The 57,671-nt window shown below is 61.5% G+C and carries 47 protein-coding genes and 4 tRNA genes (1 of these 51 cut by a window edge); 26 read left to right on the top strand and 25 right to left on the bottom strand.

All coding sequences use genetic code 11. The features are described from left to right. Window positions 1-127: 127 nt before the first annotated feature. Window positions 128-553 carry a hypothetical protein gene (locus O3298_RS28555; protein WP_251351680.1) on the top strand — a complete coding sequence of 142 codons (426 nt, stop codon included), beginning with the start codon at window positions 128-130 and terminating at the stop codon, window positions 551-553. Window positions 554-569: 16 nt separating this feature from the next. Here O3298_RS28555 and O3298_RS28550 read toward each other — a convergent pair whose 3' ends face one another. Beyond that, the gene (locus tag O3298_RS28550) at window positions 570-2,216 is read right to left on the bottom strand and encodes a methyl-accepting chemotaxis protein (RefSeq protein ID WP_289914013.1); all 1,647 of its coding nucleotides are present in this window, start codon (window positions 2,214-2,216) and stop codon (window positions 570-572) included. 288 nt (window positions 2,217-2,504) lie between these two features. On the opposite strand from O3298_RS28550, the gene O3298_RS28545 reads away from it, so the two are divergent. Continuing rightward, window positions 2,505-2,933 carry an EamA family transporter gene (locus O3298_RS28545; protein ID WP_218965295.1) on the top strand — a complete coding sequence of 143 codons (429 nt, stop codon included), beginning with the start codon at window positions 2,505-2,507 and terminating at the stop codon, window positions 2,931-2,933. 73 nt (window positions 2,934-3,006) lie between these two features. Continuing rightward, entirely contained in the window at window positions 3,007-3,372 is a 366-nt protein-coding gene (locus tag O3298_RS28540; protein ID WP_046683244.1) for a hypothetical protein, read from the top strand. Here O3298_RS28540 and O3298_RS28535 read toward each other — a convergent pair. Further along, window positions 3,366-3,803, bottom strand: coding sequence for a hypothetical protein (locus O3298_RS28535; protein WP_289914014.1), 438 nt, complete (start codon window positions 3,801-3,803; stop codon window positions 3,366-3,368). The genes O3298_RS28540 and O3298_RS28535 overlap by 7 nt on opposite strands. Window positions 3,804-3,997: 194 nt before the next feature. Between O3298_RS28535 and O3298_RS28530 the strand changes: the two genes are divergently transcribed. Beyond that, window positions 3,998-4,816, top strand: coding sequence for a helix-turn-helix domain-containing protein (locus O3298_RS28530; protein ID WP_369811647.1), 819 nt, complete (start codon window positions 3,998-4,000; stop codon window positions 4,814-4,816). A gap of 57 nt (window positions 4,817-4,873) precedes the next feature. Here O3298_RS28530 and folE read toward each other — a convergent pair whose 3' ends face one another. Beyond that, window positions 4,874-5,437 carry a GTP cyclohydrolase I FolE gene (folE, locus tag O3298_RS28525; protein WP_099666133.1) on the bottom strand — a complete coding sequence of 188 codons (564 nt, stop codon included), beginning with the start codon at window positions 5,435-5,437 and terminating at the stop codon, window positions 4,874-4,876. 74 nt (window positions 5,438-5,511) lie between these two features. After that, entirely contained in the window at window positions 5,512-6,351 is an 840-nt protein-coding gene (nudC, locus tag O3298_RS28520; protein WP_305061166.1) for an NAD(+) diphosphatase, read from the bottom strand. A gap of 292 nt (window positions 6,352-6,643) precedes the next feature. Here nudC and O3298_RS28515 point away from each other — a divergent pair, with 292 nt between their 5' ends. The 5 genes from O3298_RS28515 (at window position 6,644) to O3298_RS28495 (ending at window position 15,144) form a co-directional block, all read left to right on the top strand. Next, on the top strand, window positions 6,644-8,977 hold the full coding sequence (locus O3298_RS28515; RefSeq protein WP_305061133.1) for a catecholate siderophore receptor Fiu: 2,334 nt from the start codon (window positions 6,644-6,646) through the stop codon (window positions 8,975-8,977). A gap of 384 nt (window positions 8,978-9,361) precedes the next feature. Continuing rightward, the gene (locus O3298_RS28510; protein WP_077398166.1) at window positions 9,362-10,675 is read left to right on the top strand and encodes a dicarboxylate/amino acid:cation symporter; all 1,314 of its coding nucleotides are present in this window, start codon (window positions 9,362-9,364) and stop codon (window positions 10,673-10,675) included. A 108-nt stretch (window positions 10,676-10,783) separates the two neighbouring features. Further along, complete coding sequence (locus O3298_RS28505; protein WP_305061132.1) at window positions 10,784-11,776, top strand: porin; 993 nt, start codon at window positions 10,784-10,786, stop codon at window positions 11,774-11,776. Window positions 11,777-11,897: 121 nt separating this feature from the next. Next, complete coding sequence (locus tag O3298_RS28500; protein WP_305061131.1) at window positions 11,898-13,808, top strand: ATP-binding protein; 1,911 nt, start codon at window positions 11,898-11,900, stop codon at window positions 13,806-13,808. After that, window positions 13,801-15,144 carry a sigma-54 dependent transcriptional regulator gene (locus O3298_RS28495; RefSeq protein WP_077398169.1) on the top strand — a complete coding sequence of 448 codons (1,344 nt, stop codon included), beginning with the start codon at window positions 13,801-13,803 and terminating at the stop codon, window positions 15,142-15,144. The genes O3298_RS28500 and O3298_RS28495 overlap by 8 nt, the downstream gene beginning before the upstream one ends. Here the strand turns inward: O3298_RS28495 and O3298_RS28490 are convergent, their stop codons facing one another. Beyond that, window positions 15,145-15,882: a metallophosphoesterase gene (locus O3298_RS28490; protein ID WP_251351687.1), complete on the bottom strand. Its 738-nt coding sequence runs from the start codon at window positions 15,880-15,882 to the stop codon at window positions 15,145-15,147. Between the two features lie 227 nt (window positions 15,883-16,109). Here O3298_RS28490 and O3298_RS28485 point away from each other — a divergent pair, with 227 nt between their 5' ends. Further along, complete coding sequence (locus O3298_RS28485; protein ID WP_099666128.1) at window positions 16,110-16,958, top strand: hypothetical protein; 849 nt, start codon at window positions 16,110-16,112, stop codon at window positions 16,956-16,958. A 6-nt stretch (window positions 16,959-16,964) separates the two neighbouring features. Here the strand turns inward: O3298_RS28485 and O3298_RS28480 are convergent, their stop codons facing one another. Beyond that, on the bottom strand, window positions 16,965-17,474 hold the full coding sequence (locus tag O3298_RS28480) for a GNAT family N-acetyltransferase (protein WP_289914020.1): 510 nt from the start codon (window positions 17,472-17,474) through the stop codon (window positions 16,965-16,967). Between the two features lie 257 nt (window positions 17,475-17,731). On the opposite strand from O3298_RS28480, the gene O3298_RS28475 reads away from it, so the two are divergent. Together O3298_RS28475 and O3298_RS28470 are read left to right on the top strand one after the other, a co-directional pair. Next, window positions 17,732-18,649: an ABC transporter ATP-binding protein gene (locus tag O3298_RS28475; RefSeq protein WP_289919910.1), complete on the top strand. Its 918-nt coding sequence runs from the start codon at window positions 17,732-17,734 to the stop codon at window positions 18,647-18,649. A 10-nt stretch (window positions 18,650-18,659) separates the two neighbouring features. Next, window positions 18,660-22,241, top strand: coding sequence for a M1 family aminopeptidase (locus O3298_RS28470; protein ID WP_305061130.1), 3,582 nt, complete (start codon window positions 18,660-18,662; stop codon window positions 22,239-22,241). A gap of 88 nt (window positions 22,242-22,329) precedes the next feature. On the opposite strand, the gene O3298_RS28465 is transcribed toward O3298_RS28470, so the two are convergent. Both O3298_RS28465 and O3298_RS28460 read right to left on the bottom strand, forming a co-directional pair. Next, window positions 22,330-22,728 carry a hypothetical protein gene (locus O3298_RS28465; RefSeq protein WP_305061129.1) on the bottom strand — a complete coding sequence of 133 codons (399 nt, stop codon included), beginning with the start codon at window positions 22,726-22,728 and terminating at the stop codon, window positions 22,330-22,332. Window positions 22,729-22,871: 143 nt separating this feature from the next. Continuing rightward, entirely contained in the window at window positions 22,872-23,012 is a 141-nt protein-coding gene (locus O3298_RS28460) for a hypothetical protein (protein WP_305061128.1), read from the bottom strand. Here O3298_RS28460 and O3298_RS28455 point away from each other — a divergent pair. Further along, the gene (locus tag O3298_RS28455) at window positions 23,004-23,420 is read left to right on the top strand and encodes a hypothetical protein (protein ID WP_305061127.1); all 417 of its coding nucleotides are present in this window, start codon (window positions 23,004-23,006) and stop codon (window positions 23,418-23,420) included. The genes O3298_RS28460 and O3298_RS28455 overlap by 9 nt on opposite strands. Before the next feature lie 98 nt (window positions 23,421-23,518). Here O3298_RS28455 and O3298_RS28450 read toward each other — a convergent pair whose 3' ends face one another. The 4 genes from O3298_RS28450 to ssb all read right to left on the bottom strand — a co-directional run bounded on the left by O3298_RS28450 (window position 23,519) and on the right by ssb (window position 27,323). Beyond that, the gene (locus tag O3298_RS28450) at window positions 23,519-24,760 is read right to left on the bottom strand and encodes a glycosyltransferase family 39 protein (protein ID WP_305061126.1); all 1,242 of its coding nucleotides are present in this window, start codon (window positions 24,758-24,760) and stop codon (window positions 23,519-23,521) included. Further along, window positions 24,760-25,125 carry a hypothetical protein gene (locus O3298_RS28445; RefSeq protein ID WP_077398178.1) on the bottom strand — a complete coding sequence of 122 codons (366 nt, stop codon included), beginning with the start codon at window positions 25,123-25,125 and terminating at the stop codon, window positions 24,760-24,762. The genes O3298_RS28450 and O3298_RS28445 overlap by 1 nt, the downstream gene beginning before the upstream one ends. After that, a complete protein-coding gene (locus O3298_RS28440) occupies window positions 25,122-26,597 on the bottom strand; it encodes a UbiA family prenyltransferase (protein WP_305061125.1) in 1,476 nt (491 codons plus the stop codon). Before O3298_RS28440 ends, O3298_RS28445 begins: the two co-directional genes overlap by 4 nt. A gap of 216 nt (window positions 26,598-26,813) precedes the next feature. After that, window positions 26,814-27,323: a single-stranded DNA-binding protein gene (gene ssb, locus O3298_RS28435; RefSeq protein ID WP_034781209.1), complete on the bottom strand. Its 510-nt coding sequence runs from the start codon at window positions 27,321-27,323 to the stop codon at window positions 26,814-26,816. Window positions 27,324-27,704: 381 nt separating this feature from the next. On the opposite strand from ssb, the gene uvrA reads away from it, so the two are divergent. Continuing rightward, a complete protein-coding gene (uvrA, locus tag O3298_RS28430) occupies window positions 27,705-30,554 on the top strand; it encodes an excinuclease ABC subunit UvrA (protein ID WP_305061124.1) in 2,850 nt (949 codons plus the stop codon). A 101-nt stretch (window positions 30,555-30,655) separates the two neighbouring features. Then, on the top strand, window positions 30,656-31,837 hold the full coding sequence (locus O3298_RS28425; RefSeq protein ID WP_305061123.1) for a hypothetical protein: 1,182 nt from the start codon (window positions 30,656-30,658) through the stop codon (window positions 31,835-31,837). A 185-nt stretch (window positions 31,838-32,022) separates the two neighbouring features. On the opposite strand, the gene O3298_RS28420 is transcribed toward O3298_RS28425, so the two are convergent. Further along, window positions 32,023-33,894: a phosphoenolpyruvate carboxykinase (GTP) gene (locus O3298_RS28420; RefSeq protein ID WP_099666117.1), complete on the bottom strand. Its 1,872-nt coding sequence runs from the start codon at window positions 33,892-33,894 to the stop codon at window positions 32,023-32,025. A 328-nt stretch (window positions 33,895-34,222) separates the two neighbouring features. Here O3298_RS28420 and O3298_RS28415 point away from each other — a divergent pair, with 328 nt between their 5' ends. After that, window positions 34,223-35,236, top strand: a complete 1,014-nt coding sequence (locus tag O3298_RS28415) for a D-2-hydroxyacid dehydrogenase family protein (protein ID WP_305061122.1) — start codon at window positions 34,223-34,225, stop codon at window positions 35,234-35,236. Here the strand turns inward: O3298_RS28415 and O3298_RS28410 are convergent. Then, the gene (locus O3298_RS28410) at window positions 35,224-35,997 is read right to left on the bottom strand and encodes an L-asparaginase (protein ID WP_305061121.1); all 774 of its coding nucleotides are present in this window, start codon (window positions 35,995-35,997) and stop codon (window positions 35,224-35,226) included. The genes O3298_RS28415 and O3298_RS28410 overlap by 13 nt on opposite strands. 178 nt (window positions 35,998-36,175) lie before the next feature. Here O3298_RS28410 and O3298_RS28405 point away from each other — a divergent pair, with 178 nt between their 5' ends. Both O3298_RS28405 and O3298_RS28400 read left to right on the top strand, forming a co-directional pair. Further along, window positions 36,176-36,661, top strand: coding sequence for an asparaginase domain-containing protein (locus O3298_RS28405; RefSeq protein ID WP_034781194.1), 486 nt, complete (start codon window positions 36,176-36,178; stop codon window positions 36,659-36,661). A gap of 608 nt (window positions 36,662-37,269) precedes the next feature. Then, window positions 37,270-39,915: a TonB-dependent receptor gene (locus O3298_RS28400; protein WP_305061120.1), complete on the top strand. Its 2,646-nt coding sequence runs from the start codon at window positions 37,270-37,272 to the stop codon at window positions 39,913-39,915. A gap of 141 nt (window positions 39,916-40,056) precedes the next feature. On the opposite strand, the gene O3298_RS28395 is transcribed toward O3298_RS28400, so the two are convergent. Beyond that, a complete protein-coding gene (locus O3298_RS28395; RefSeq protein WP_034754435.1) occupies window positions 40,057-40,953 on the bottom strand; it encodes a recombination-associated protein RdgC in 897 nt (298 codons plus the stop codon). 118 nt (window positions 40,954-41,071) lie between these two features. After that, window positions 41,072-42,256: a DNA polymerase IV gene (dinB, locus tag O3298_RS28390; protein WP_305061119.1), complete on the bottom strand. Its 1,185-nt coding sequence runs from the start codon at window positions 42,254-42,256 to the stop codon at window positions 41,072-41,074. 181 nt (window positions 42,257-42,437) lie between these two features. Between dinB and O3298_RS28385 the strand changes: the two genes are divergently transcribed. The 8 genes from O3298_RS28385 (at window position 42,438) to O3298_RS28350 (ending at window position 47,642) form a co-directional block, all read left to right on the top strand. After that, window positions 42,438-44,609, top strand: a complete 2,172-nt coding sequence (locus tag O3298_RS28385; RefSeq protein WP_305061118.1) for a S9 family peptidase — start codon at window positions 42,438-42,440, stop codon at window positions 44,607-44,609. 99 nt (window positions 44,610-44,708) lie between these two features. Beyond that, window positions 44,709-44,784 (top strand) — tRNA-Val (locus O3298_RS28380). Window positions 44,785-44,838: 54 nt separating this feature from the next. After that, a tRNA-Asp gene (locus tag O3298_RS28375) sits at window positions 44,839-44,915 on the top strand. A 217-nt stretch (window positions 44,916-45,132) separates the two neighbouring features. Then, window positions 45,133-45,208 (top strand) — tRNA-Val (locus O3298_RS28370). Between the two features lie 56 nt (window positions 45,209-45,264). Then, a tRNA-Asp gene (locus O3298_RS28365) sits at window positions 45,265-45,341 on the top strand. A gap of 105 nt (window positions 45,342-45,446) precedes the next feature. Further along, complete coding sequence (locus O3298_RS28360; RefSeq protein ID WP_305061117.1) at window positions 45,447-46,550, top strand: hypothetical protein; 1,104 nt, start codon at window positions 45,447-45,449, stop codon at window positions 46,548-46,550. Beyond that, entirely contained in the window at window positions 46,541-47,167 is a 627-nt protein-coding gene (locus tag O3298_RS28355; protein WP_305061116.1) for an ATP-binding cassette domain-containing protein, read from the top strand. Before O3298_RS28360 ends, O3298_RS28355 begins: the two co-directional genes overlap by 10 nt. A 136-nt stretch (window positions 47,168-47,303) precedes the next feature. Then, a complete protein-coding gene (locus tag O3298_RS28350; protein WP_305061115.1) occupies window positions 47,304-47,642 on the top strand; it encodes a CzcE family metal-binding protein in 339 nt (112 codons plus the stop codon). A 72-nt stretch (window positions 47,643-47,714) separates the two neighbouring features. Here the strand turns inward: O3298_RS28350 and ahpF are convergent, their stop codons facing one another. From ahpF to O3298_RS28305, 9 genes are all read right to left on the bottom strand, one after another. Then, the gene (ahpF, locus tag O3298_RS28345; RefSeq protein ID WP_099666110.1) at window positions 47,715-49,310 is read right to left on the bottom strand and encodes an alkyl hydroperoxide reductase subunit F; all 1,596 of its coding nucleotides are present in this window, start codon (window positions 49,308-49,310) and stop codon (window positions 47,715-47,717) included. Window positions 49,311-49,416: 106 nt separating this feature from the next. Then, a complete protein-coding gene (gene ahpC, locus O3298_RS28340) occupies window positions 49,417-49,980 on the bottom strand; it encodes an alkyl hydroperoxide reductase subunit C (RefSeq protein WP_077398190.1) in 564 nt (187 codons plus the stop codon). A 195-nt stretch (window positions 49,981-50,175) separates the two neighbouring features. Continuing rightward, window positions 50,176-50,568, bottom strand: a complete 393-nt coding sequence (locus O3298_RS28335) for a DUF3597 domain-containing protein (protein WP_099666109.1) — start codon at window positions 50,566-50,568, stop codon at window positions 50,176-50,178. 170 nt (window positions 50,569-50,738) lie between these two features. After that, a complete protein-coding gene (locus tag O3298_RS28330; RefSeq protein WP_305061114.1) occupies window positions 50,739-53,582 on the bottom strand; it encodes an EAL domain-containing protein in 2,844 nt (947 codons plus the stop codon). A 134-nt stretch (window positions 53,583-53,716) separates the two neighbouring features. Beyond that, window positions 53,717-54,109, bottom strand: coding sequence for a D-ribose pyranase (rbsD, locus tag O3298_RS28325; RefSeq protein WP_305054689.1), 393 nt, complete (start codon window positions 54,107-54,109; stop codon window positions 53,717-53,719). Window positions 54,110-54,122: 13 nt separating this feature from the next. Beyond that, window positions 54,123-55,031 (bottom strand): ribokinase, encoded by a 909-nt coding sequence (rbsK, locus tag O3298_RS28320; protein ID WP_289906992.1) that lies wholly within the window; start codon window positions 55,029-55,031, stop codon window positions 54,123-54,125. After that, window positions 55,028-56,086, bottom strand: coding sequence for a LacI family DNA-binding transcriptional regulator (locus O3298_RS28315; protein ID WP_305061113.1), 1,059 nt, complete (start codon window positions 56,084-56,086; stop codon window positions 55,028-55,030). Before O3298_RS28315 ends, rbsK begins: the two co-directional genes overlap by 4 nt. 12 nt (window positions 56,087-56,098) lie before the next feature. After that, window positions 56,099-57,070 (bottom strand): ABC transporter permease, encoded by a 972-nt coding sequence (locus tag O3298_RS28310; protein WP_305061112.1) that lies wholly within the window; start codon window positions 57,068-57,070, stop codon window positions 56,099-56,101. Window positions 57,071-57,088: 18 nt separating this feature from the next. Next, window positions 57,089-57,671, bottom strand: the end of a protein-coding gene (locus O3298_RS28305) for a sugar ABC transporter ATP-binding protein (protein WP_305061111.1). The gene runs 968 nt beyond the window's last position; the window shows 583 of its 1,551 coding nt (coding positions 969-1,551); the start codon falls outside the window, past its right edge — the gene reads right to left on this strand; its stop codon occupies window positions 57,089-57,091.

Below are 57,671 nucleotides of genomic sequence, written 5' to 3'. Positions count from 1 at the left end.
AACTGATATGCATGGATATAATGCCACGTAAGCGAAAAACAAGACGGCGCCCAAGCGAGGCAAGCGCCCACTCGCGCCGTCACGCAGGCATCCCGACATTCCAGAGCACAAACAAAGAAAGCCGACCATGCGCAAACTCCTGATCGTCACGCTGTCCGTCCTGCTGTCAGGCTGTGTCCAGGACTTCGCCATCTATATGTTCGATGGGCAAGACCATTCCCTGACCGTGCGCCGCCAGCAACGTTATTTTTGGCAAGATACCGTGGAAGTGCAGCTGATGGCGACCAATTTGCCGCAATGCCAGCGCCTGCATACCCTGTCGACGGATGCGCCGGCCGACATCACCGTCGAGCTGTTTGCGGCCGGCGACGGCATCTGGAATATCCGCATGGGCAAGCAGCTGTGGCAGGCGGAAACGAATACCTGCAATGAGCTGACGGAAATGGAAAACGACCCGAAAGCCGACCTGGGCCAGCCGATCGGGCAATTCGTGGTCGTCGATGACAAGCTGGAATTCGAACCGGCGCCGCAAGCGGCGGCGCCAGCCCAGTAAGTCCTGAACGAAACCCCTAGCGCGCCGCCAGGCTGCGCAGCGGCTTTTTCGCCACGGCGCGTGGCGCGCCAGCCGAGCTTGCCGCCAGGCGCGGCGCCGTCCCCGATTCCTGCGCCGACAGCTTGAAGCGCGCCACCAGTTGCGCCAGCACGGCCGCCTGGTCTTGCATGCTCGACGCCGCTGCCGCCGCCTCTTCCACCAGTGCCGCATTTTGCTGCGTCACGCTATCCATCTCCGTGATCGCCTGGTTGACGTGGCCGATGCCCGTGCTTTGCTCGTGCGAGGCGGCCGTGATGTCGGCCATGATGTCGGTCACGCGCGAAACGGAAGCGACCACCTGATCCATGGTCGTGCCCGCCTGTGCGACGAGGGTGCTGCCGGCCGCGATGCTGTCGACGGAAGCGCCGATCAATTCCTTGATTTCCTTCGCCGCGCCGGCCGAGCGTTGCGCCAGGTTGCGCACTTCCGACGCCACGACGGCAAAGCCGCGTCCCTGTTCGCCCGCGCGCGCCGCTTCCACGGCCGCGTTCAAGGCCAAAATGTTGGTCTGGAAGGCGATGCCGTCGATGACACCGATGATGTCGACGATCTTGCGCGACGAAGCGTTGATGGTATCCATGGTGCCGATCACTTGCGCCACCACGGCGCCGCCCTGGCGGGCCACGGCGGAAGCGGACTGCGCCAATTCATTTGCCTGCACGGCGTTGCCCGCGTTCTGCGTCACGGTCGACGTCAATTCCTCCATCGAGGCGGCCGTTTCTTCCAGCGAACTGGCTTGCATTTCCGTGCGCGCCGACAAGTCCATATTGCCGCTGGCAATCTCGCTCGATGCCGTGGCAATCGTCTCGGCGCTGTGGCGGATTTCGCTGATCGCATCGACCAGGTTGGTCTGCATGGTTTTCATCGCGTACAGCACGCTGTGGCGGTCGTTGGCATGCGTGCGCACGACGCCGCTCAAATCGTTATTCGCGATCTTTTCCGCCACGTCGGCCGCATACTCGGGATCGCCGCCCAGCGCATGGCGCAGGCTGCGGTTGATCACCACGACGACGGCCGCCAGCAAGCCGCATACCAGTACCAGCACGCCCAGCGAGGTGAGCAGCGACTGGCGGAAGGCCGCATCGATATCATCCATGTACACGCCCACCACCAGGGTCCAGGCCCATGGCTTGTAGGCCACCACGCGGCTCATCTTCGGTTCGGGGGTTTTCTGGCCGGGACGGGGGAAATAGTAATGGACGAAGCCCTTGCCCGCATCGCTCTTGCCGACGGCAACGATGTCGCGGTACAGATAGGTGCCGTTGGCATCTTTAAAATCCGACATGTTCTTGCCGTTCGTTTGCGGCGCGGCGGGATTCATCACGACGACGGCATCGAGGTTGATAATGGACAAATAACCGGTCTCGCCGAAACGCATGCTCTTGATGACGGCCGTGGCCTGCTTCTGCGCTTCTTCCTTCGTCAGGGCGCCGCTGGCAGCCAGGTCGCCGAACATCTTGACGGCGCCCAGGCCCAGGTCGGCGGCATTGCTCAGGTCGGCACTGCGCTCTTCGATGCGGATCTTGCGCACTTCCAGGGCGTTATAGACAAAAATAACGGTGATGCACAACAGGCTGCAAATCAGGGGAATCCATAACTTTTGCTGGAACGTCAATTTCTTCATGCTGTGTCTCCAACTATCTATTTGCGGCAAAGGGGCGTGGCCCGCTTCCAGCTCGGCTGGCCAGGAATGCGGCGGCGACGGTGCTCTGGCGGCACCGTTCAGACTGCTTCAGCATACGCTCGAACGACCGATATTTACAATGCCAGGAAGCAATGAATTTTGCCCAGTGTTGTTAATGCGTTGCGACAATTGATGAGAATTGATGTTGCGTTGCAATAAAATTGGGGCCAGCGGCCGCCGTTCTTTTGCGCTACAGTCACTCCCATTCCCCACCGCGCAAGGAGTTCCATGTCCACCACCATGAGCTGGCAAGGCTTTGCCATCCTGTCGGCCGTGTTCGCGGCCCTGACGGCCATCCTGGGCAAGCTGGGCGTGGCCCACCTGAACAGCAACATGGCCACCTTGATACGCACGGGCGTCATCCTGCTGGTGACGGCGGCCATCATCTCGCTGCGCGCGGAGTGGCAGCGGCCCGCCGGCGGCAACTGGGTGGGCTGGACCTGCCTGATCGCCTCGGGCGTGGCCACAGGCTTGTCGTGGCTATGCTATTTCCGCGCGCTGCAGCTGGGGCCCGTGTCGCTGGTGGCGCCCGTCGACAAGCTCAGCGTGGCGCTGGTGATGCTGGCCGGCTGGCTGGTGCTGGGCGAACCGTTCACGCTGAAAGGGGCCCTCGGTGGCGGCTTGATCGTGCTCGGCTCGCTGATTTTGCTGCTGTGACGCATTCCACGGCACGCGGCGGCGCGCCTGTGTCAGAATGCACGCCGCATAGATCGAATCACGAAAGAACAGCATGACCAAGAATGAAGCCATGAAACGCATCAACGACCGCCTGGGCAAACCCACCCTGACGGACAAGAACACGCACTTTGCCAGCGTCGCCAGCTATGGCACGGACGAAGGTTGGTGGCTGAAGATCCCCTTCCTGACGTTCAAGCAGGAATTGCACTTCATCCTCAACAATGAAAAAACGAAAAGCTTCCAGCACCTGAAGATCGGCGCCAACCAGATCCTCAGCCCCGGCATGAAGTTCCGCAGCACAGGCGGCGCGGCCGACGCCTTCATGTCTGCCTCGGCGCCGAAACGCCTGGTCGACTTGCTCGACGGCGGCAGCAAGTACAACTTCACCAAGCATTTTATTAATGACTACCGCTACTGATGCGCAGCCGTGCTGCCGCCGCCCGGCGGCAGTTGCGGCGGCAGCCACACCCTGAGCAAATGCTGGGCGATGTCGAGCGCGTCGTCGCGGCTGGTGCCGAAATGCAGGGGATAGCCCCAGAACTTGCCAAATAAGACGGCAAAGGCCTTGCCGGCCAGGCGCTTGGCGGCGTTCGGTTCGATCAGCACCATGCCCTGGATATACGCGCGGATGGCGGCCTTGTTCTGCTTCATCCACAGCGATGCGCGCTTGCGCTCCGCCTGCGGGTGTTCATGCCCGTCCTCGTCAAAACCTTCCTCGCTGAGGATGACAAACGCCTGCCGGCGCGCCAGCAGCGCGTCGAACTGGGCAAACAGCACATCGGCCTGGGTATCTGCCGCGCCGTCGCGGCGCATCCAGACGAGGGGGAATGTGGAAAAATCGAGTTGCATGGGATGACTCCTTCAAGGGGGTTGCCGTTCCTCCTCACCTTCATCAGAACACTGGCGGCGGCGGTTGCCGTGGAAGCGGGGCTGCGGATGCCCATACGATAGCGTTGGCAGTGCTGCGCGTCATTGCATAAAATAGCCACAATATTATTCAATCCAGCCAAAGTCTTCCCATGCCCCATCCCCTCCTGCCCAACATGCTGACGGCCCGCCTGGGCCTGGACGACGACGCCTCCATCCTCGATTTCGATGTCGATGGTGTGCTGCGTCCCTTGCTGGCCGTGGGCCTGGCCAGCGTGCCCGAGGATGCGGAACAGGCGCCGCACCAGCACCGCAAGGGACAGTTGCTGTATGCCACGCGGGGTGTGATTCATTGCGAGGTGGAAAGCGGCGTGTGGATCGTGCCGCCCCAGTGCGCCGTGTGGATACCGGGCGGCCTGATGCACGCGGCGCAGGGCGTGGGCGAGGCGCAATGTTATTGCCTGTTTGTCGAGCCAAGCATGGCGCCGGCCTTGCCCGCCGTCTGCTGCACCGTGGCCGTCTCGCCATTGCTGCGCGAACTGATCGCCAAGGCGGCCGGTTTTCCCACCCTGGCCGCGCTGCAGGGCGCGCAGGAACGCCTGGTGCTCACCCTGCTCGATGAACTGGCGGCCGCTCCCGTGGAAGACTTGCATTTGCCGATGCCGCGCGATGCGCGGCTGCGCCGCCTGGCCGCCCTGCTGCTGGCCCAGCCTGCCGATAAACGCACGCTGGCCGAGTGGGCCAGCCGCATCGGCATGAGCGAGCGCAGCATGACCCGGCAATCCCTGGAGGAAATGGGCATGAGCGTGGGCCGCTGGCGCCGGCAATTGCACGTCATCCTGACCTTGCAACGGCTGGCGCAAGGGCACAGCGTGAAAGCGGTGGCGCTGGAACTCGGCTATGAAAATACCAGCGGTTTTGTCACCATGTTCCGCAAGGCGGTGGGCAAGCCGCCGGCCCGCTACCTGGCGGAACGGGAATCCAGGAAAATATAAAAACGCATAAAAAAAGGCGGCATATGCCGCCTTCGTCTTGCATCATCGTTTAAATCATCATACTTCGCGCGCCAGCGCCAGGAACTCCGTACGCAGCGCCAGGTTCGGCTGCATCTCGCCCAGCATGGCCGAGGTGATGGTTTCTTCGCCCGGCGTGCGGATGCCGCGGCTTTCCATGCACAGGTGGCGGCAGCGTACGACCACGCCCACCGATTTCGGTTCCAGCACTTCCATCAAGGCATTGGCGATCTGCATCGTCATGCGTTCCTGCACTTGCAGGCGCTTGGAGAAGCAATCGACGAGGCGCGTCAGTTTCGACAGGCCGACGATCTTGCCATTGGGCACGTAGCCGATGGTAGCCTTGCCGAAGAACGGCGCCAGATGGTGTTCGCAATGGCTGTAGACGGGGATGCCGCGCACGACGATCAGCTCGTTGTACTGTTCCGCGCCATCCTCAAAGGCTTTCAACAAATCGACCGGATCCTGGCCATAGCCGGAGGTCCAATGTTTCCAGGCTTTTGCCACGCGCGCCGGCGTTTCCAGCAAGCCAGGACGCTGCGGATCTTCACCAAAGCTGCTGATGAGCCGGCGCCAGTCGTTTTCGGAGAATTCTTGAGACATGCTAAACCACCCTAAAATTTGCAATTGCCGCCAGTATATAGAAAATGCGGCAAGCTGCCTGAGCAGCCCCCGCTTTACGGCACTGCCGGCGGGCGGTGCGCCTGCACCAGCAGCGCGGAAATCGACACGCTGGAACTCGCTTCCGGCCACGCATCGCCGGGGCCGAACCAGCGCGCCTCGACGATCTCGTTCTCGTCGAGGCGGATCTCGCCATCGAGGTAATCGGCCGTAAACGCGATCATCAGCGAATGGGGAAACGGCCAGGATTGGCTCATGAAGTACTGCAGGTTATGCACGCGCAAGCCTACCTCTTCCATCACTTCGCGGTGCACGGCTTCCTCGATCGATTCGCCCGCTTCCAGGAAACCGGCCAGGGGACTGAAACGCTGCGATGGCGAATGCTTGTGCATGGCCAGCAGCACTTGCTCGCCCTTGCGGATGAGTACCATCATGGCGGGCGAAATGCGCGGATACGCGAGCATGCCGCAGGCGGCGCAGGTGAAACAGCGTTCGCCGCGCGTGCGCTGCATGGGCGTGGCGCACACGCCGCAATGACGGTGCGTGCGCGCCCACTCGGCCAGCTGCGCGGCGCGGCTGGCCAGGCCCAGGAAAGCATCGTCGACGGCATGGAACAGCGAGCGCATGCCGTGCCAGGCCAGGGGGGCATCGGCGGGCAAGGCATCGTCATCCGTCCAGACGGTCTGGCAATAGCGGCCCTGCCACAAGCCCACGGGCTGGGCGCGGCTCAGGTCGATATCGAGCGCGGCCGCCTCGGCGGCAGTGGGCAGGGTCAGCTCGGGCGTGCGCAACAATAAACGCCCGCGGTGAAAGACGAAGGTGAGCGTGTCGGCTGCCGCCGGGGCCGGTTCGGGAGGATCGATCAGGGGGACGAAGGCATCGGGTGTCTGCAGCATGCTTGGCGGAAATTTGTAAAGGTTGCTCATCATACTCCCGCTGCCGGACGCCTGCGCGCGTAGCAGCGGCCATGCAGCAAAGCAAGCATTCATGGGCCATGACAGTGTTTTTTTTGCGGCACGCCCAATCCGTTGCGTAAACGAGACTGATAACGATTCTCATTTACGAATGAGTGCCCAATAATTACAATGTCTGCCTACCCGTCCATCGCCAGCCACTTGCCCGCTTGCCACAGCACAGCGTCGCGCAGCCAGCCAGGAACCACTACCCTGACCTTATCGAGAGAGCAAGATGGCAATCAAGAGCCGCAAACACGTCCAATCCCGTTTCAACCAGCACATCGGCGCCGCCCTGGCCGTGATGCTGCTGCCCGTTGCCGCCCAGGCCGCCGATCCGGCCGGTCAGAGCGCGCCTGCATCGCAGCAAACCCTGAACGAAGTCAAGGTCATTGGTTCCAAGGAAAATGATTTCAAGGCCGAAAAAGCCTCGTCGCCGAAATACACGGAGGAGCTGGTCAACACGCCGCAAACCATCGTCGTGATCAAGAAGGAATTGATCGAACAGCAAGGCGCGCTGACCCTGACGGATGCGCTGCGCAACACGCCGGGCGTGGGCACTTTCTTCCTCGGTGAAAACGGCAACACGAACACGGGCGACGCCGTCTACATGCGCGGTTTCGATTCGTCCGGCAGCATCTATGTCGATGGCGTGCGCGACGTGGGTTCCATTTCGCGCGACGTCTTCAACATCGAACAGATCGACGTCTTGAAGGGCCCGGCGGGCACCGACAGCGGCCGCGGCTCGCCGACCGGCTCGATCAATCTGGTCAGCAAGACGGCCACCATGGAAAACAAATTCAATTCGCTGCTGACGGCGGGCAGCGGCAAGCAGAAACGCGCCACGGCCGACTGGAACCGCATCCTCGACAGCGATACGGGCACGGCCTTGCGCCTGAACCTGATGACGCAGGACAGCGGCAATCCGGCACGCGATGAAGTCAAGAACAAGCGCTGGGCCTTCGCGCCCACCGTCACCTTCGGCATCGGTAAACCAACGCGCATCACGGCCAGCTACCTGCACGTGGATCAAAACAACGTGCCCGACGGCGGCGTGCCGACCATCGGCTTGCCGGGCTACTCGACACCGGACGTTCCAACGAAGGATCAACCGGTCATCCGCAGCTTCCTGAACAGCGCCGCCAGGGTCGATCCGAAGAATTTCTACGGTTCTACCTCGGACTACGACAAGATCAAGGCCGACATGGGCACCTTGCGCATCGACCATGATTTCTCGCCCAACGTGCAAATCCAGAACACCACGCGCTACGGCAAGACCCAGCAGGACTACCTGCTGACGGCCTTCATGGGCAGCATGGGCAACCTGAAGACACCGGTCACCACCGATCCGTCGACCTGGACCCTGGCGCGCTCGCTGCGCACCGTGAAGGACCAGGAAAACACGATCCTGACCAACCAGACCGTGGTCAGCGCGCAATTCGACACGGGCGTGCTGAAGCACTCCGTGGTGGCCGGCGCCGAGTTCACCAGCGAAAAACAGACCAACTACAGCTATGTGCCCGCCAGCCTGGGCACCTTGCCGGCAGCGAACCTGTACAAGCCGAATCCGCGCGACACCGTCACCGGCCACAACCCTGTGCGCAGCGGCGCCTTCACCGAAGGCGAAGTCAACACGCAAAGCCTGTATATGTTCGATACCATCAAGTTCGGCGACAAGTGGCTCTTCAACGGCGGCGTGCGCTTCGACCATTTCAACACCACGTATGACGCCGTCGCCCTGCAAGGGGCCGTGACTGCGCCTGCGGTACAGCCATTGCCAGTGGGCACGCCAATTCCCACCCACCTGACCCTGAGCGACACCCTGGCCAACGGCAAGATCTCGGCCATGTACAAGCCGACGCCGGACAGCAGCGTGTACGCCTTGCTGGCCACGTCGAAAGCACCGCCAGGCACCAATTTTGCCCTGAGCACCGCCGCCAGCAGCGCGCAAAACCTGAACTATGACCCACAGGAAACCATCACCAAGGAAATCGGCACCAAGTGGGACTTCCTGAAGCAAAAACTGTCGCTGTCGGCCGCCGTCTACCAGACCACCGTCAAGAATGAAGTGGAGCAAGATCCCGTCATCTCGACCATTTATTACCAGACCGGCAAGAAACGCGTGCAAGGCCTGGAACTGGGCGTGGTGGGCGAAATCATGCCGAACTGGCTGGTCAGCGCCGGCTACACCCGCATGAATACCAAGGTCGAGTCGAACAAGGTCTTCACGGCCAGCGGCGACAAGAACCTCACCTACACGCCAAAACAGGCGTTCACCAGCTGGACTTCGTACACCCTGCCATTCGGCCTGAAGATCGGCGGCGGCGCGCGTTACGTGGGTGAAATGCTGCGCGGCACCGACGGCGCCGTCGGCACGCCGGCCCGCGTGGATGCCTATTGGGTCTTCGACGCCATGGCAACCTACACCGTCAACAAAAACCTCGACGTGCAGTTGAACGCCTACAACCTGGCCGACAAGACCTATGTGGCGGCCATCAACAAATCCGGCTTCCGCTACACCCCGGGCCAGCCACGTTCGTTCAGTCTGACGGCGAATATCAAGTTCTAACGTCAAGAGAACACGCATTGCGTCACATCAAGCCCCTCTTCGGAGGGGCTTTTTTATTGCCCTGCCAATCTTGTCTTTTTGACGCGCCGCCGCCCTGCCGCGACTAGCGTATGAAAAGTCATACAGCGATATCCCTCCGCGTCCAATATTTCGCGCAAGCACGCCAAGTTGCGACATCTAAACAACAAAAAAGCTTCCTTAAATCAACAACTTAAGAAGTTAGGTTCCAAATTCCCATTTCAGGCATATCCTTTGCTATGTACAGGTTTTGCTGCAAATAATCGCTGGCACGCAAGGGCTTGTTTTTGAGAAATATTGACTCCAAGCTTGAGTTGCTCGCTATCAATAATCCGCTCACAGCGGCGTTTCACCGGAGGAGTCAAAATGAAAAAGAAACGGCCATTAACCCTGTACATCCTGATTGCCATGATCCTCGGCATTGCCGTGGGCTATGGATGCAACACCGCTTTCCCTGATGCCAAGCTCAGCGCTCAAATCGCTGGCAATATTTCCATCGTCACCGACGTCTTCCTGCGCCTGATCAAGATGATCATTGCGCTGCTGGTGTTCTCCACCCTGACCGTCGGTATCGCCCACATGGGCGACGGCAAGACGGCGGGCCGCATCGGCCTGAAAGCCATGTGCTGGTTCGTGGTGGCCTCGCTGGTGTCGCTGGCGCTGGGCATGGTGCTATCGAACCTGATGCAGCTGGGAACCAACCTCGGTTTGCCATTGCCGGACATCCACGCGTCGACCAATCTGAAAACGGCCGCCTTCACCTTGAAAGATTTCTTCACGCACCTGGTGCCGAAGTCGCCGATCGAGGCCATGGCCAACAATGAAATCCTGCAAGTACTGGTATTCTCGATCTTCTTCGGCGGCGCACTGGCCGGCCTGGGCGAATCGGGCAAGACCCTGACGGCCGTCGTCGACCAGCTGGCGCAAGTCATGCTGCGCATCACCGGCACCATCATGAACCTGGCCCCGCTGGCCGTGTTCGCCGCGATGGCTTCCGTCATCACCACCCACGGCCTGGGCGTGCTGGTCACGTTTGCCAAGTTCATGGGCGGTTTCTACGTAGGCCTGCTGTGCCTGTGGGCCCTGCTGATCGGCGCCGGTTTCGTGGTCATCGGCCCGCGCATCTTCAAACTGGTCGGCCTGATCCGCGAACCGTTCCTGTTGGCATTCTCGACGGCCAGCTCGGAAGCGGCCTATCCAAAACTGCTGACGGCGCTCGACCAGTTCGGCGTGGACCGCAAGATTTCCAGTTTTGTGTTGCCAATGGGCTACTCCTTCAACCTCGACGGTTCGATGATGTACTGCACCTTTGCCGTGCTGTTCATTGCGCAAGCCTACGGCATCGACCTGTCGATCGGCACCCAGATCACCATGCTGCTGCTGCTGATGCTGACCTCGAAAGGCATGGCCGGCGTGCCGCGCGCCTCGCTGGTGGTGATTGCCGCTACCCTGAACCAGTTCAATATTCCGGAAGCGGGCTTGCTGCTGCTGATGGGCGTCGACCAATTCCTCGACATGGGCCGTTCGGCCACCAACGCGGTCGGCAATGCCGTCGCCACGGCCGTCGTCGCCAAGTGGGAAGGTGGCCTGGCCACCGAGGAAGAAGCCGCCGCAGCCAACGCGGCCAGCCTGAACACGGAAAGCCATTGGGGCGAAGCGGATCACGCTAGCAAAGCCTGATAGCGCCATGGCCCGCCACAAGCGGGCCATTTATTTGTTGTCGATGTTGAGTAACAAGCAGTCAGGTAGTGCGATCAGTAGTCATTCCAACTTATTAGAGAGATTTTCATGAAAAAAGTCCTGTTTACCCTGCTGACCCTCGGCGCAGCCTCCACCGGCGCCATGGCCCAATCGAGCGTGACCATCTACGGCGTGGCTGACGCCGGCCTGGTGTTCGACAAGGATGCGGCTGGAGACCGCCTGAACCGCGTTGCATCCGGCGTCGCTTCCGGCTCGCGCATCGGCTTCAAGGGCAAGGAAGACCTGGGCGGCGGCCTGGCCGCTACCTTCGTGCTGGAAAGCGGTTTCAATATCGACACCGGCACCTCGGGCCAGGGCGGCCTGCTGTTCGGCCGCCAGGCATATGTCGGCCTGACCGGCAGCGCCGGCGCCGTCACCTTGGGCCGCCAATATTCCCCGTACTACCTGGCCCTGCGCGACGTGGCCGATCCGTTCGTCATCGGCCTGGCCGGCACGGCATCGAACCTGATGGTGACGAATATCCGCGTCGACAACATGGTGCAATACACCACGCCGACCTATAGCCACCTGTCGGCCGACCTGGCGTATGGCTTTGGCGAAGTAGCTGGCGACAATGCGAAGAACCGCAGCATGGGCGGCGCCGTGCATTACATCGACGGTCCGCTGAACGTGACCCTGACGCACCACCGCAAGGAAAATGCGCTGGCGACCCAGCAAACGCGCAACACCCTGCTGGCCACGCGCTACGACTTTGGCGTGCTGCAAGGCAACTTCGGCTACGCCGACAACCGCGCCCTCGACAACAGCAAGAGCAACGACATCCTGCTCGGCTTCAGCGCCCCGTTCGGCGCCACCAAGCTGGTCGCGTCCTACATCCGCCACAACGACAAGAGCAACGCCAACCGTGACGCCCAGCAATGGGCCATCGGCGCCTTCTACGCCCTGTCCAAGCGCAGCGACCTGTACACCGGTTACGGCCACATCAGCAACAAGAACGGCGCCACCTTCGTCGTCGGCAATGCCACGGACAATGGCACCGGCAACAGCGGCTTTAACCTGGGCATGCGCCATACCTTCTAAGGACGTCGAGCTGTCCGTGACATAGAAGTGTGAGCCGCCGGATGCATATCCGGCGGCTTTTTCTTTTTACGCAATATTTAAATGCGATACTGTGGGTTCTTGCAAGTTGGCAGCTGATTTTATGAATAGCAGTACTACGAAACCCTCCCTTTCCTGGCGCAAGCGCCTGTCGCAACGGTCGGGCCGCGAAACGCTGGCCTGGGGCGTGGTGCTGGCCGCCTGTCTGGCCACCGTTTGGCTCGTGTATTTCTGGACCGAACGCATCGCCATCGGCAAGCTGCAGGCCAGCGGCGCGCAGCGCCTCGAGGTGTATGTCAGCAGCCTGGAAAATGCGCTGGAAAAATACGATTTCCTGCCCAAGACGCTGGAACTGAACCGCGACGTGATCCGCCTGCTGCAGCATCCGGAAGACCCGGTGCTGGTCGATACGGTCAACCATTACCTCGAGCAAATGAATGCTCAGGCGAAATCATCGACCATTTTCATCAGCAACCTCGACGGCAACACGCGGGCCGCCAGCAACTGGCAGCAGCCTGATAGTTTTATTGGCGACAATATCTCGTTCCGCCCCTACGCCCAGGACGCCCTGCGCGGCACGCCGGGCCGCTTCTATGGCGTGGGCACGACGCGGCTCGAGCCCGGTTATTTCTTTGCCCACGGCATCTACCAGAATGGCCACATGCTGGGCCTGGCAACGGTGAAGGTGAACCTGGAAAACCTGGAAAAACGCTGGGTGCAGGGCGCCGACAAGGTGATGCTGGCCGACGAGCACGGCGTGATCTTCCTCAGCTCCATGGCGGACTGGAAATACAAGACCTTGGCGCCGCTGTCGCCCGCCATCGTCGAAGAACTCAACCGCACGCGCCAGTATTATTCGAAGCAGCTGGCAGCCATCCCCTTCGTTTCCGACCGCCAGCTGGGCAATGGCGCCCGCGTGATCAGCGTGCGCGAGCAGGAACACGCCGACACGCCGCCGAAGATCAGCTCGAGCGTCATGACGCAGATCAAGCTCAAGTCCCCGCAAGGCTGGACGTTCATTTACCTGTCCGACCTGGCGCAAGCCAAGGCCAGCGCGCGCGCCGCGGCCGCCTTTTCCTGCGTGCTGCTGGGCTTTTTCATGCTGCTGTTCTTTTACCTGCGCCAGCGCCGCGCGGCCGTGGCGCAAAAATTGCGCGCCCGCGAAGACTTGCAGCATGCGTACGACAACCTGGAAGCCATGGTCGAGGAACGCACGTCGGAACTCAATGCCATGACGCAAAGCCTGAGCCAGGAAATCGACGTGCGCAGCAAGGCCGAGCAAAAACTCCACATCACGCAAAACGAACTGTTTCAAGCCGGCAAGATGGCCGTGCTGGGACAGATGTCCGCCAGCATCACGCATGAACTCAACCAGCCGCTGACGGCGCTGCGCACCATGTCCGACAATGCCGTCATCCTGCTGGAACGGGGACGGCTCGACGACGCGCGGCGCAACCTGGCGAAGATCTCGCAAATTGCGGCCAGGATGGGGACCATTACGGGTCAATTGAAGATTTTTGCGCGCAAGTCGACGACCAGCCTGACGTCCGTCTCGATCCCCACGGCGATCAGCAACGCCCTGTTCCTCGTCGAACGCCGGCTGCAGGTGGAAAATGTGCGTTTTACTTTGCAACTGCCGCCCGAAGACATCTTCGCCATGTGCGAAAGCAACCGCCTGGAACAGGTGCTGGTGAACCTGTACGCCAACGCGCTCGACGCCATGAATGGCAGCGACGTGCGCAGCCTGCGCGTGGCCGTCGAATGCACGCAGGAGCACGTGCTGATCCACGTGGCCGACACGGGACCTGGCCTGTCGACGGAAGTGTGCGAACATCTGTTCGAACCGTTCTTCACCACCAAGCCGCAAGGCCTGGGACTGGGACTGGGGCTGGCCATTTCCGAACAGATCACGCGCCAGTTCGGCGGCGTGCTGCGCGCCGAAAACGCCCCCGGCGGCGGCGCCATCTTCACCATCGAACTACAGATTGCAACGCAGGAGGAAAAACATGTTTGACGGCTTGAAGGTCTTGCTGGTCGAGGACGACCCCACCGTACGCGAAGGCAGCGAGCAGGCCCTGCAGCTGGCCGGCCTGGACGTGCTGGCGTTTCACTCGGCCGAGCTGGCCTATAAACTGCTGACGCCGGATTTCCCCGGCATCGTCGTCAGCGACGTGCGCCTGCCCGGCATGAGCGGCCTGGAATTGCTGCAGGCGGTCAAGACGCTGGACGCCAACCTGCCCGTGATCCTCGTCACGGGCCACGGCGACATCACGATGGCCGTGCACGCCATGCGCACGGGCGCCTACGATTTCATCGAAAAACCGTATTCATCCGAGCAATTGGTCGACGTCATCCTGCGCGCGCTGGAAACGCGGCGCCTGACCCTGGAAGTGCACAGCCTGCGCCGCCAGCTCGAGGACGGCGGCGGCATCGAAGCTCGCCTGCTGGGCAATTCCGTGGCGATGCGCGACATACGGCGCCTGATACTCGACGTAGCAGACGAACCGGCCGACGTGCTGATCTATGGCGACACGGGCACGGGCAAGGAAATGGTGGCGCGCTGCCTGCATGACTTCAGCCACCGCCGCAAGCACAACTTCGTCGCCGTCAACTGCGGCGCGATTCCCGAAAGCATTTTTGAAAGCGAAGTCTTCGGCCACGAACCGGGCGCGTTCACGGGCGCGGCCAAGCGGCAGGTGGGCAAAATCGAGCACGCGGATCAAGGTACTTTCTTCCTCGACGAAATCGAATCGCTGCCCCTGTCCCTGCAAGTCAAATTGCTGCGCGTGTTGCAGGAACGCTATATCGAGCGCCTGGGCTCGAACGTGCCCACGCCCGTCGACGTGCGCGTCATCGCGGCGGCCAAGCTGGACCTGGAAGACTTGTCGCAGCAACAGAAATTCCGCAGCGACCTGTACTACCGCCTGAATCTGATCGTGCTGCATCTGCCGCCGCTGCGCGAACGGCGCGAGGATATTCCCATCCTGTTCGAACACTTCGTGCTGGCCGCCGCCGCCCGCTACAACCGCGCCGCGCCCGTCGTCTCCAGCGCGCAGATGCGCAACCTGATGGCCCATTCCTGGCCCGGCAATGTGCGCGAGCTGCGCAATATCGCCGACCGCTTCGTGCTGGGCATCGCCGGCGGCGCCTCGAGCTTGCTGGCGGCCGGGCTGGCCAGTCCCCTGTCGCTGGCGGAACAGGTCAACGGCTTCGAACGCGCACTGATCGAACAGGAACTGCGCGCATATTCCGGCAACGTCAGTGAAGTGAGTGCGGTGCTCGGCTTGCCGAAGCAAACCTTGTACCACAAGATGCAGAAGTACAACCTGGTAGCCGAAGAGTTCCGCTGATCAGCCGACCCGGCCCGTGCGCAAGGGCGTGACCCAGTCGGGCCGCCCGTTCGCCAGCGCCAGCCGGGCCGCCTTTTCCCAGTCATATGCCACGGCGTGCAACTGCGCCGTCCAGGCGCCATCGGCACCCTGCTCGGCGATGGCATAGCGCGCATGCGGCGTGCCGTTTTCCATCACGTGCGGATAACCATGGTCGTCGTCGTAGGCTTGCAAGCCCACGCTGCCCGGATTGACGACCAGCCGGCCATCGGGCAAGCGCACCTGGCGCGGCATGTGCGTGTGGCCGCACAGGATCAAGGCCGCGTCCGTCGTCCCCGCGCGTTCGGCCACCTCGTCCGGCGTGGCGGCGCGGCTGCCTTGCGGCGTGACGCTGTCGAGAAAATACACGAGATCGCTTTGCGGCGTGCCATGCACGAGCAGCACATCCTTGCGCAAGCGCAAGGTGGCAGGCAGCGCATTGATCCACGCGAGTTGTTCAGGCAGCAGTTGCGCGCGCGCAAAAGCGTCCGACACGCCCATGCGGGCCGGGTCGCCGAACAATTGCCGCTCGTGGTTGCCGCGGATGGTGGGCAAGTCCAGCCCCATCAGGCGCGCCGCCGTGGCGCGCGGCTGCAGATGGCCCGAGACGATATCGCCCAGGTTGACGATCATGTCCACGCCACGCAGGGCGATGTCGGCCAGCACGGCCTCGAGCGCATCGAGGTTGCCGTGAATATCGGAAATGGCGGCAATTTTCATGCGGTGTCTCCTCCTCGTACACACCATTCTGCCCGCGTTCCCCCTTGCAGGCAATGCCGGCATGTGTACCGGCTCTTACACACGGTAGGACAAATCCGACGGAAATTTGCGTCGTGCGGCTACGTGATCCAAAAGTAACAATTGCTACCATTTCCTCATTGCATTACCGCATCACGCCAGCCGCCCCGACGTCGCGGCCCGTTCACTTTATCTTGAGGAGTAGCCCCATGTTTGCCACGCCCGTTCCCGCCCGCCTGACCCCGCCACGTTTGCGCCATCTTGCCTTGCGCAGCACCATGATGCTGGGCGTGCTGGGTGTCGCCACGGCCGCCGCCACGGCGCGGGCGGAACCGTCGCCCGCGCTGGATCGCGTCAGCATCTCGGTGGGGGCGTTTTCCGCCGATCCGCGCATCAATATCGGCGCCGACACGCAGTTTGGCCGCATCGATGCGCCCGAATCGAAGCAAAGCCACACGACCATCCCCCGCATCAAGGCGGACTTGCTGATCGGCGACCGCCATGGCCTGGCATTCGACTACTACCGCTACGACAAATCCTACACGCCAAGCCTGACAGGCGACACCATCATCAATGGCCAGCCCGTCACGGGCACGGCCACGGCGAATGCCGATTTAAAACTGGACCTGGCCAAGCTGGCCTATAAATGGTGGCTGGGCAGCGGCAACGACACCTTCGGCATCGGCCTGGGCGCCGCCTACTACCACGCCAGCCTGAACGGCACGGCCACCGGCATCGTCAATGGCGAAACGGCCACGGCGCGCGATTCCATCGGCGAGCACGCGTTCGCGCCGCTGCTGGAAGTGGGCTGGCGCCACGCATTCACACCGGACTTGCGCATGTATGCGGAAGCGTCGGGCATCAAGAAAAATGGCGGACGCATCAACGGCCACATCTACGGCGGCAATATCGGCGTGGAATGGTTTCCGTTCAAAAATATCGGTTTCGTGGCCGACTACGGCATTTCGAAAATCAAGCTGCACCGCGACAGCGAACGCGATGCCGACCTGAACGTGCGCCTGACGGGGCCGTCGGCGTATGTGAAAGTACGCTTCTAAACGCGCTCAAGCCGCCGGTTTCAGCAAGGTCAGCTGGAACTGCGGCAAGGCAGGGTCGTCATACGCCTCGACCCTGGCAAACGGCAGGCGCGCAAACGCGTGACGCCAGAACGCGCAGGCAGCGGCATCGTCGCGAAACGTCGCCACCAGCCACGTCTGCGCGCTGTCCAGCAGCACCCTGCGCAGCACTTCCAGCGCCACGCCCCGGCGCCGGTATTTCTTCAGGATAAAAAAGTCGCTGAATTCCTGCACCGGCAGCTCACCCGCCATGCCAGGCTCCGTGAGGAAAAAACCGGCCAGTTCGCCATCGACCTCGATCCAGCTGGCCGTGTGGCCGGCGGCATGCACATACGACGCCAGTCCTGCGTCGCACACGTCATAGCGACCATCGGCCAGCAGCGCCTCGCCGCTCCAGGCGGAATTGTCATAGCAGTACAGTTGAAACAGCTGCGCCAATGCGCCCTCTTCGCCCGGGGCAATGGCGCGCAACGCGATGACCTTGTTTATTGCATGCATGAAGAGCTTTCCCGCACGATGGCGTCCATCCAGTCCGCGATCTTATCACCGTCACTCACCCCCGCCCTCCCGCATTTCATGCCTGCATTTCCTCCCTTGGTCGCAAAATCATTAATTTTCTTCCAATTGGTTATATATTATTGTTTTTAAGTAACATCCGCCATCGCGGTTGACGAAAAACAAGGGTGATCCCCTTCCACAGACCGGCAGACACGCATCTGCCGGCTTTCATACCCAAGCTCTGGAGAGTGCTGCACATGCTATCGATCAAACAGCTGAACAAAACGTATGCGAATGGCGTCAAGGCCATCAACAATGTCAGCCTGGAGATTCCCAACGGAATGTTCGGCTTGCTGGGGCCTAACGGCGCGGGCAAGTCCTCGCTGATGCGCACCATTGCGACATTGCAAGATCCCGATAGCGGCAGCATCCATTTCGATGGCATCGATGTGCTGCAGGACAAGGCCGGCCTGCGCCGCCAGCTCGGCTATCTGCCGCAGGATTTCGGCGTGTATCCGAAGGTCAGCGCGGAAACCCTGCTCAACCACTTTGCCGTCCTGAAAGGCTTGACGGAGAAGGGGCCGCGCAAGGAAGCCGTGGAAGCCCTGTTGCAGCAAACCAATTTGTGGGAAGCGCGCAAGCGCAACCTGGGCACGTATTCAGGCGGCATGCGCCAGCGCTTCGGCATCGCCCAGGCGCTGCTGGGCGCGCCGCGCCTGGTGATCGTCGATGAGCCGACGGCCGGCCTGGACCCGGACGAACGCAACCGCTTCCTGAACTTGCTGGCGAAGATCGGCGAGCAGGTGGTGGTGATCCTGTCGACCCACATCGTCGACGACGTGACGGACCTGTGCCCGCGCATGGCCATGATCGTCAAGGGGCAAGTGCTGGTACAAGGCGAGCCGCAGGCGGCCATCGACACCCTGCTCGGCAAGGTGTGGCGCCGCAGCGTCGGCATGGACGAGCTGGCGCAGTACCAGCAGTCGCACAATGTGCTGTCGACGCGCCTGGTGGGCGGCAAGCCGCAAATCAATGTGTATGCCGACAGCCAGCCCGACAGCGGCTTCGTGCAGATCGCCCCGGACCTGGAAGACGTGTACTTCTTGCATGTGCGCAACGCCGCCCGCAACGGCGCCGCCGTTCCCGCTGCGGCACCATCCGCCGTCGCGGCGTAAGGAGCGCGCCATGTGGAAGGAATTTTTCAAGTTTGACCTCGGCTATCAGCTGAAACAGCCGCTGCTGTGGGTATTTGCCGTCATCCTGGCCTTGCTGGCCTTTGGCGCCAGCAGCAGCGATTCGATCCAGATCGGCGGCGCCATCGGCAACATCAACCGCAATGCGCCCACCGTGGTGGCGCAGCTGTTGACAATGTTCAGCCTGCTGTCGATGTTGCTCATCACCATCTTCATCGCCGGCGCCGTGCTGCGCGACAGCGAAGTGGGCATGGCCGACATGCTGTTCGCCACACCCATGCGTAAATGGGACTACCTGTTCGGCCGCTTCGCCGCCGGCTTTGTCGCCTGCCTGGTCATCTTCGCCTGCATCGCCTTCGGCACCATGCTCGGCCCCCTCATGCCCTGGGTCGATGCGCAGCGCGTGGGCGCGTTCCCGCTGCAGGCGTATGCGTGGAGCTTCGCCGTGATGGTGATCCCCAACCTGCTCTTCATCGGCGCCCTGCTGATGCTGCTGGCGGCCACCACGCGCTCGATGATGCTGGTCTACGTGGGCGTGCTGGGCTTTTTCGTGCTGTGGGGCACGGCTGGCGCCTTTACGCGCGACATCAACAACGAATGGATCGCCGTCCTGCTCGACCCGTTCGGCATGCGCGCCCTGGGCCGCATGACGCGCTACTTCACGTCCGCCGAAGCGAACGCGGGGCTGCCGCCGTTTGCCGGCTTCCTGCTGGCCAACCGCCTGCTGTGGCTGGGTATCACGGCGGTGCTGTTCGCCGCCACCGTGATCCTGTTCAAGCCGCAGCGCACGGGCACGGGAAAACGCCTGTTCGGCAAGCACAAGGCCGAAACGGGCGGCCCCGCCGTCACGGCGCCGCGGGACCTGCCGCGCAGCGTCCCCACCTTGACGGCGGCGACAGCCTGGCGCCAGTGGTGGCAAATCCTGCGCTTCGACGCCGTCGGCGTCTTCAAGAGCCTGCCCTTCCTCGTCATGCTGCTGTTCGGCATGATCAACCTGATCGCTGCCGCGAATGTCGGCAAGAATATGTATGGCACGGCCGTGTATCCGATGACACATTTGCTGTTACAGCAGATTAGCAACAGCTTCAGCTTCCTCCTGATCATCATCGTCACCTTCTATGCGGGCGAACTGATCTTCAAGGAACGGCAAGCGCGGATCGCCGACGTCAGCGACGCCATGCCCGTGCCCGACTGGGTTCCCCTGCTGGCCAAATGCACGGCCCTGATCGGCGTCATCGCCGGCTACCTGCTGGCGGGCGTCCTCACGGCCATCGGCTTCCAGCTCGTCAAGGGCGGCGCGCCCGTGGAACTGGGGCTGTACCTGAAAGGCACCCTGCTGGGCGCCCTCTTCTTCGTGCTGATGGGCTTGTGCGCGCTCACCCTGCAAGTGTTGTCGAATAACAAGTTCATCGGCTACCTGCTGGTGATCCTGCTGATGGTGGCGCAAGCCGTGCAGGGCATGCTGCACTTCGAACACAATCTGTACGCGTTTGGCGGCACGCCGGCCATCCCGTATTCGGACATGAATGGCTATGGCCACTTCTTGACGGGCTGGGCCTGGTTCGCGCTGTACTGGAGCCTGTTTACCGTGGCCCTCGTCATGCTGGCGCAGGCGTTCTGGGTGCGCGGCCTGCCGAACGGCTGGCGCGCGCGCCTGGGCCTGGCCCATCAGCGCCTGCAAGGCCGTGCAGGCGCCGCGCTGGCCATGGTGCTGCTGTGCTGGGCAGGCACGGGCGGCTGGATCTTCTACAACACGAACGTGCTGAACAAGTACGAGACGTCGAACATCGGCATGGACAAGCAGGCGCGCTACGAAAAACTGTACCAGCGCTACCAGCACTTGCCCCAGCCGAAGATCACGGATGTCCAGGCCAATGTGGATATTTATCCTGAGCAACGTAAAGTCTTGATCAAGGGCCATTATGTGCTGCAAAACAAGACGGCGCAGCCGCTCGATACCCTGCGCATCCAGCTCGACCCGCAACTGAAGACGACGTGGTTGAACTTGCCGGCGCACAAGGTCGTACTCGACGACAAGGAGCTCGGTTTCAGCATCCTCAAGCTGGCGCAAGCGCTGGCGCCCGGCGCCACCCTGCCGCTGGACTTCACGGTGGCCGTCACGCACCAGGGTTTCACCAACAGCGGCGCGCCGGACCAGGTCAACCTGAACGGCAGCTTCTTCAACAACCAAGCTTATTTCCCCCACTTCGGCTATGCGAAGGAAATGGAATTGCTTGACCGCAATGAACGCCGCAAGCGGGGCCTGGGCGAACCGCAGCGCATGGCCAAGCTGGAAGACACGTCCGCGTATGGCAACACGGTGCTGGGCGGCGATGCCGACTGGATCCATTTCGACACGACGGTGTCCACCAGCGGCGAGCAGATCGCCCTGGCGCCCGGCTATCTGCAAGGCAGCTGGGAAAAGGATGGCCGCCGCTATTACCGCTACAAGATGGACCAGCCGATGCTGCCGTTCTTTGCCTACCTGTCGGCGCGCTGGGAAGTCAAGAAAGGTGCGTGGCGCGGTTTGCCGATCGAAATTTATTTCGACAAGAAACACGGCTACAACACGGATCGCATGATCACGTCCGTGCAAAAGTCGCTCGACTATTACAGCACCGAGTTTACGCCCTACCAGCACAAGCAGGTGCGCATCCTGGAATTCCCCGGCTACCAGAGCTTCGCCCAGTCGTTTGCCAATACGATTCCGTATTCAGAAGGCATCGGCTTCATCGCCGACCTGCGCAACAAGGATGACATCGACTATGTGTTCTACGTCACGGCGCATGAAATGGCGCACCAGTGGTGGGGCCACCAGGTGATCGGCGCCAATGTGCAGGGTGCCAGCATGCTGATGGAATCGCTGGCGCAATATTCGGCCTTGATGGTGATGGAAAAGGAATACGGCCGCGACAAGATGCGCCGCTTCCTGCGCTATGAACTGGACCGCTACCTGAGCGGGCGCGGCGGCGAAGCCATCGAGGAATTGCCGCTGGCGCGTGTGGAAGGACAGCAATACATCCACTACAACAAGGGCAGCCTGGTGTTCTACCGCCTGCGCGATGAAATCGGCGAAGCCGCCCTGAACCGTGCCCTGAAACGCTATCTGCAGGACAAGGGTTACCAGCAGGCGCCGTTCACCACATCGTCGGAATTGCTGGCCTACATCCGCGCCGAAGCGCCGCAGGACAAGCAAGCCCTGATCACGGACCTGTTCGAGAAGATCGTGTTCTACGATAACCGCGTCACGCAAGCGACGGCCGTCAAGCGCCCGGATGGCCAGTGGGATGTCACCATGCAATTGCACCTGGCCAAGCTGGAGTCCGACGGCAAGGGCAAGGAAAGCCCGCGTGCCTACGATGAACCGGTGGAGATCGCCATCTTCGCGCGCGCGCCGGGCGCCGGGGAGAAGGATGAAAAAGTCTTGTTCACCGACAAGCGCATGTTGTCCGGCAGCGACCCCGTGGTCACCATCACGGTGAAGGAAAAACCATTTGAAGTGGGTGTCGATCCGTACAACAAGATGATCGACCGGGTCTCGCGCGATAACCGCAAGGAAGTCAGCGTGAATTAAGGCTGCAATGAAACCTTGATGCAACGCAAACAGGCCGCCCTATCCGTGATAGCGCGGCCTGTTTTTTTACGGCGGACTCAGTACTTTTTCAGGCCAGAAAAAAGATCTGGCGCAGCGCACAGCCCACCTGTACCACACAGAACATCATGGCAAGGAGCAATAGCCCCAGATGGATTTTTAAAAAGATATCCAGTCTTTCCCGGCAGGCCACGGGCGGCACGGCGGCCGTTTTAAAACGCAGCCCTTTTCCGGCCAGTAGCAATAACACTATGCTGACTGAAAAAGATTGCAGAAAAATACGTCCTGGATACAAAGTCCACGCCAGTCCGATCAGGATGGAAATCAATGCCAGCACATCGCACAAGAGAAATAGATATTTTCTTTTTTGAAAATTCGCCAGCGATGCAAGCAGCCATCCCTTTTCCTTGCCGAATATGCGCTCCAGAACCAGCCATTGCGAACCTGATGAATCGACAGCTATATGCATTACAAGATTTTTCTTCAATTAAGCCAGTGACATTATCTGCGCACCAATGGCCGTAATATACGCACAGCATATTGCGGCCACGCTACGCTCAGCGATATAAAAATAATCAAGCGGGCATGTTCAACCCGCCATTATCTGTCCGCTTATGCCGAACAATAGGAATTATAGGCATACATCACGCCGGCGCCAATCAAGATGCCGCCACCGAGCGCCTGGCGTAAGATGGACGGTATCGTCGGCGAGTGCGCCGGCACCACGTTCAAGGGGAATTGCTTATGCTGCATCGTCACCTGCCCATCCGCGCCAGCCTGCTGCTGGCGGCCCTCGTTTTCACGGCGCCCGCCTGGAGCGCCGATGCTGTCCACAAGGAAACAGTAGAACTGACGGCAGGCAAGGCTGCGCTCAGCGTGAAAGGCAAGATCAAGGGCTATGCCACGGCCGAATACACGCTGGCAGGCAAGGCGGGCCAGACTCTCGTCGTCAAGCTCAAGACCAATCAACCGTCGAATTATTTCAACCTCCGTCAAGCCGGACAACAGGACGCCCTGTTCATCGGCTCGAGCGGCGGCAATAGTTACGAGGCAACGCTGCCGGCCGATGGCGAGTACACGGTGCAAGTGTATTTGATGCGCAATGCGGCGCGCAGGAATGCCGTGGCCAGCTACAGCCTGGAGATGCGGCTGCGCAATTGAGTCTCCGCGGCCATGACAGCGCAAGAGGCGCGTTCGCCACCACATGCTCCCCATGTTACGGCAAGGGGCCAATGAGATGCGGGAGCGCTGCCCCTGTCTTATCTGGCCGGATGCGCTGCCTGGCGTCGGGCGGCCACGAGCGATTCCAGCACCAGGCCCGTCATCACTGCCAGGATCGGCATCATGGGCTCACGGTATCGGAAGATCACGTAAAACAGCATGTGAACGCCCGTGTAGCACGCAAGCGCCAGCCAGAGCAGGGCGACCTGCCGATTCCTTAATTTTCGCATCAGCACAGTCCCGATAGCACCGGCAATCAGGAGCAGGAACTGTATCGCCCACAGCAGACGCACAAGCTTTTCTGCCGGCGACTGGTTGCCTTTTCCCGCATGCAGGGGAGGCGTCCAGAAGTACGCCGCTTTTTTCGCTGCCAATGCCAGGAACGCTGCCGGGTGGGCCTTCGCCCAGGAAATGGCCTCCTGTTTCAAGGTCTCGGAAGCCTGGACTTCTCCCGTTTTCCGAAGGGCATCCCAGGTGGGGCCGCGTGGTGTTTCCGAGATGGAAATGAACATGCCTGTCGCGGCGGGATTGTTACCCAAATACAGATTGAAGCCGCCATTGGTGTTCAAGACAGGTGCGCCTATCACTTGCATGTTCCGGAACAGCCATGGGCTGGAAACCACCAGCGCCACGGACAGCGCGAGCATGGCCAGGCTTGCCCGCCGAACCGTCGATGCGGGAGACAGCAGCAGCGCCCATGCAAGGACTGCAAGCAGTGACAAGGCGGCATTGCCCGTCAATGCCAACAGACCGAAGAGTACTCCGCTCCCGGTCGCCACGCTCTTCGAGGGCTGGCGTGCCAATCTCAGCGCACACCACATGACACCCAGCATCAGGGGAATCATCAGGTTTTCCTTCGCCAGGTAGATTCCGTAGATGCCGCCTGGCAGATAGAGCGCCCAGGCAGCAGCGGCGATGAGACGCCCCGACCGGCCTGCGCCAGCCTCTCTGGCCACCAGGTAGCACAGCACGATTGCCGCCCCGCCCAGGCACATGTTCACCAGACGAACCGCCAGGAGATCGTCGCCAAAGAGAAAAAAGACAGGCGCGAGTATCATCAGGGGATAGCCCACGTTATACATCGCGCGGTTGCCCATGCTGTCGACGATGCCATTCCCGCCAAGCAAGTTGAGCGCCATGCTCCTGTAGGCAAGTTCATCGCCTTCCGGCACATGCTGGAAGCCCGCAATCGCCGCCGCCCTCAAGGCGAGGCCGACGCCTGCGATGATTGCCAGCCACAGCCAATCTCGCTGTTGTTGGGCATCATGCTTGTCCTTCATCAACTCCTCCCCACCAAAAATACTCCCGCACAAATCAGCGCCACGCCCATCACACGGGGCAGGCTGACCTGCTCGCCCAGCAGGCAAGCGATTGGCAGGGTGAGCACGAATCCCAGGCCTGCCAGCGGATAAGCCTTGCTCACTTCCCATTGCGACAGCACGCCTAGCCAGGCCACCGCCCCCAGGCCATACAAAAGGAATCCCCCCAGCACATACTTGTCCGTGAGGATATGCATGAGGGTCATGAAGGACTTGGGCTGCGCCATCATCGCCTGCACCCCGTCACCGGACATGCCGGTCTTCAATGAGAACTGCGCCATGACGGATAGCGCGATGCTCAGGATGGCAATGCAGAACGTGTTCATGGGTAAGTACCCAACACCAGAAAATGCGCGCCCAGCATGACGGCCACCATGGCGCAGACGGTCATGCGGCTGCCGTGGTCCTTGAGGGCGTAGATCACCGGGTCATCGTGCATTTCCCCCCGGGAAGTTTTCACCCACAGGCGCGCAAGCCAGTAAATCAATCCCAGGGCAACCAGCCACAGCATCTGCGGGGTGCCGTAGCGCCCCTGCGTTTCCGGCGCACTGATGAACAGCCCGAACACCACCACGGCGGAGAGTGCCGCCCCGCCCCCCAGGGGCCACAACACGGCCAGGTCGCTCACCCGGTAATCCCGTCCACGCGTGGCTGCCTTGCCATTTCCTTCCAGGGTGACCAGCTCCGCACAGCGCTTCACGAGGGCGAGGCTGAGGAACATGAAGACCGAGAAGGCCAGCAACCAGGAACTCGTGGCAGTGCCAATGGCAACGGAACCGGCCAGGATGCGCAAGGTATACAGCAAGGACAGCATGAGCACGTCGATCAGCACGTATTCCTTGAGCACCCAGCTATACGCGCTGGTCAGCCCCAGGTAAAGCAGGAGCATCAGGAGAAAGGCATTCGACACGGACCAGGCCAGAACGAGGGCCAGGAGCAAGGCCCCCGCGGCCACGACCAGGCCCTTCAGAATCGGCAGGCGGCCACTGGCAAAAGGGCGAAGCCGCTTGCGGGGGTGCGCCCTGTCGCTTTCCAGGTCCCACAAGTCGTTGACCATGTAGGTGGCGGAAGCCGCCAAGGAGAACGCCATGAAAGCCACGCCCATGGTGCTCATCTTGCCCAGGTCGAGGAAGGAAAATGCCGTCAGCAGGGGCACGAACAGCAGCAGATTCTTTAACCACTGGTGGACACGCAGGGCTTTGAGCCACACGCCAAGCCCGCCGCTCGCTCCCGGAAACTCGCGTTCGATCGGGACGTGCCGCCGCACGGCTTGGGCCGTATTCCAGGCGACATCCACCAGCACCGCCGCCTCGGCGGCTTGCCAAATGGGAATATCTGCCTTGCTGTCGCCGGCATACACAAAGCATGGCCCGACCTGCTCCCGGATGGCTTGCAGCTTGGCCTTGCCCTTGAGATTGCGACCGGCCTGCGTCGCCAGCACCTTGTCGAACAGGCCCAGGTGCCCGGCCACGTTGCGGGCGATCGAATGGTGGGCCGCCGTCGCCAGGACAATCATGCGGCCCTTGCGCTTTTCCTCGCGCAGGTAATCCAGCAGGGACGCGCGGTAAGGGAGGTGTTCGCCCGAGATGCCGGCATGCGCCGCAATGGCTTCCTTGAAGCCCGCCCGCCCTCGCATGAGCCAGAACGGCATACGGAGCACATTGAGCGGGGAGTGCTTCACCACCTGGATGACGGATTCCAGCAGGGTATCGGTTGGCGTCAGCGTGCCGTCAAGATCGACAACCAGGGGCGCTTTGGTCGAAATAGCCACCATTTTCTCCCGATTCTGGTGTGGCATGGCAGATGGAGTGCTGAAAGCAGTGATTAAATTATAGGGGGAGCCATGATGGCGATGACCAACATATATCAAGGAAGAGAGCGGTTATCTGCTTGAGCTGAACGCCCGTAACACCTGAAAGAGACCCGCAAAAAAAGAGACCCGCAACAACAAATAAAAACGCCTCGCAAATCCAGGATTTGCGAGGCGTTATGTGGCAACGAGCCGTAGTGCGTCTTAGAACGGAATATCGTCATCCATGTCCGAGAAGTTCGGCGCCGGCTTCGGTGCCGGGCGTGGCGCCGGTGCCGGGGCTGGGCGCGGAGCCGGTGCCTGGCGCGGGGCCGGGGCTTCGTAACCGCCGCCACCGCCGTAGCTGTCATCGCCACCGCCGGCGTCGCCGCCCATGCCGGAACGACCGCCCAGCATTTGCATCTGTTCCGCGATGATGTCGGTTGCGTACTTCTCGACGCCGTCCTTGTCCGTGTATTTACGGGTTTGCAGACGGCCTTCGACGTAGACGGACGAACCTTTTTTCAGGTATTGGCCGACGATTTCCGCCAGGCGGCCGAAGAACGAGATACGGTGCCACTCTGTCAATTCTTTTTGTTCGCCCGTGTTGCGGTCCTTCGATTTGTACGAAGTGGCCACGGCGATGTTGGCGATCGCGTCGCCGCTAGGCATGTAGCGGATTTCCGGGTCACGGCCCAGATTGCCGACGATGATGACTTTGTTGACTGATGCCATGAATAACTCCTGATGAACTGCAGCGGGAGCCGGTGTCCCGCGCGTTAGTTTAGTGTACTAAACGAGGATTATAAGCGACCACGCGGCGCAAAGCACCCGCTTTCTGGCGGACGCCCTCTCCCGTGCGGCAGCACGTTTTTTTCACGGCAGGTGAAAACAAGAAACTTGAATACTGGTATTATATACAGTGTTTAAACGTCTGCACGCATCTGTATCAAACTTTGTCAGGGCACGTTCGCCTGGCGGCGCAATCCGCCCATGGCTGCCTCAGGCATGCAGAGCAAAACCCGGCTATAGTAACAGGTTGACCCGTTGTGGCTCCTCATCTGCACCCAGGCACAATGCGCCGGCCGCACCACTCACTGAAAGCAAGGCAATCACATGGAACAGATCCGCATTCGCGGCGCTCGCACGCATAACCTCAAGAATATCAATCTCGATTTGCCGCGCAATAAGCTGATCGTGATTACCGGCTTGTCCGGCTCCGGCAAGTCTTCGCTGGCCTTCGACACCCTGTACGCGGAAGGCCAGCGCCGCTATGTCGAGTCGCTGTCGGCGTATGCGCGCCAGTTCCTGCAGCTGATGGAAAAACCGGACGTCGACCTGATCGAGGGATTATCTCCCGCCATCTCCATCGAACAGAAGGCAACTTCGCACAACCCGCGCTCGACGGTGGGCACCGTAACGGAAATCCACGACTATTTGCGCCTGCTGTATGCGCGCGTGGGTACGCCCTACTGTCCCGACCACCCGGAAAACGCGCTGGCCGCCCAGTCCGTGTCGCAAATGGTCGACGCCGTGCTGGCCATGCCGGAAGACACCAAGCTGATGATCCTGGCGCCCGTCGTCGCCAACCGCAAGGGCGAACACGTCGACCTGTTCGAGCAGATGCAGGCGCAGGGCTTCGTGCGTTTCCGCGTGCAAAGCGGCACGCACGCGGCCAAGATCTATGAAGTCGATGACCTCCCGAAATTAAAGAAAACGGAAAAACACACGATCGACGTCGTCATCGACCGCGTCAAGGTGAACCAGGAGATCAAGCAACGCCTGGCAGAAAGTTTCGAAACGGCCCTGCGCCTGGCCGACGGCCGCGCCATCGCCTACGAAATGGATACGGCCCAGGAACACGTGTACTCCAACAAGTTCGCCTGCAATGTGTGCGGCTATTCCCTGCAGGAACTGGAACCGCGGTTGTTCTCGTTCAACAACCCCATGGGCGCCTGCCCCGAATGCGACGGCCTGGGACACATTGAATTCTTTGACCCGAAACGCATCGTCGCGTTCCCGAACCTGTCGCTCGCCTCGGGCGCCGTCAAGGGCTGGGACCGCCGCAACCAGTTTTACTTCCAGATGCTGTCGAACCTGGCCGCGTATTACGAGTTCGACCTGGACATGCCGTTCGAACAGCTGGCACTGAATGCCCAGCAAGCCGTGTTGTACGGTTCCGGCAAGCAAGTGATTCCGTTTACCTATGTCAACGAACGGGGCCGCACCGTCATCAAGGAACACACGTTCGAAGGCGTAGTCAACAATCTGCAGCGCCGCTACCGCGAAACGGACTCGATGGCCGTCAAGGAAGAGCTGGCCAAGTTCATCAATGAAAAATGCTGCCCCTCATGCGATGGCGCGCGCCTGCGCGTGGAAGCGCGCTTCGTCAAGGTCGGCACGGGCAAGCAGCAGCGCGCCATCTATGAAGTGGCGGAAAAACCGCTGCGCGAGACGCTGGAATTCTTTGAAAAACTGAAACTGACGGGCGCCAAGAAAGAGATCGCCGACCGCGTGGTCAAGGAAATCATTTCTCGCCTGAAATTCCTCAACAATGTGGGCCTCGATTACCTGTCGCTGGACCGCAGCGCCGACACGCTGTCCGGCGGCGAAGCACAACGCATCCGCCTGGCGTCGCAGATCGGCTCCGGTTTGACGGGCGTCATGTATGTGCTCGATGAACCGTCGATCGGCTTGCATCAGCGCGATAATGACCGCTTGATCGAAACCTTGAAACACTTGCGCGACATCGGCAACAGCGTGCTGGTGGTCGAGCATGATGAAGACGCCATCCGCACGGCCGACTATATCGTCGACATGGGCATCGGCGCGGGCGTGCACGGCGGCGAAATCATCGCCGAAGGCACCTTGCCCGAGATTCTGAAGAACAAGAAATCGCTGACGGCGCAATACCTGAACGGCAAGCTGAAAATCGCCGTACCGGCCAAGCGCCACGCCAGCAATCCGGAAAAGCAGTTGCTCATTACTGGCGCGACGGGCAACAACCTGAAGAAAGTGTCGCTGAGCTTGCCGGTAGGCTTGATGACGTGCGTCACGGGCGTGTCCGGCTCGGGCAAGTCGTCGCTCGTCAACGATACCTTGTATCCTGCCCTGTCGCGCCATTTGTATGGTTCGCAGACGGAACCGGCGCCGCACGACTCGATCAGCGGCCTGGAACACTTCGACAAGGTCATTTCCGTCGACCAGGCGCCGATCGGCCGCACGCCGCGCTCGAATCCCGCCACGTACACGGGCTTGTTTACGCCAATCCGCGACCTGTTCTCCACCGTGCCGACGGCCAAGGAACGCGGTTACAGCGCGGGCCGTTTCTCGTTCAACGTGAAGGGCGGACGCTGCGAAGCGTGCCAGGGCGATGGCGTGATCAAGGTCGAGATGCATTTCTTGCCCGACGTCTACGTGCCATGCGACGTGTGCCACGGCAAGCGCTACAACCGCGAAACGCTGGAAGTGCAATACAAGGGCAAGAACATCACGGAAGTGCTGGCTATGACGGTGGAAGAGGCGCATGAATTCTTCAAACCGGTCCCCTTGATCGCACGCAAACTGCAAACCCTGCTCGACGTGGGCCTGGGCTACATCAAGCTGGGGCAAAGCGCCACCACCCTGTCCGGCGGCGAGGCGCAGCGCGTGAAACTGTCGCTGGAATTGTCCAAGCGCGACACGGGCCGCACCCTGTACATCCTCGATGAACCGACGACGGGCTTGCACTTCCACGACATCGATTTACTGTTAAAGGTCATCCACCGCCTGCGCGACCAGGGCAACACCCTCGTCATCATCGAGCACAACCTGGACGTCATCAAGACGGCCGACTGGATCGTCGACCTGGGTCCCGAAGGGGGCGCCGGCGGCGGCCAGATCATCGCCACGGGCACGCCGGAAGACGTGGCCCTGAATCCGGCCAGCGTGACGGGTAAATACCTGGGGCCGCTGCTCAAGCAATAAGCCGCACCTCCCGCTCGATCCCCCGGCCAATGATCTTGCCCGGGGGATTTTTCTATGGGAAACTATTTTCTCTGGTCACAGCACCGGCTTTCAGAGAAAACATGCCGCACTTCCCTTCACGTTTATCCAGCTGGGTTCGCCATTGCGTAACCACGTCATGGTTGCTGTCGTCCAGCGTGGCGGTGGCGTGTTCCTGCATGCAGGGGATATCCGGCGAGTTCCTCCATGCGGCACCGGCCGCATCCGGCAAGCCGGCCGTGGTCACGGTGCCTGCCAATGCACGCGGCATCCTGTTTCTTCCAAATCAATCTCCCGATTTCCTGCTCAGGGATCAGGATGGCCATATCCTTGTCGGCCCGCCAGTCCCCCTTTCCACCAAGCGGTTTCGTATTATCGAGCGCGGTACGGGGCGCAAGCTGACACCGGTGGCGGTACGATTGCGCGTAGAAAAACAGGTGGGAGTACAGCCCTATATTTACTATCTGGCCAGCCCGGAAATGCAGCAATGCGCCGAAGAGAAGAACGCGTCCATGCCGATATGCCGCAGAGTGAAAGCCATGGAACGGAACTGGGACAAACCGGAACCGGAGGGGCCGAGCGATGCCGTCAAGCGCTTCGCCATGCAGCAGGGCTTGCGTGAGGTCAGCGAGGAAATCGATGCCTCCTATGGCTTATACAGGATCGAGGCGCGCGAAGGCTTCAAGCCTGGCAAGCTGTACGACATCAGCTATCGCTCTACAGAGCGCAAGCTAACAGCGGTGCTGCGCATGGGCACCACGCCCTTGCGCATCAATGCCCCAGGCCAATTTTCCATTCGCACAGACGGCGCACCGCGGCGTGAGCGTTTGCAGATGGCGCAGGGTGGCACTTGCTCCAGGACCGCCAAGCTGGCCAGCCAGCCCTTGCAACTGGCTTGGCCACCAGCCTACGACGCGTATGAGTCGCTTGTGATGTACTTCATGCGGCACAAATTACATCAGGAAGACAGGCAGCAAACCGCGCCGCCAGGACGCTTTTTTTCATTCCAATACTGGCCGTCCCTGTGTACCGACATCGCCCATGGCAGCAGCTTTCATGGCAATGGCCGCGAACTGGCGGTCGGCGATTGCCAGGCGCCTGCCGCACGCGAGGTCAAGGCCTACGCAGGCGTGCTGGAAGTGGAAGACCGCTTGCATGAGACAGCGCCCCTGTCCGTCACATTTCCAAAGGCAAAGCCGGATGAGTGTCCAGCCATGATGGACGAGGTCTATCCGATTTATTTCGTGCCGGCCCAGACAGGCTAGACGCCTCAAACGCGCAATAAAAAACGGCGCGGATTGCTCATGCAATCCGCGCCGTTTCTCTTTTTGCTAGCACCCCAGTCATTGCCGGCGTGTCATTTATCTCACGCCAGTCTTTGCCGGCGTGTTTCTCCCCCACTACAACTCTTCACACCTGACAAGCTTGTCAGGCGCCGCTTGACGCTAACTTACGCACTCAGCCGCTTTTCCAGCGCCGCCTTGTGACCTGCCAATTCCTGCGGCAGATGATACGCGAGTTTTTCAAACAACTCCGTATGCAATTTCAATTCTTCCACCCACGCGGCCTTGTCGATCGAGGTGATGGTGTCAAACTGTTCTTGCGTGAATGGCAAGCCATCCCAGTTCAGGTCGCCATACTGCGGCGTCGTGCCGAACAGGTTTTCCACGCCGCCCGCCTTGCCTTCGATACGCTCCAGCATCCATTTGAGTACGCGCATGTTGTCGCCAAAGCCAGGCCAGACGAATTTGCCAGCCTCGTCCGTACGGAACCAGTTGACGCAATAGATCTTCGGCAGGGCAGCCGGGTTGACCTTGCCCACCTTGACGCCCATGTCCAGCCAGTGCTGGAAGTAATCGCTCATGTTATAGCCGATAAACGGCAACATGGCAAATGGATCGCGGCGCACGACGCCCATCTGGCCCACGGCGGCAGCCGTCGTTTCCGAACCCATGGTGGCGGCCATGTAGACGCCCTCGACCCAGTTGCGCGCTTCAGTGACGAGCGGCACGGTGGTGGAGCGGCGGCCGCCGAAGATGAAGGCCGAGATCGGCACGCCGGCCGGATCGTCCCAGGCAGCGTCGATCACTGGGTTTTGCGTTGCCGCAACCGTGAAGCGCGCGTTCGGGTGCGCCGCCTTGGTGCCGGACGCTGGCGTCCAGTCCTTGCCCTGCCAGTCGATCAGGTGGCTTGGTGCTTCTTTCGTCAAGCCTTCCCACCAGACGTCGCCGTCGTCCGTCAACGCCACGTTGGTGAAGATCGTGTTGTCGCGCATGGACGCCATGCAGTTGTAATTGGTTTTTTCGTTGGTGCCCGGCGCCACGCCAAAATAACCGGCTTCCGGGTTGATGGCGTACAAACGGCCGTCGGCACCCGGCTTGATCCAGGCGATATCGTCGCCGATGGTGGTCACTTTCCAGCCGTTAAAACTTGCCGGCGGGATCAGCATGGCGAAGTTGGTCTTGCCGCAAGCGGACGGGAACGCTGCCGCCACGTAGTGTTTCTTGCCTTCCGGCGATTCCACGCCGAGGATCAGCATGTGTTCGGCCAGCCAGCCCGGGTTGCTGTCCGATGCTTGCGCTTCCTGGTAACCCATGTTCGAGGCGATGCGCAGGGCGAAACATTTCTTGCCCAGCAAGGCGTTGCCGCCGTAACCCGAACCGAAGGACCAGATTTCGCGCGTTTCCGGGAAATGCACGATGTATTTGGTGCTGTTGCACGGCCATTTCACGTCGGCCTGGCCGGCAGCCAGCGGTGCGCCCACGCTGTGTACGCACGGCACGAACTCGCCATCCGTGCCCAGCACGTCATACACGGCACGGCCCATGCGGGTCATGATCTTCATGTTGACGGCGACATATGGCGAATCGGACAGTTCCACGCCGATGTGCGCGATCGGCGAACCCAGCGGGCCCATCGAGAAGGGCACGACGTACATGGTGCGGCCGCGCATGCAACCATCGAACAGGCCGTTCAAGGTGTGGCGCATTTCGCCAGGCTCGGTCCAGTTATTCGTCGGGCCGGCCGCTTCTTTTGTTGCCGAGCAGATATACGTGCGGTCTTCGACGCGGGCCACGTCGCTCGGATCGGAGCAGGCCAGGTAGGAATTCGGGCGCTTTTGCGCATTCAGTTTTTTCATGGTGCCGCTGGCAACCATTTCAGCGCACAGGCGCTCATACTCTTCTTGCGAACCATCGCACCAGTAAATACGCTCTGGCTTGGTCAGCGCAGCAATGTCGGCCACCCAGTTGATCAGTTTCTGTTGTTTAATATAAGCTGGGACGTTGAGTGCGGCGACGCCACCCATGACGGGCTGATTCATATTACCTCCAATACCAATAAAAGAAATTCTGGTCATTCCGGCAAGACAGGCAGCATCGTTGAGAGGTGGCTGCGGCTCACTGCGGGCGGTGTGCTCACGCGGGCAGGGCTCTGGTGTCGTTTACCTGGATCATGCACCCAGGCTGCAGGAACAGTTTGCGCTATAACTATAATCAGGAAGCTTCAAAAGTGCCGGCGATTGTACACCCGCGTAACGGCTATTCTCGCAAAAATGTAGGAGAATAGCTTGACTAATGTAGTAGGCTATTCAGCATTTCCCGTATCCTGTTATTTCCCTACCAAATCCTCACTCAAATCGGCCATCCACCATGAAAATTGCCATACTCGATGATTACCAGGATGCCGTGCGCGGCCTCGATTGTTTCCCGTTGCTCGATGGCCACGAGGTCAAGGTGTTCAGCAACACGGCGCGGGGCCTGGGCCAGCTGGCGATCCGCCTGGCGCCATACGACGCGCTGGTGCTGATCCGCGAACGCAGCAGTTTCAACCGCGCCTTGCTGTCGAAATTGCCGAACCTGAAACTGATTTCGCAAACGGGCAAAGTCAGCGGGCACATCGACGTGCCGGCCGCCACCGAGCTGGGCATCGCCATCGCGGAAGGCGTCGGCTCGCCCACGGCGCCGGCCGAACTGACGTGGGCGCTGATCATGGCGGCGCAGCGCAAGATCGTGCCGTACGCGCAACATTTACAGGAAGGGCTGTGGCAGACATCGTCGCTGGAGCCGGCGCGCAATACGCTTGGCACGGTATTGAAAGGGCGCACCCTGGCGATCTGGGGCTACGGCAAGATCGGGCAATTGATCGCCGGCTATGGCCGCGCCTTCGGCATGACCATCCTCGTGTGGGGCAGCGAAGCGAGCCGCGCGGCGGCCGTGGCGGCCGGCGATACGGCCGCCACGTCGCGGGAAGCGTTCTTTGAACAGGCCGACGTCTTGACCCTGCACCTGCGCCTGTCCGATGCGACGCGCGGCTTGGTAACAGCCGAGGACCTGGCGCGCATGAAGCCGACGTCCCTGTTCGTCAACACGAGCCGCGCCGAGCTGGTGATGGAGGGCGCGCTGGAAGCGGCGCTGCCGCAGGGTCGCCCGGGCGCCGCCGCGCTGGACGTATTTACGGACGAGCCGCTGCCGCCAGGCTCGCCATTGCTGCTGCTGCCGAACGTGCTGGCCACGCCACACCTGGGCTACGTCGAGCGTGACAGCTATGAACTGTATTTCCGCTACGCCTTGCAAAACATCGTTGATTTTGCGCAAGGTCAATGCACGCGCCTGCTCAATCCCGAGGCGCTGGCGCATGCGCGGCAAGCTCCTCAGGAACGCTGAAAGCCCTTCAACAAGTCCGGCTCGCCCGTGATGCGGATGGCTGGCGCGGGCAGCACGTGGCGGCCGCGCCACAGGCCGGCCCAGCCGGGCGGCCAGGCGATGTCCGGTCCGGCGTACGCCGCCACGCCGGCGCGCACGGCAACGACCGGCACGGGCGGCATGTCGGGCAAGGGTTCGCCTGGCGTGCGCTGCATGTCCAGGCTGTACATGTAATCGGGTAATAAAGCATCGCAGACGCGGCCAAACCAGTCGCTATGGTCATCGTCGCGTCCCAGCGCCTGCGCCAGGCCCTGCGGGTCGAAACGGGCCAGGGCATCGATCAGCTCGCCAGTGGTGGCGCCCGGCGTATCGCCCCAGCCCATCACCGGGTTGACGTTGTAATCGGCGCCCGAACCGTACCAGCCTTCGCGCCAGGGCCGCTGCATCCAGTCGCGCGGCCCCGTAAACAAATGCCAGCGCCAGTGCAGGCCGGACGGCTTGGGCCAGGAATACAGATACAGCTTCTGATAGCCGGCCTGGTGCAGCTCGCGCACCATGGCCATCAGGCGCGCATGCGGCATGCGGTCCGGCGGCGCGCGGCGAAACAGGATCGCTTCGCCATCGGCAAACTGCACGTCGTCGGTCGACAGGTTCAGGTCCAGGGTCCGCGCTTCGCTGCCGAAACGGGCGGCGATCCAGCCCGTCAGCAAATTGACGGACGTGATCACCCCGTAACCGCGGTGGCGGTGAAAAATGACGGTGCCGGGAGCGAGCGCTTTCATACGGAGTCGGGGTGGCAGGCAAACAAAGAAACCAGTGTACTCACAGATGGCCAAATTTTCCAGATGCGGCGCGATAGCGGGGCGGCAGGCACGCTGGCCCATCTGCGGCAGCATTCACGCAACGCTGCCAATCCACGCTATCATGCGCGTCATTCTCCACTGACATCGTGACCACATCATGACTTTGCGCATACTCGCCACTGGCGGCACTTTCGACAAACACTACAACGAATTGAACGGTACCCTGGGCTTTTCCGACAGTCATTTGCCGGCAGCGATTGCCCGCGCGCGCATGACGGCGCCCGTGGCGCTGGAGCAATTGCCCCTGCTCGATTCGCTCGACATGCAGGATGCGGACCGCCAGCGCGTGCTGGCCTCGTGCCGCGCGGCACAGGAAAAAGCCATCGTCATCATCCACGGCACCGACACCATGCGCGAAACGGCGCAGGTGCTGGGCGCGGCGAACCTGCAGCAAACGGTCATTTTGACGGGCGCCATGATTCCCTACGAAATCGACAACTCCGACGCCCTGTTCAACCTGGGCTTTGCCTGCGGCGTGGCGCAAACCTTGCCAGCCGGCGTGTACGTGGCCATGAATGGCCAGATCTTCGCCTGGGACAATGTGCAAAAGAACCGCGCCGCCGGCGTGTTCCAGCCCTTGTAGGGCGATGCCAGGACAGGGGTAAAAGCAGACCGGCCCGCGGCCTGACTGACCCTTTGTCACAATTCGACCAGCCCGTTTTCAACGGGCTTTTTTTATGTTTTTTCACCTTTCACAAATTCTGCAAAACCACAGAATCCGTCGAATTATTGCAGGTAAAACATAAAATTGCCAATACAATAATTTTATGTTGTAAAAAAACGCCATTGATCATTTTTAAAAACACCGATATTATTAAATATAAAACTGCAATTTAACAATTAAATTAAATATTCTTCTGTATCCATAATTTATTGCCAAATCCGACACGGTTGATATGCATTTTTTCTTGCTGAGACGACATAATGTTCGCCTCGACAAGTCAAAAGTGCATTTATAACAATATTGCGCTAAGTAGTCTTCCACCTCCCACCGACGTGGTTCCGCCTACCGTACACGAGCACCGCTGGTCATCTACCCGATGGCCAGAGCGGTGCTCGTGTACTGCTTGTCGTTATTAAAACTACTACGGAGTAATTGTTACAATGGCATTTAAAGAAAAAATTGGCGTACGCAGCGTACGCCTGGCCCTGACCGTACTGGCAGGTAGCGTCTTGTTCTCTGGCCAATCCATGGCGGACGAAGCAATTCAAAAAGTTGAAATTACCGGTTCGAGTATCAAGCGTATCGCTGTCGAAGGCGCCTTGCCTGTGCAGCGCCTGACGCAAGAAGCGATCGCCAAGACGGGCGCCACCACGGTTGCCGACCTGCTCCAGGCACTGCCCGCCATGCAGGGCTTTACCGTCGGCGCCGCCGCAGCAGGCACCAATTCGGGCGGCCGCACCAGCGCGTCGATCCATGACATCGGCGAAGATTACACCCTGGTCCTGCTGAACGGCCGCCGCATCGCGCCACAAGGCTCGGGCACTTCCGTCAACCTGAACGCCATTCCGATGAGCGCCATTGAACGCGTCGAAGTGCTGACCGACGGCGCTTCGGCCCTGTACGGCTCGGACGCCATCGCCGGCGTGATCAACTTCATTCTGAAGAAGAACCAGCAAGGCGGCTCCCTGGAAGCCACCTATGGCGGTCCGGAAGACAAGGGCGGCAACGCCTGGAACACCAGCGTGACCTATGGCGTCGGCGACATCGACGAAGACCGTTTTAACGTGCTGGTATCGTACCGCCATGACGAGCAATCGAACTTGCGCGCCACCGACCGCACGTTCGCCCGTTCGTCGCGTATTCCAGTGAGCTTTAACGGCAAACAATACGTCTACGACAAGACCGCCATAGGCACGGCACCGGCCAACGCCACCGTGTCCGTCAAAGGCAAAGACGATTACCTCTTCAATCCATACCTGGCGAAGAATGATAATTGTGGCGCCGTGACCAATGCCCCACTGGCAGCCAATAAGCTGGCTTGCGGCTACGATGGCGGTTCGACGGTTGAAATCGTGCCTGAATCGAAGCGCGACAGCCTGTTTACCCGCGCCACCTACAAACTCAACGATTCGCTGAATGCGTTTGCCGAAGTCGCCTACTCGCGTTATGACCTGACCGCGCGCATCTCGGCCAATCCGGTGGCAATCCCGATTGCGCTTAACGGTGCGCAGTACAACAAGTATGTCCTGCCTTACCTGACACCAGAGCAGGTCAAGGACATCACCTCCGTGTCAGCCAACTATCGCATGAGCGACTGGGGTACCCGCGACTCCAACACCATCACCGAGACCAAGCACTTCGTCGTCGGCGTCGAAGGCGAAATTGGTGCGTGGAACATCGATGCGGGCCTGACCTGGTCGCAAAATTCCATTGATGAACGCTACATCGGCGGCTATGCGAAAACGGCCGATATGAAGGCCCTGCTGAAAAATCCGGCGTTCAACCCGTTCGTGCCAGCCGGCACGCCATCGCCGGAAATGCAAGCGCTGATCAACAATTCGCAATTCAAAGGCTCGATCCGCACGGCATCGACCACCATGCGCGGCATCGATGCGCACGGTTCCCGTGAACTGTTCACCTTGCCAGGCGGCAAAGCCAACATCGGTATCGGCGCCGACTACCGCGAGTACAACTACGGCCAGACGCCAGATGCAGGTGCAAACACCAGCACCATCTACGGCTTCAACACCTCGCCACGCTATGACCTGAGCCGTTCAACCTACGGCGTCTTCGCCGAATTGCTGGCTCCGATCACCAAAACGGTAGAAGTGAGTCTGGCTGGCCGTTATGACTCCGTGTCGGCGATCGACAATGGCGTCATCAACAAGACCATCGGCAAGGATGCCAATGCCAATACCTACAAGGTCACGGCACGCTGGCAGCCGATACAGCAAGTACTGCTGCGCGGCTCCTACGGCACGGGCTTCAAGGCTCCGGACATGCTGAGCATTGGTCAGCCACTGGTCAACAACGGCTTTACCGGTGCTACCTGGAATTGCCCATTCCCAGGCGATGCGCTGTGCCGTGCGCCTAACAGCCAGTACAATAAAATGGCTGGTGGTAACGAAAACCTGAAACCGGAAAAATCGAAACAGTTCACCGTCGGTTTCCGTATCGAGCCTAGCTCGGCATTCTCCTTCGGCGCCGACCTGTGGGACGTGAAAATCACCGATGCGGTTTCGTCCGTGAGCGAAGCGCAAGCGTTCAACAACCCAGGCATGTACCGCGACCTGTTCGGCATCTACATCGAACCGACGACCGGCAAGCCGTACTATGCGTTCAAGTCGCTGTCGATGAACATTGGCCAGACGCATAACCGCGGTATCGACTGGGACATGACGGCACGCAAGAAGTTCGATATCGGTAACTTCACGGCTAACCTGAGCGGTACGCATATGCTCAAGGCCGACTACACCGTACCAGGCACCAAGGATCAGTGGACCAACAACATGAACTACTACGGTATTTCCGATGCCGTCACGTTCCGTAACCTGATGAAGCTCAACATGAGCCTGGAATCGGGCAAGCTGACCAACACGGTCATCGTGAGCTACCGCAATGGCTACACCGACGCTTCGGCCGAGGTGGTCAACCTGGCCACCAACGCAAAGGAAAATATCCGTCTGCACGTGCCTTCGTACACGACGGTTGACTTCCAGGGCCGCTATGCGTACAGCAAAGCAGTGACCTTGCGCGCAGGTATCAAAAACCTGTTCGATCGTGAACCGCCGCTGTCGCTGCGCAGCTCGCGTGGTCACCAGGTTGGCTACGATCCACGCTACGCAGATCCAATGATGCGTTCGTTCTACTTCACGGCCCAGTACAAGTTCTAAGTTGACCTTGTCAACCTAGGCTGAGCCGACCGAGGGCCTTGCAAACGCAAGGCCCTTTTTTTTCGTCCTTCGCCCGTCATGCCAGGCGAAGGACGAAAAAAAAGGAGCCGCAGCTCCTTTTTCGTACCGGCATGACTGCGCTTATGCAGTCGCTTCGCCGCCCAGGGCTTCGACCACGTCGGCCATCAGCTTGCTCAACTCGCCCGTCATCAGCATCACGTCGCCGTCGAAACGCTCTTCGTCGTTCTTCGTGCTCGATTCCGTTTCCTTGATCACGTCCAGCGGCTTGACGCTCTTGATGGCCAGCGATTCCGTCAACACGAACGAAATCTTGTCGTTCCACGTCATGGCCAGGCGCGTGCACTGCTTGCCGGCCGCGATGTGGCGGCGCACGTCGTCCGCTTCCAGGGTGTGGCGCACGTAGCGCACGGTGGCCTTGCTCTCGCCCGTGGCGCGCAATTCCGTATCCATGTCGACCGTGAAGCCGGCAGGCGCATCGTCCGCCTGCAGCCACTCCGTCATCACCGCCACGGGCGAGCGCTGCACGCGCAGGCTTTCCAGCGGCAGCTTGTCCACGGCCTTGAGCAGCAGCTTGATGACTTCATCGGCTTTCGCCGGGCTGGCGGCATCGACCACCAGCCAGCCATTGACGGGGTCGATCCACGTCCAGACGTTGCTGCGGATGCTGAAGGCGCGCGGCAGCAGTTCGTCGGCCACGCGTTCCTTCAATTCCTTCATGGCTTTCTTGCCTGGTGCAAAGCCTTGCGCTTCTTCCATCTCGGCGGCGCGGGCCTTGGCCACCTGGTTGATGACGGTGGCTGGCAACAGTTTCTTTTCCGTGCCCAGCAAGATCAGCATCTGCTTGTTGACCACGTGGACCAGGCCGCCATTCGGGCGTGGCGTATCCCAGCCCTGGCGCATCAGATCCATGCTGGTCGCCGGCGTAAATTTGTTCGAGGACAAGGCCTCTTCCAGTTGTTCTGGCGTATAGGCCCATGGTGCGGGCAGGCGGTAAATCTGAAGATTCTTGAACCACATAGTTTTTGTCTTCCGTTTGTTTCAGTAGTGCCAGGGGAACGCCATTCTACACTTTCGACACGGGAATGCCGTCAAAAGCGCGGACTGGCGCGGTGTTGTTGATGCGTGGGGAATGCCGCTACAGGGCGGGAAACAGCTCCGCCTGGGCTGGCGCCTGCCGCATCGCGATGGCCGGATCGGACAAGGTCGAGATGCGCACGCCCAGCAGGCGGATTTTCTTTTCAAATGGCACGCGCCGCAAGCAATCGCGGCTGGCCCGCAGGATGGCGGCGGCGTCCGCCGTGGCGCTGGGCAAGGTGATGTCGCGCGTGACGGTGCTGAAATCCTCGAAACGCAGCTTGATGCCCACCGTGCGCCCCGCCAGCGACTGCTTGTCCAGGTCGCCCGCCACGCGCGTGCACAGGCTTTCCAGCTTTTCCGACAGCGTGGCGCGGTCGCGCACCACCTGCAAGTCGCGCTCGAACGTCGTTTCGCGGCTGACGGACTTGGTTTCCCGGCTCGTCTGCACGGGCCGCTCGTCGATGCCCAGCGCTGCCTGGCGCAGCCAGCCCGTGTACAGGTCGCCAAACTGCGTGCGCAGCATGGCCAGGTCGGCTTGCGCCAGCTCGCCGACGGTGATGATGCCCAGGGCTTCCAGCTTGGCCGTCGCCTTCGGGCCAATGCCGTTGATCTTTTTCGCCGGCAAGGGCCACACGCGCGTGGCGATATCCTCGGGCGACAAAATGGTGAGTCCGTCGGGTTTTTCCAGGTCGGAACAGATTTTCGCCAGCAATTTGTTAGGCGCCAGGCCAATCGAGCACGACAGGCCCGTCGCCTCGAACACGGCCGCCTTCAGGCGCGCCGCCATGGCCGGCGCCTGCGCGCCGTGTTCCGTCAGGTCGACATAGATTTCATCGATGCCCACGTTCTGGATGATGGGGCACAACTGGGCCACGGCTTGCTTGAAGCGGGCCGAATACTCGCGGTAGGCCTCGAAGTCGGCCGGCAGCAGGATGCTGTCGGGCGCCAGTTTCGCCGCCTTCATGATGCCCATGGCGGAAAACACGCCAAACGCGCGCGCCGCATAGGTCGACGTGGTGACGACGCCGCGCCCCACGTAGTCGCGCATGCGCGCAAACTGCCGCGTGCCGTCAATCTGCAGCACGGGCTGCTGCAGGCGCCCGCCGCCGATGACGACGGCTTCGCCGCGCAATTCCGGATATTTCAGCAGTTCCACAGAAGCGAAGAAGGCGTCCATGTCCAGGTGGGCGATCCAGCGGCGCGCGGCGGGTGCTTCGGCAAGTGTGGGGGCAGATGAAATCAAAAAACACCTCGCGGCGGATCGGCTTGCCTTCATTGCGGCAAGATACTGTGCATGCATACAGTATTACCGGAAATGACCGCGGATGCAAGTTGAAACGCACAGGACCCGATGGCGACGATCAGCGGTTGCTTTTCTCAATAGCAAGATTACAATCCTGACACAACTATTCAAAGGAGTTGCCTTGTCTACAGCACATCATGCCTTGCGTCGCCGGTCCGTCTGGTCATCCATCCTGCCGGCCCTGCTACTGTCCACGCTGGCGCCATCCGCGCTGGCCGCCGACGCCACCACCACCATCGCCACGGCCGTCGCCCCCGTCGCCGCCAAGACGGCTTGGCAGGAAACGCGCCACGGCACGGTCGTCACGGACGACTACCGCTGGCTGCAAAAGAAAGCCGATCCTGCCGTGATCGACTACCTGAATGCGGAAAACGCCTACACGGCAGCCGTCACGGCGCCGATCCAGCCGCTGGCCGACAAGGTATATGCGGAAGTCAAGGGACGCATGCAGGAAGTGGACTTGTCCGTGCCTGCGCGCCAGGGCAATTTCTACTATTACACGCGCGTGGAAGCGGGCAAGCAATACCCGATTCACTGCCGCCGCCCCGTCGGCGCCAGTGGCGCCTATGATGCGCAGGCGGCCGAGGAAATCTTGCTGGATCAGAATCAATTGGCCGAAGGCCACAAATTCTTTGCCGTGCGCGCATTTAGCGTCAGCCCGAATGAACAGTTGCTGGCCTACACCACCGACACGACGGGTTTCCGCCAGTACGAGCTGCACGTCAAGGATTTGAAAACGGGCAAGTTGCTGGGCGACAGCATGCCGCGCGTGACATCGCTGGCCTGGGCGGCGGATAACGCCACCCTGATGCTGGCGCAGGAAGACGCCACCACCAAGCGCTCGGACCGCTTGTTCCGCCTGGCCCTGGGCGGTGCGCCGCAACAGGTCTACCACGAGCCGGTGGAGCAGTTTGCCATCCATGTGGACCGCACGCGCGACAAGCAATTCTTCGTGCTCACCTCGGGCAGCACGGACACGAGCGAAGTGCTGCTGCTGCCAACGAGCAAGCCGCAAGGCACGTTCCAATCCGTGCTGAAACGTGAAAAAGGCCACCGCTACGGCATCGAGCACCGCGACGGCCAGCTGTATATTCTGACCAACAAGGGGGCGAAGAATTTCCGTGTCGTCAGCGCGCCATTCTCTGCGCCGCAGCCGAAGAACTGGAAGCCGGTCGTGCCGCACAACAAGGATGCCGTGATCCAGTCCATCGACGTCTTCCAGGGCTACCTGGTGGTGATGGAAAAGGCACGCGCCCTGAACCGCGCCCGCATCTTTGATTTTGCGCAAAAGAACTGGAAGGCGGTGCAATTCGACGACCCCGTCTACCTGGCCACGGCGGCCGGCACGCCGGAGTTTTCCGCCACGCAATTTCGCATGTCCTACCAGTCGCCCGTCACGCCGCCCACCGTCATCGACGTCAGCATGCAGGACGGCAAGCGCACGGTGCTGAAGCAGCAGGAAATCGTCGGCGGCTTCGACAGCAGCCGCTACACCACGCAGCGCTTGTGGGTGAAGGCGCGCGATGGCGTGCAAGTGCCGCTGTGGGTCGTCTACAAGAAAGGCGTCAAGCTCGACGGTTCAGCGCCGCTGCTGCTGTACTCGTACGGCTCCTACGGCATTTCCACGGAAGCCACTTTTTCCATCAGCCGCATCAGCCTGCTGGAACGGGGCGTCATCTATGCGCAGGCACATATCCGCGGCGGCACCGACATGGGCGAAGCCTGGCATGAAGACGGCATGCTGATGAAGAAGAAAAACACCTTCAATGACTTCATCGACAGCGCCGACTACCTGGTGCGCGAAAAATGGACCAGCCCGAACCGCCTCATCATCCAGGGTGGCAGCGCGGGCGGCTTGCTGATGGGCGCCGTCGTCAACATGCGCCCCGACCTGTTCCACGCTGTGCACGCGGCCGTGCCGTTTGTCGACGTGATGAACACCATGATGGACGCCAGCCTGCCCCTGACCACGGGCGAGTACCTGGAATGGGGCGACCCGAACCAGAAGGCCGCGTACGACTACATGCTCAGCTACTCGCCGTACGACAACATTGCGCGCAAGAATTATCCCGCCATGCTGGTGACGACGGGCCTGAACGACAGCCAGGTCATGTACTGGGAACCGGCAAAATATGTGGCCAAGCTGCGCGCCTATAAAACGGACAGCAATCCCCTGCTGCTGAAAACGAATATGGGTGCCGGCCACGGCGGCGCGTCGGGCCGCTATAACGCCATCGCCGAAAACGCGTTCAATATGGCGTGGATGCTGTCGCAATGGGGCATTACAGAGTAAAGTGAAAAAAGCGCTTGCAGAAGGATTTTACCCGTCCTATAATAGCGCCTCTTCCAGACGTGGTGACAAACGTCGGGATGGTTTTCTGAGACAAGCAACGGGTGCTTAGCTCAGTTGGTAGAGCGGCGCCCTTACAAGGCGTAGGTCGGGAGTTCGAGCCTCTCAGCACCCACCAAATCAGAAAACTGTCCAGTGCTTCATGGATCAGCAATACAGATCATACGAGCTTGGAGTGGTAGTTCAGTTGGTTAGAATACCGGCCTGTCACGTCGGGGGTCGCGGGTTCGAGTCCCGTCCGCTCCGCCAATAAAAGAAAAGCCCTTTGGTTCCTGGAACCGAAGGGCTTTTCCCATTTCAGAAGCCAAAAACACGTCCATCCCCTCTCGCCTGAACATTTTTGCGCTTTTCAGCAAAAAAACTGCCATTCCCCCTCAAGAATAGTTGCACAAGCACGATAGCGCCCCCTATAATAGTGCCTCTTCCAGACGTGGTGACAAACGTCGGGATAGTTTTCTGGGTATGCGGGTGCTTAGCTCAGTTGGTAGAGCGGCGCCCTTACAAGGCGTAGGTCGGGAGTTCGAGCCTCTCAGCACCCACCACCAAACAGAAAATTATCCAGTGCTTCATGGATCAGCAACACAGATCATACGAGCTTGGAGTGGTAGTTCAGTTGGTTAGAATACCGGCCTGTCACGTCGGGGGTCGCGGGTTCGAGTCCCGTCCGCTCCGCCAATAAAAGAAAAGCCCTTTGGTTCCTGGAACCGAAGGGCTTTTCCCATTGTGGGAGCGCAAATGCACTAGAATCAGCGCTCTTGCCGACTCCGCCGCTCCTGCCTGATGCGCCTGCCCCGCAGCTTTTCCCCCTACCTCGCCCTGCGCTTGCGCCTGGCCCATCATGCTTTGCTGCAATTTGCCGCCAGCCTGGCCAGTTCCATGGAAATTCTCGTGTTCCTGGCCGGTCCCGTCCTGCTGGGCCTGCTCAGCGTCATCGCCCTGCCCGGATTTCTCGCCATGAATCTGCCCTGGCCAGCGGCCCTGGGCTTGCTGGCGGCGCAAGTGCTGCTCACGTGCCTGCCCGCCTGGCTGCTGCGCAAGCGATTGTTGCCTGCCGCCACCGCCGCGTGGCTGCGCCAGCTGCCCTTGCCGCGCCACCTGCGCTGGCAAGCCGACATCGCCGTGGCCGGCCTGCTGATGCTGCCGCTGGGCCTCGCCTATGCCGTCTCGGCTACCATCTGGCTGCTGCAGTCGCCGCCCTGGCTGCGCCCCGTTGCCGCGCCCGGCATGGCCGCCACCCTCGCCGTCTGGCTGCTGGCGTGGCTGCTGACGGCGCGCATCGTGGCGCAACGCCTGCGCGCGCCACGCCCCGCACACAGGGCGCGCCCGCCCACGATGACGGCCTATGTGCCGCAACGGCCCCGCTGGCGCACGATGTTTCTGTGGCGCCAGCTGTTCTGGCTGCCGTTCTGGCGCAATGAAAACGTGATCGGCCTGCAGCAAAGCGTGCTGCTGGCCACGGCTGGCGCCAGCATGCTGGCCTGGCTGCTGCGCGCACCGCTCGTGCCCGCTCCGCTGCTCGGTTTGCTGGCCAGCGCCAGCCTGGTCATCGTGACGGACCGGGGCGACAAGGCCGTGCGCGAGCAGATCGCCGTGCTGCGCCCTGCATTGGATGCCTGGCCCCTGGCCAGCACGACTTTGACGCGCCTGGCCTGCGCCGCCAGCCTGCTCCCCGCCTTTGCCGTGCTGCTGGGCGCTGGCGTCTTGCTGTATTGCATCGATCCAGCCGCCCTGCAGCGGCGCGTGACCGGCGTCTATGCCCTCACCGCCAGCGCGGCCCTGCTGGCCATCGTCGGCCTGCCCCGCCTGACGCCGCGCGGGCGCGTCGCCCTCGTCGTTTTCTCCATCCTTGCCTTGAGCGCCATCGGAAGCGAATTATGGAATTGAACCAGCCTACTCCCGTGCTGCACCTCGAGCACCTCGATTTTCACTTCCCCACGCACCGCGTCTTCCAGGGCTACAACCAGCAATTCGGCCCCGGCGTCACCTGGCTGCGCGGCGCGAACGGCGCCGGCAAGACGACCCTGCTGAAGCTGGCGGGCGGCGCCCTGCTGCCCGCGCGCGGCGCCATCCGCCTCGATGACGTCGACAGCGTCGCCATGCCGCTGGCCTACCGTGCCCAGACCTTCTATTGCGGCGGCGACACGCCCGCCCTGCCCTGGCTGCAAGTGCACGAGTTTCTCGACCTGCACCTGGCCCTGTACCCAGGCAGCGACCAGTCGCTGCTGAACGCGGAACTGCACGCCTTTGCCATGACATCAACCTTGCAGCAAAGCATCACCGCCCTCTCGCTGGGCCAGCATAAAAAGCTGCAACTGGCCCTGGCCCTGGCCTTGCCGGTGCGCCTGCTGCTGATCGACGAACCGTTCAACGGTCTCGACGCGGCCGCCATGGCCCACTTGCGCGCGCGCCTGGCCGAGCCATCCCGCCTGGCGCGCCAATGCATCGTGCTGACCAGCCATTTGGCGCCGGACGTGCCGCTGGCGGCGACGCTGGAAATATAGACAGGAAATACAGCTTTGCAGATCGACCAAGGACAGCTTACGATGCCGTGTTGCAAAAACCGGCGATCCCGGTGCAGCCATTACCCATAACACGGCGCGCTTATTCACCGCGCCTGGCTTATTCTTGGAGATTATTATGTTGAACACCCACCGCCGCGCCCTGGCGATTTTGTGCGCCGCCTTCGCCACCTCGGCCATCGCCGCGGGCCCCACGGGCACGGCTACCGACTATGGCAGCAGCGCCCCGCACGCCGCCGCCCAGCGCACCATCGAACTGCAAGCCGACGCCCGCCACATCAACGTCACGCACGGCGAAACCGTCACCATCGTGCGCGCCGGCCAGCGTTTTACATGGCACGTGCACACCTTCAACAACAAGACCGTCTTCGCCCTGGCCGACATCGCGCCGAAGGACATGCCCGTCGATGGCATCCAGGTGTATGTGGCCGGCAATCCGCTGTACGCGGGCAGCTAAGTTTCTTCTATACATAAAAAAACCGGAACCCCCTTGCGGCAGTTCCGGTTTTTTCTTGATACGGCTCAATAGTTACGCCGTCAGTGCTTCCTTGGCGGCAGACTCTTCGACCACTTCCTCGTCGTCCGAGCGGATCAGGTGGTCAAAGGCGGACAGGGCTGCCTTGGCGCCTTCGCCGGTGGCGATGATGATCTGCTTGTACGGCACCGTGGTGACGTCGCCGGCCGCAAACACGCCGGGGATCGAAGTCTGGCCGCGGGCATCGACTTCGATTTCGCCGTGGCGCGACAACGCTACCGTGCCTTTCAGCCATTCCGTGTTCGGCACCAGGCCGATTTGCACGAAGACGCCTTCCAGCTCGACCTTCTTCGATTCGCCGCTGACCCGGTCCGTGTAGCTCAGGCCATTGACGATCTTGCCGTCACCGTGGATCTCGGTGGTTTGCGCCGAGGTGATCACGGTCACGTTAGGCAGGCTGTGCAGCTTGCGTTGCAGCACCGCATCGGCGCGCAGTTCCGCGCCGAACTCGATCAGGGTCACGTGTTTCACGAGGCCGGCCAGGTCGATCGCCGCTTCCACGCCCGAGTTGCCGCCGCCGATCACGGCCACGCGCTTGCCCTTGAACAGCGGGCCATCGCAGTGCGGGCAGTAGGCGACACCGTGGTTGCGGTATTCCTTCTCGCCCGGCACGTTGATTTCGCGCCAGCGGGCGCCGGTGGCCAGGATGACGGTCTTGGCTTTCAGGATCGCGCCATTCGCCGTTTCGATCTGCACCAATTTGCCCGGCGTCAATTTCGCGGCGCGCTGGGTGTTCATGATGTCGACTTCGTATTCCTTGACGTGCTGTTCCAGCGCCATGGCGAACTTCGGACCATCCGTTTCCTTGACGGAAATAAAATTCTCGATGGCAAGGGTGTCGAGCACCTGGCCGCCGAAACGCTCGGCCAGCACGCCCGTCTTGATGCCTTTGCGGGCCGCGTAGATGGCCGCTGCCGCGCCGGCAGGGCCGCCGCCGACGATCAGCACGTCGAACACGTCTTTCTTGTTCAGTGCCTCGGCCTGGCGGGCGCCGGCGTTGGTGTCGAGCTTGGCGAGGATTTCCTCGACATTCGTGCGGCCCTGGCCGAAGTGTTCACCGTTCAGGAACATCATCGGCACGGCCATGATCTGGCGCGCTTCCACTTCTTGCGGGAACACGCCGCCATCGATGGTGGTGACCTTGATGCGCGGGTTGATCACGGCCATGGCATTCAATGCCTGCACCACTTCCGGGCAGTTATGGCAGGAGAGCGAAATAAACGTTTCAAATTCGTAATCGCCGTCGAGGTTGCGGATCTGCTCGATCACGGCATCGTCGAACTTGATGGTGTGGCCGCCCACTTGCAGCAGCGCCAGCACCAGCGAGGTAAATTCATGGCCCAGCGGCACGCCGGCGAAACGCACGCCGATATCGGTGCCTGGGCGGTTGATGCTGAACGACGGGGTCCGTACGCCAGCGTCAGTGCGCTCGACCAGCGTGATCTTGTCGCTCAACAGGACTATTTCCTGGAGCAATTCTTTCATCTCGCGGGCTTTTGCGCTGTCATCGAGAGAAGCGACCAACTCAAGCGGATACACCACTTTTTCCAGGTAGGATTTCAGTTGGGTTTTGAGGGTGGCGTCTAACATGATGTTTTCCTTTTCTACAAATATTTAGGCGAATGCCGGGCCGGACACCCGGTCCGGCATCGCGGTAACTACTTGTTTGCTGCTAGATGTTGCAAGGCTTCAAGACTTAGATCTTGCCAACCAGGTCCAGCGATGGGGTCAGGGTCGCTGCGCCTTCCGTCCATTTGGCTGGGCACACTTCGCCTGGGTGGTTCGCCACGTACTGAGCGGCTTTGACTTTGCGCAACAGTTCCGCTGCGTCACGGCCGATGCCGTTGTCATGCACTTCCAGCACTTTGATGAAGCCGTCAGGATTGATGACGAAGGTACCGCGCAGTGCCAGGCCTTCTTCTTCGATCATGACTTCGAAGTTGCGCGACAGGGCGCCGGTCGGGTCGCCGATCAGTGCGTATTGCACTTTCTTGATCGCGTCCGAGGTGTCGTGCCAGGCTTTGTGCGCGAAGTGGGTATCGGTCGAGATACCGTAGACATCGACGCCCAGCTTCTGGAATTCAGCGTGGTGATCGGCCAGATCTTCCAGTTCGGTTGGGCAAACGAAGGTGAAGTCGGCTGGGTAGAAGACGAATACCGACCACTTGCCTTTCAGCGACGCTTCCGTCAGGTCGACGAATTTGCCATTGTGGTAAGCGGTTGCCTTGAATGGTTTAACTTGGGTATTGATCAGCGACATAGTCATTTCCTCTCGTGTGGTGAATCAGTAAGACTCTAGTGTAAGGGGTTTTAACCCATATGCAAAATTGATTGTCACAATAGTTTCAATTAATTTTAGCTATCATGACGCCATGGGAACTCCATGATAGGCAGTTCCCACGGGATTGGATAGCGGTGACAGTGGATACCCCTGCCGCCGCCAGGTGTTCAATTCTTAATTCTTCAGCTCTTCCGGAACTTTTCCGCCGTTTTCCGCCAGCTTGATCATCACTTGGCGGTGCAGCCAGATATTCATGCTGGCCGAATCGTTGGTGTCGCCCGTGAAATGCAGCTCTTGTGCCAGTTCCTTGCGCGAAGCCAGGCTGCTGTCCAGTTGAAGCAGTTTCATCAGGTCAACGATGGACGTGCGCCAATTGAGTTTTTCCGCGTTCTTGCTGGCCAGGTCGACCAGCACCACTTCCACGTCCACCACCGGCACGGCAGCCGCTGGTGCAGCAGCCGGTGCGGCCGCCGCTGGCGCGTCGGTAGCGGCGGCTGGCGTGGCTGCCGGGGCAGCGTCGGACGAATGGTGGAAGATCTTGTTGTAGATATTGCTGAAAATGCCCATGAGGTCACCTCGAGTTGAGTGAATGGAAGAAATACTGCCTGCGCTCCCGGTGTAGGTACCGGTGACAGCAAAGCCGGGCGCAGGCGCCAGCCCGTCGAGTATAAGCCCGTTCAAGCCGGAAGCCCTGTCCCGCAGGCCTGGATGCCATCTGGTGGCAGGCGATGCCTGTTTCAAGGGTGCAAGGGCTGCTGCGCGCGCAGCAGCGCATCGAACGCTTCGATGGCCAGCGGCGGCGCAAACAGCTCGCCTTGCGCAAAATCGCAGCCGATCTCCAGCAGGCGCGCGCGCTGCTCATCGGTCTCCACCCCTTCGGCAATCACCCGCAAGCCCAGCTTGTGGGCCATGGTGACGATGGCTTCACACAGCACCAGCTCGCTGGCGCCGGGCGCCAGCTTGCGCACCAGCACGCCGTCGAGCTTCAGGTAATCGATGCCGCATTGCTGCAATTGCGTCAGCGAAGCATGGCCGCTGCCGAAGTCGTCCAGGGCAATCTGCAAGCCCGCTTCGCGCAAATGCTGCAAGCGTGGCGCCATGCTGGTGCCGCCAGGTAAAAGCACATCTTCACGCATGTCGAGCACGATGGCCGAGGCCGGCACACCGAGCGCCGCCAGCTGGCGCAGCCAGGTGCCGGGCGCCTCGACTTCGCGCTGCAATTCCAGCGACGACTGGTTCAGGCACAGTTGCAGCCCCGGCAAGCCGATGGCATGGCCCTGCGCACGCCAATGCAGCAGTTGCGCCGCCGCCGTGCACAGCACCCAGTCGCCGATCTCCACGATCAGGCCGCTGCTTTCGGCCAGTGCGAGGAAATCCGGCGGACACACGAGGCCCCGTTGCGGATGGTGCCAGCGCAGCAAGGCTTCCGCCTTCTCGATGCGTCCGCCATGCAGCGCGACGATGGGCTGGTAATACAGCTGCATCTGCTGTTCGCGCAGGGCCGTGCGCAAGTCCGCCCCCAGGCGCATGCGGTTGACGGCCGCCACCTGCATGGCGGGCGTAAAGTAGCTGTAGCGGTTGCGCCCCGCCCCTTTCGACACGTACATGGCCTGGTCCGCGTGCTTGAGCAATTCCTCGATGGTGCCCGCGTCGTCCGGATACAGGGTGATGCCGATCGAGGCCGAGACGAACGCCTGCTCCTGCCCCAGCAGGAATGGCGCCAGCAAGCCGTCGAGTATCTGCCGCGCGATGCGGTCGACTTGCTGCAGATCATCGAGGTCGGACAGGATCACCGTGAATTCGTCGCCGCCCAGGCGCGCCACCGTGTCCGTCTCGCGCACGCCCACGCGGATGCGCCGCGCCGCCTCGATCAGCAGGATATCGCCCTGGTGGTGGCCGAGGGTGTCGTTGACTTCCTTGAAATGGTCGAGGTCGATGAACAGGATGGCCACGCGGCTCGTATCGCGCCGCCCCTGGGCCAGCGCCTGGCGCAGGCGTTCGTGGAACATGCGCCGGTTCGGCAATTGCGTCAGGGTATCGAAGTTGGCTTGCTGCCAGATCAGCGCTTCCGTTTGCCGCTTGTCCGTCACGTCTTCCAGCATGCACAGGTGGTGCGGGCCGCCATGGCGCGCCGTGGCGATGGCCGTCACCGAGGCGTCGACCCACACCACGCCGCCATCGGGCCGGACGATCCGCTTGGCGTGGCGAAATCCCTGCAGACTGCGCGCCAGCAACTGCGCCACCTGCTCCTGCTCGCCGGGCACATCGTCGGGATGGCTGATTTCCATCCAGCTCGTTTGCTTCATGTGCTCCAGGCTGCGCCCGCTGATGGCCAGGTAGCGTGGATTGATGTCGAGAAACTGTCCGCTCACGGTATCGATCAGGGCGATGCCCATGGGCGCTTCCTCGAACATGGTGCGAAAGCGCAATTCCCCCTGGCGGATGGTTTCCTCCGTGCGGCGGCGCTCGCGTGCCAGGTTGTTGAAGTGAAAGGCCGCCGACACGGCCAGCAAGCTGCCCGCCAGGCCCAGCGACAGGTATAACCAGCCCAGGTCGGCGCCCGGCACGGGACGGTACAAAAAACCCTTGTAGGCGCGGCTGTCCGTGGCATTGCGCGGCAGCACGCCCATGCTGGCATACGTGTCGGCGATGTGCTGCCAGCGCTGGGGATTCATGTAGCCGAGCTCCACCAGCACGGGCTGCAGCAGCAATTCCATCTGCTGCGCCTCGTACAGCAGGTGCGCGCGGTCGTGGCGCTGACTGTATTTGACGTGGATCAGTTGCGCCATTTCCTCGCGGTGCGCCATCGCGTATTGCCAGCCGCGCAGGCTGGCCGCGCGGAACGCTTTCACGCGCTCGGGATGGCGGCGCAGTTCATGCTCGCTGGTAAACAGGTTGTCGCCGTAGAAATCGATGCCGGCCGTGCGCGGCGTGAACTGGTAATAGGGAAAGCCCGCCCGGTCCAGGTAGTCCGGTTCGTTGGTGGAATACGCGGCGATGGCGTCGACCTTGCCATCGATCAAATCTTCGATGCGGTAGCTGGGCGGCAAGTGGCGCATCTGCTGCGGCGCGACGCCCATTTTCGCCAGGAACAGCGACACTTCATCGGCGGCAAGGGCCGCATCGCCGGCCGCGCCGATCATCACGGGCGCCCCCACCAGCTTGCGCACGTCGGGCGCGCCGCCCTGCTGGCGCATCAGCAGCACGCTGGGCGAATGCTGGAACACGACGGCCAGCACCACCAGGGGCTTGCCGGCCAGGCGGCTGAGCAGCAAGGTGCTGTTGCCCACGCCATACTCGGCCTGGCCCGCCAGCACGGCCGCCTCGGCCAGCGGCCCGCCGCCCCCTTCGACCAGCCTGACTTCCAGCCCCGCCTCGCGGTAATAGCCTTGCTCGATGGCCGCGTAATAGCCGGCAAACTGGAACTGGTGCGTGAAATTGAGTTGCAGGGTAACGGGTTCCAGCGCCCGGGCTGGTGTGGGCAGGCACAGCAGCAGGAAGACAAAGCCGCGCCAGGCGCGCGCCAGCCTGCCGGCGAGCGGCAAGACAAGGCGGAAAGCGTCGCGGGCTTTCATCGGCATGGCGGAACACCACAGGAAGCTGCCGAGCTGGCAGGGGTAAGGCTATTGTAGCCGCCCCTTTTGCCAATGGATAACTATTTCAGTGAGGACAATAGCGTTGATGTTTTTGGCAAACAATGTCGCCATTGTTTGCGCTAGAACACGACGCCGGCCACCAAAATGATGTTGGCGTACGGACTGCACTCGCCCGTGCGCACGATGGCGCGCGCGCCCTTGCTCAATTGCTTGAACTCCTCATGCGTCACCTGGCGCGCATCGGGCAGGGACAAGGCCGTCACCTGCGCCGCCATGGCTGGATTGTGCTGCGGCAACTCGCTGGCGAGCAAATGGTATTCCACCTGCATTTCAGTCAATACCGTGTTGACGGTATCGATGAAGCCGGGGATGCCGCGCGTCAGGGCCAGGTCGATCAGGGGCACGCCCGGCTGCGACGGCAAGCCCGCGTCGCCGATGACGAGCATGTCGCCATGGCCGAGCGACGCGATCAGTTGCGACAGTGCGATATTGAGCAGCGGTGATTTTTTCATGGGCGTCGTGTCGTTAGAACAGCTCGTGCAAGTGAGGGATCGAGGTTTGCGCACCGGGCTTGGTGACGCTCCAGGCAGCCGCGCGCTGGCCTTGCTGGATCGCTTCCGCCTCGTCCATGCCGGACGCCAGGCCCGCCACAAAACCGCCGATGAAGGTGTCGCCGGCGGCCGTCGTGTCGACGGCTTGCACCACTTCGGCGGGGAAGGTGTAATCGCCGCCGTACAGGGCCGCATGCACGCCCTTGGAACCGAGGGTGATGATGACGTTGTCGCTGCCCAGCTTTTGCAGCGCGGCGGCCAGCGCCTTGGCATCCGCGCCATCCGGGCTGACGCCGGCCAGCATGGCCGCTTCGATTTCATTCGGTATCAGGTAGTCGACCAGTTCCAGCACGCCGTCCGGCAAGCTGGCCGCCGGGGCCGGGTTCAGCACCACGGTCTTGCCCAGCGAACGGGCCAGCTTGATCGCATGCACGACGGTGGCCATCGGCGTTTCCAGCTGCAGCACGACGATATCGGCCTGTTCGATCAAACCTTGCGCCGCATCAATGTGCGCGGGGCTCAACAGATCGTTGGCGCCGCCGGCGATGACGATGCTGTTCTGGCCATTGTCATCGACAAGAATCGAGGCGATGCCGGACGCGACGCCCGGCAAGGTGGTGATGTGGCTGTCGATGATGCCGTCGCCGACCAGCGCCGCGCGCAACGTCGCGCCGAACGCGTCGTCGCCCACGCAGCCGACCATGGCCACTTGCTGGGCGCCCGCCACTTTGCCGCTCAGGCGCGCGCAGGCCACGGCCTGGTTGGCGCCCTTGCCGCCAGGAATGGTGCGAAAGGCGCCGCCCGTCAGGGTTTCGCCGGGGAGGGGCATGCGCGGCACGCGCAAGACCAGGTCCATATTGATGCTGCCGATAACCACGATCATGATGTCATTCCCATCAGTTCAGTTGCAGGTGAAGAAGTAGGTGCGGAAGAAGATAGCGTGACGGCCGCGCTGGAGCCGCGCACGTGCAATTCCGGGGCGATGCTGCGCTGCTGGCGCGGCAAGGCGGGGTCGGCGATGCGCGCCAGCAGGCAGGCGGCCGTGATGCGGCCCAGTTCGCGCGTATTTTGCGCCACGCTGGTCAAGGCCGGATGCACGAAGCTGGCCAGGTCGATATCGTCGAAGCCGACGACGGCCAGTTCGCCCGGCACGGCAATACCGCGCTCGGCGGCGGCGCGCAAGGCGCCGAAGGCCATCAGGTCATTGCAGCAGAACAAGGCGTCGGGGTGCTGGTCTGGCGGCAGCGCCAGCAAGTCCAGCGCGGCCGCATAGCCGCCCGCGCTCGTAAAATCGCTGTGGCGGCACAGGGCGTCGGCCAGGACCACGCCGGCGTCCGCCATGGCGCTGCGCACGCCGGCGATGCGGTCGTTGGAAATGCTCACTTCGCGGGGACCGGCGATGCAGGCGAGGCGCCGGCGTCCCAGGCCCAGCAAATGGCGCGCGGCCAGCACGCCGCCGGCGCGGTTGTCGACGGCCACGGCATCGATGGACAGGTCGCTGGGCGCGCGGTCGAGCAGCACGGCCGGCACCTTCATCTTGCGCAGCAATTCGCCATCGCTGTCGGCCAGCGCGGACAGGATCAGGCCGTCGCAGCGCTTGGTCAGCAGCACGTTCAGGTAATCGCGCTGCTTGACGGGGTCGTCATCGGAATTGCACAAAATGACGCTGTAGCCGGCCGCGTAGCAGCTGTCCTCGATGCCGCGCGCCACTTCCGAAAAATACGGGTTCGTATTGTTGGGAATGATCAGGCCGATGGTGCCCGTGCTGCGGCTGCGCAAGGAACGCGCCAGCGCGCTGGGCACGTAATGCAATTGCTCCGCCGCCGCCAGCACGGCGCGGCGCGCCTCGTCGCTGACGGGGCGGGTATTGTTGAGGACGTGCGACACGGTGGTAAACGACACCCCCGCCGCCTGCGCCACTTGCTTGATGGTTGCCATGGGCGACGTCGCTTAGGCGCGTTCGCCGCGGCGGCGGTAGGTGTCGAGCACCACGGCGGCGACGATCACCAGGCCCGTGACGATGCGTTTCACGGGTTCCGACACGCCCACTTGCGCCAGGCCCGCTTCCAGCACGGAAATGATCAACACGCCGATAAAGGTGCTGATGACGGAACCGCGGCCGCCCATCAGGCTCGTGCCGCCGATCACCACGGCGGCGATCACTTGCAATTCCATGCCCACGCCGCCGTTCGGATCGGCCGCTTCCAGGCGCGACACCTGGAACAGTGCGCCCACGCCGGCCAGAAAGCCCATCAGGGCAAACACCAGCACTTTCGACGGTTTTGTATTGATGCCGGACAAACGTACGGCTTCCTCATTCGTGCCGATGCCGATCCAGTGGCGGCCCAGCACCGTGCGCGTGAGCACCAGGTGGCCGATGACGACGATGGCGATCGAGGCGATGAAGGCGGGCGACAGGCCGAACGCGATCGGCGAGCTGATGCCGTCAACGGCGCTGCCGATGTATTCCGTGCGCGAGTTCGTCACTTGATACGCCATGCCGCGCGCCATTTCCAGCACGCCCAGCGAGACGATGAACGAGGGAATGCGCCAGCCGACGGAAATGAGGCCCGTGGTGGCGCCGCACAGGGCGGCGACGAACATGCCCAGCAGGGCCGCGCTCCACACGGGCCAGCCCCAGTGCACGACGGCCAGCGACAGCACGGACGCGGCCAGCGCCATCACGGAACCGACGGACAAATCGATGCCGCCGATGATCAGCACAAACGTCATGCCGACGGCCATCACCACCAGGGTGGGGATGTTGTTGGACAGGGTGCTCAGGGTGGCGAGCGTGAAGAAGTTTTCGCTGGCAAACGAGAACAACACGCACATGGCCAGCAGGGCGCCGATCAGGCCCGCATAGTTTTTCAGGTCGGCCAGGCTGCGCTGCAGATACGATGGGGAAGAGGTAGTGGTCATGGGAATCTTTCCGGCGGATCAGGCCGCAGCTGGAGTGGAATTAGGGGTCAAATAGCCGGAGAAGGCGGCCGACAGCAGCGCGTCCTGGCTCCAGGCGCCGCGCTCGAAGGTGTCGACGATGCTGCCGGCGCTCATGACGGCGATGCGGTCGCAAATCAGCATCAGTTCGCGCAAGTCGCTCGACACGATGACGAGGCCCTTGCCCTGGCGCGCCTGTTCCGCCAGCACCTGATAAATATCAAACTTGGCGCCGATATCGATGCCGCGCGTAGGCTCGTCGAACAGCATGACGGGGCAGTCGCGGTACAGCCAGCGGGCGATCACCACCTTTTGCTGGTTGCCGCCGGACAATTCCGCCACCGTTTGCGCGCTGTTGCGCGAGCGGATGCCCAGGCGCTGGATATAGTCGTCGGCCACCGTCGCTTCGGCCGCGTCGTTGAGCCAGCCAGCGCCGCTGACGGTGTCGAGCGAGGCCAAGGTCGTGTTGACGGCGATGGACTGGCGCAGCAGCAAGCCTTGGCCCTTGCGGTCTTCCGTGATCATGGCGATGCCCGCTTGCACGGCGGCCTGCGGCGAGTGCAAGGCGGCGGGCGTTGCGCTG

Origin of the sequence: Janthinobacterium sp. SUN137 (genome assembly GCF_030587265.1) — a bacterium.
Classification (GTDB): domain Bacteria; phylum Pseudomonadota; class Gammaproteobacteria; order Burkholderiales; family Burkholderiaceae_D; genus Janthinobacterium; species Janthinobacterium kumbetense.
The sequence above is the reverse complement of the archived record's forward strand: the minus strand, read 5'-3'. Positions and strand labels throughout refer to the sequence as shown.

Excerpts from the sequence above, each read along its gene's own strand:
- O3298_RS28555 (WP_251351680.1), top strand. The coding sequence starts at position 128 with ATGCGCAAACTCCTGATCGTCACGCTGTCCGTCCTGCTGTCAGGCTGT.
- O3298_RS28550 (WP_289914013.1), bottom strand. The coding sequence starts at position 2,216 with ATGAAGAAATTGACGTTCCAGCAAAAGTTATGGATTCCCCTGATTTGC.
- O3298_RS28545 (WP_218965295.1), top strand. The coding sequence starts at position 2,505 with ATGTCCACCACCATGAGCTGGCAAGGCTTTGCCATCCTGTCGGCCGTG.
- O3298_RS28540 (WP_046683244.1), top strand. The coding sequence starts at position 3,007 with ATGACCAAGAATGAAGCCATGAAACGCATCAACGACCGCCTGGGCAAA.
- O3298_RS28535 (WP_289914014.1), bottom strand. The coding sequence starts at position 3,803 with ATGCAACTCGATTTTTCCACATTCCCCCTCGTCTGGATGCGCCGCGAC.
- O3298_RS28530 (WP_369811647.1), top strand. The coding sequence starts at position 3,998 with ATGCTGACGGCCCGCCTGGGCCTGGACGACGACGCCTCCATCCTCGAT.
- folE (WP_099666133.1), bottom strand. The coding sequence starts at position 5,437 with ATGTCTCAAGAATTCTCCGAAAACGACTGGCGCCGGCTCATCAGCAGC.
- nudC (WP_305061166.1), bottom strand. The coding sequence starts at position 6,351 with ATGCTGCAGACACCCGATGCCTTCGTCCCCCTGATCGATCCTCCCGAA.
- O3298_RS28515 (WP_305061133.1), top strand. The coding sequence starts at position 6,644 with ATGGCAATCAAGAGCCGCAAACACGTCCAATCCCGTTTCAACCAGCAC.
- O3298_RS28510 (WP_077398166.1), top strand. The coding sequence starts at position 9,362 with ATGAAAAAGAAACGGCCATTAACCCTGTACATCCTGATTGCCATGATC.
- O3298_RS28505 (WP_305061132.1), top strand. The coding sequence starts at position 10,784 with ATGAAAAAAGTCCTGTTTACCCTGCTGACCCTCGGCGCAGCCTCCACC.
- O3298_RS28500 (WP_305061131.1), top strand. The coding sequence starts at position 11,898 with ATGAATAGCAGTACTACGAAACCCTCCCTTTCCTGGCGCAAGCGCCTG.
- O3298_RS28495 (WP_077398169.1), top strand. The coding sequence starts at position 13,801 with ATGTTTGACGGCTTGAAGGTCTTGCTGGTCGAGGACGACCCCACCGTA.
- O3298_RS28490 (WP_251351687.1), bottom strand. The coding sequence starts at position 15,882 with ATGAAAATTGCCGCCATTTCCGATATTCACGGCAACCTCGATGCGCTC.
- O3298_RS28485 (WP_099666128.1), top strand. The coding sequence starts at position 16,110 with ATGTTTGCCACGCCCGTTCCCGCCCGCCTGACCCCGCCACGTTTGCGC.
- O3298_RS28480 (WP_289914020.1), bottom strand. The coding sequence starts at position 17,474 with ATGCATGCAATAAACAAGGTCATCGCGTTGCGCGCCATTGCCCCGGGC.
- O3298_RS28475 (WP_289919910.1), top strand. The coding sequence starts at position 17,732 with ATGCTATCGATCAAACAGCTGAACAAAACGTATGCGAATGGCGTCAAG.
- O3298_RS28470 (WP_305061130.1), top strand. The coding sequence starts at position 18,660 with ATGTGGAAGGAATTTTTCAAGTTTGACCTCGGCTATCAGCTGAAACAG.
- O3298_RS28465 (WP_305061129.1), bottom strand. The coding sequence starts at position 22,728 with ATGCATATAGCTGTCGATTCATCAGGTTCGCAATGGCTGGTTCTGGAG.
- O3298_RS28455 (WP_305061127.1), top strand. The coding sequence starts at position 23,004 with ATGCTGCATCGTCACCTGCCCATCCGCGCCAGCCTGCTGCTGGCGGCC.
- O3298_RS28460 (WP_305061128.1), bottom strand. The coding sequence starts at position 23,012 with ATGCAGCATAAGCAATTCCCCTTGAACGTGGTGCCGGCGCACTCGCCG.
- O3298_RS28450 (WP_305061126.1), bottom strand. The coding sequence starts at position 24,760 with ATGAAGGACAAGCATGATGCCCAACAACAGCGAGATTGGCTGTGGCTG.
- O3298_RS28445 (WP_077398178.1), bottom strand. The coding sequence starts at position 25,125 with ATGAACACGTTCTGCATTGCCATCCTGAGCATCGCGCTATCCGTCATG.
- O3298_RS28440 (WP_305061125.1), bottom strand. The coding sequence starts at position 26,597 with ATGCCACACCAGAATCGGGAGAAAATGGTGGCTATTTCGACCAAAGCG.
- ssb (WP_034781209.1), bottom strand. The coding sequence starts at position 27,323 with ATGGCATCAGTCAACAAAGTCATCATCGTCGGCAATCTGGGCCGTGAC.
- uvrA (WP_305061124.1), top strand. The coding sequence starts at position 27,705 with ATGGAACAGATCCGCATTCGCGGCGCTCGCACGCATAACCTCAAGAAT.
- O3298_RS28425 (WP_305061123.1), top strand. The coding sequence starts at position 30,656 with ATGCCGCACTTCCCTTCACGTTTATCCAGCTGGGTTCGCCATTGCGTA.
- O3298_RS28420 (WP_099666117.1), bottom strand. The coding sequence starts at position 33,894 with ATGAATCAGCCCGTCATGGGTGGCGTCGCCGCACTCAACGTCCCAGCT.
- O3298_RS28415 (WP_305061122.1), top strand. The coding sequence starts at position 34,223 with ATGAAAATTGCCATACTCGATGATTACCAGGATGCCGTGCGCGGCCTC.
- O3298_RS28410 (WP_305061121.1), bottom strand. The coding sequence starts at position 35,997 with ATGAAAGCGCTCGCTCCCGGCACCGTCATTTTTCACCGCCACCGCGGT.
- O3298_RS28405 (WP_034781194.1), top strand. The coding sequence starts at position 36,176 with ATGACTTTGCGCATACTCGCCACTGGCGGCACTTTCGACAAACACTAC.
- O3298_RS28400 (WP_305061120.1), top strand. The coding sequence starts at position 37,270 with ATGGCGGACGAAGCAATTCAAAAAGTTGAAATTACCGGTTCGAGTATC.
- O3298_RS28395 (WP_034754435.1), bottom strand. The coding sequence starts at position 40,953 with ATGTGGTTCAAGAATCTTCAGATTTACCGCCTGCCCGCACCATGGGCC.
- O3298_RS28360 (WP_305061117.1), top strand. The coding sequence starts at position 45,447 with ATGCGCCTGCCCCGCAGCTTTTCCCCCTACCTCGCCCTGCGCTTGCGC.
- O3298_RS28355 (WP_305061116.1), top strand. The coding sequence starts at position 46,541 with ATGGAATTGAACCAGCCTACTCCCGTGCTGCACCTCGAGCACCTCGAT.
- O3298_RS28350 (WP_305061115.1), top strand. The coding sequence starts at position 47,304 with ATGTTGAACACCCACCGCCGCGCCCTGGCGATTTTGTGCGCCGCCTTC.
- ahpF (WP_099666110.1), bottom strand. The coding sequence starts at position 49,310 with ATGTTAGACGCCACCCTCAAAACCCAACTGAAATCCTACCTGGAAAAA.
- ahpC (WP_077398190.1), bottom strand. The coding sequence starts at position 49,980 with ATGTCGCTGATCAATACCCAAGTTAAACCATTCAAGGCAACCGCTTAC.
- O3298_RS28335 (WP_099666109.1), bottom strand. The coding sequence starts at position 50,568 with ATGGGCATTTTCAGCAATATCTACAACAAGATCTTCCACCATTCGTCC.
- O3298_RS28330 (WP_305061114.1), bottom strand. The coding sequence starts at position 53,582 with ATGCCGATGAAAGCCCGCGACGCTTTCCGCCTTGTCTTGCCGCTCGCC.
- rbsD (WP_305054689.1), bottom strand. The coding sequence starts at position 54,109 with ATGAAAAAATCACCGCTGCTCAATATCGCACTGTCGCAACTGATCGCG.
- rbsK (WP_289906992.1), bottom strand. The coding sequence starts at position 55,031 with ATGATCGTGGTTATCGGCAGCATCAATATGGACCTGGTCTTGCGCGTG.
- O3298_RS28315 (WP_305061113.1), bottom strand. The coding sequence starts at position 56,086 with ATGGCAACCATCAAGCAAGTGGCGCAGGCGGCGGGGGTGTCGTTTACC.
- O3298_RS28310 (WP_305061112.1), bottom strand. The coding sequence starts at position 57,070 with ATGACCACTACCTCTTCCCCATCGTATCTGCAGCGCAGCCTGGCCGAC.